This window comes from Pseudomonas sp. 1D4 (assembly GCF_001728925.1).
Lineage (GTDB): Bacteria > Pseudomonadota > Gammaproteobacteria > Pseudomonadales > Pseudomonadaceae > Metapseudomonas > Metapseudomonas otitidis.
In genome coordinates this window covers 112236-168340 of sequence record NZ_LXJQ01000005.1, presented here as the reverse complement: position 1 = coordinate 168340, position 56105 = coordinate 112236, and the positions used below count along the sequence as shown (strand labels likewise).

Sequence of the window (56105 nt, the reverse complement as noted above, 5' to 3'; positions counted from 1 at the left end):
CGTGACCGATGGCGACGGAGACGTGGCCCGGAGTGAAGTGGACATCGGCAGCGCTGTGCGCTTCGAGGACGACGCGCCCAGCGCGGCCATCCGGGCCGTGGAAGGCCGCGTGGTGATCCACGACGAAACTCCCGGCCTGCAGAACACCAGCGCCACACCCGGCGTCCCCGGCGATGCCGCCAACCATGACACCAGCAACCCGGCCGTGGCGGCGCTGTTCGCCAGCGTGATTGATGCCGGCACCAGCCTGGCAGCCGGCTATGCCCAGAGCACCGGCGCGGTGGTGGACACGTCTGCCAGCAACGTTGGCCAGGACCAGGAGGGCGCCACCACGGTGCTCAGCCTGTCGGTGCAGGACAGCGACTCGGGCCTGAAGGCCCTCGACGGCTCGCCCATCCTGCTCAGCGTCGAGAATGGTCTGGTGGTCGGCCGGGTGTCCGGCGGCGCCCTTGACGGGCAAGCCGCGTTCGCCGTGGCCATCGGCCAGGACGGCACCCTCAGCGTGGCCCAGTACCTGCCGCTGCAGCACCTGGACGACAGCAGCGCCGACGACACACTGAGCCTCACCGGCAAGATCAACGCCGTGGTCACCGTGACCGATGGCGACGGCGACGTGTCGGTGGCTTCCACCGGTATCGGCGAGGCCGTGCGCTTCGAGGACGACGGCCCCACCGCCAGCGACGTGCGCGCTGAAACCGTGCTGGACGATGAAGGCCTGGCTGGCGGCATCAACGGCGGCGCTGGCGATGTGCCCGGTGCCAACACCAGCGCCAGCGGCAGCCTCGGCTACGGCGGTGGCGCCGACGGCGTGAAGAGCGTGGAACTCACCGGCCCTGGCAGCCTGGGCGGCGAGAGCGTCACCTCCACCTGGGACGCCGCCAGCAACACCCTGACCATCAGTTCCGCCCGGGGCGCGTTGATGACCGTGGTGCTGACCAACCCGGCCACCGGCGCCTACACGGTCAACCTGCTGCAACCGCTGATGCACCCGCAGGGCGGCACCGAGGACAGCATCACCCTCAACGTCGGCTACAAGGTCACCGACGGTGACGGCGATAGCGCCAACGGCTCCCTCGCCGTGGTGATCAACGACGACTCGCCCAGCGTTCAGGCCAGCGAGCTGGACCTGACCTCCTCGGTGACCTTCCTCGGCACCAACGCCGGCTACGCCAACACCTACGGCTACTACATCAAGGGCGACGACGGCACGCCCCAGGGCGGCAAGATCATCTGGGCCAACGTGCACGACCAGGGTGCAGGCAGTCAGGTCAACCTCAATGGCCTGGACCCGGCCCACACCGGCTTCTTCCTCATTCCCGACGGTGCCGCCAACGGCGGCCTGAGCAATGGCGCGGAGGTCACCTTTCAACTGGTGGGCGGCAAGTGGCAGGCCTTCATCGGCAGCACCCCGCTGGTGGGGGCCGATGGCGCCAACGTGCTGTTCAGTGACGCGGCCCTGAACCCCGGCGGCTCCCACCTGCAGGACACCGGCAGCGCCGGCAATCAGAACTGGGAAGACAAGACCGACACCTCCGACTACGACTACAACGACGTCAGCACCAACGTCACCTGGGGCTCGGCGATCGCCCTGCAGGTAGACGAGTCCAACTTCGCCCAGGACGCCACCGCCAACTTCAGCGGCGTGTTCAACGTGCAACCCGGTGCCGACGGTCTGGGCAGCCAGACCTACAGCCTGAGCGTGCAGAACGCCAGTTCCGGCCTGGTGGACACCGCCACCGGCGAGGCGGTGCTGCTGAGCCTCAACGGCTCGGTGATCGAAGGCCGCACTGCCGGCACCGGTGAGCTGGTCTTCACCCTCAGCGTGAACGCGGCCGGCACCGTCACCCTCGACCAGCAGCGCGCCGTGGTGCACCCCACCAGCGACGCCGACGAGGCCAAGTACCTGGGCGCCGGGCGTGTCAGCCTGACCCTCACCGTGGTGGACAAGGACGGCGACAGCGCCAGCGGCGCGGTGGACATCGGCAAGCTCATCAGCTTCAAGGACGACGGCCCGAGCATCAGCGCCGGCCAGGCCGGCGTCGCCAGCCTGGAGGTGGACGAAACCAGCCTCGGCATTGACGCCACCACCGACTTCAGCAGTGCCTTCACCAGCAGCTACGGCGCCGACGGTGCCGGCAGCATTGCCTACAGCCTGGCGCTCAGTGCCAACGGTGCCTCCAGCGGCCTGAAGGACAGTGCCAGCGGCACTGATATCAAGCTCTATCTGGAGGGCGGGCAGGTGGTCGGGCGCGTGGGCGGCAGCGGCGGCGCCGTGGCCTTCACCCTGACCGTGGACAGCGAAGGCAAGGTCACCCTCGACCAGCGCATCGCTATCCAGCACAGTCCGGATGCCGGGCCGGATCAGGCCACCGGCCTTGCGGCGGCGGATCTGGTGAAACTGGTGGCCACGATCACCGACAAGGATGGCGACAGCAGCAGTGCCAGCCTCAACCTGGGCAGCGCCATCAGCTTCAAGGACGATGCCCCCGGCATTCTCGCGGTCTCCATCCCGGCGGACATCCTCCAGGTGGACGAGACCAACCTGGGCGGTGATGCCACCACGGACTTCAGTGGCGCCTTCCTTGGCAGCTATGGCGCCGACGGCTCCGGCTCCATCACCTACAACCTGGCCGTCAGCGCCGAGGGCGCCAGCAGCGGGCTGAAGGACACCGCCACGGGCACTGACATCAGGGTCTACCTGGAAGGTGGCCAGGTGATCGGCCGTGTGGGCGGGCCCTCGGGCGCCATCGCCTTCACCGTCAGCGTCGACGGCACCGGCAAGGTGACCCTCGACCAGCGCATCGCCCTGCAACACAGCCCGGACAATGGGCCGGATCAGGAGGTGAGCCTGGGCAGTGCCGACCTGGTGAAACTGGTGGCGACCCTCACCGACAAGGACGGTGACAGCAGCAGCGCCACCCTCAACCTGGGCGACGCCATCAGCTTCAAGGACGATGCCCCCGGCATCCGCACCGTGGAAATTCCCTCGGACATCCTCCAGGTGGACGAGACCAACCTGGGCGATGATGCCACCGCTGATTTCAGTGGCGCCTTCATCCGCAATGACGGCGCCGATGGCCCCGGTACCACCACCTATGCCCTGCAGGTCAGTGCCGACGGTGCGTCCAGCGGGCTGAAGGACAGCGCCACCGGCACTGACATCAAGGTCTACCTGGAAAGCGGCCAGGTGATCGGCCGGGTGGGCGGGCCCTCGGGTGCCATCGCCTTCACCGTCAGCGTCGACGGTAGCGGTAAGGTGACCCTCGACCAGCGCATCGCCCTGCAACACAGCCCGGACAATGGGCCGGATCAGGAGGTGAGCCTGGGCAGTGCCGACCTGGTGAAACTGGTGGCGACCCTCACCGACAAGGACGGTGACAGCAGCAGCGCCAGCCTCAACCTCGGCAACGCCATCAGCTTCAAGGACGACGCGCCGAGCATCAGCGCCGGCCAGGCTGGCGTCGCCAGCCTGGAGGTGGACGAATCCAGCCTCGGCACCGACGCCACCACCGACTTCAGTGGTGCTTTCACCGGCTCCTACGGGGCTGATGGCTCGGGCAGCGTCAGCTACAACCTGGCGGTGAGCGCCGAAGGCGCCAGTAGCGGGCTGAAGGACAGTGCCAGCGGCACTGACATCAAGCTCTATCTGGAGGGCGGGCAGGTAGTTGGTCGTGTGGGCGGTAGCGGCGGGGCAGTGGCTTTCACCCTGACCGTGGACAGCGAAGGCAAGGTGACCCTCGACCAGAAACTGGCCATCCAGCACAGCCCGGATGCCGGGCCGGATCAGGCCGCCGGCCTGTCGGCGGCGGATCTGGTGAAACTGGTGGCGACCCTCACCGACAAGGATGGCGACAGCAGCAGTGCCAGCCTCAACCTGGGCAACGCCATCAGTTTCAAGGACGATGCGCCCGGCATTCTCGCGGTCTCCATCCCGGCGGACATCCTCCAGGTGGACGAGACCAACCTGGGCGGCGATGCCACCACGGACTTCAGTGGTGCCTTCATCCGCAATTACGGCGCCGACGGCGCCGGCACCACCACCTACGCCTTGCAGGTCAGCGGCGAGGGGGCCTCCAGCGGGCTGAAGGACATTGCCACCGGCACTGACATCAAGGTCTATCTGGAAGGTGGCGAAGTGGTCGGCCGTGTGGGCGGCCCCTCGGGGGCCATCGCCTTCACCGTCAGCGTCGACGGCACCGGCAAGGTGACCCTCGACCAGCGCATCGCCCTGCAACACAGCCCGGACAATGGGCCGGATCAGGAGGTGAGCCTGGGCAGTGCCGACCTGGTGAAACTGGTGGCGACCCTCACCGACAAGGACGGTGACAGCAGCAGCGCCACCCTCAACCTGGGCAACGCCATCAGCTTCAAGGACGACGCGCCGAGCATCAGCGCCGGCCAGGCCGGCGTCGCCAGCCTGGAGGTGGACGAATCCAGCCTCGGCACCGACGCCACCACCGACTTCAGTGGTGCTTTCACCGGCTCCTACGGGGCTGATGGCTCGGGCAGCGTCAGCTACAACCTGGCTGTGAGCGCCGAAGGCGCCAGCAGTGGCTTGAAGGACAGCGCCAGCGGCACTGACATCAAGCTCTATCTGGAGGGCGGGCAGGTGGTCGGCCGTGTGGGCGGTAGCGGCGGGGCAGTGGCTTTCACCCTGACCGTGGACAGCGAAGGCAAGGTCACCCTCGACCAGCGCATCGCCATCCAGCACAGCCCGGATGCCGGGCCGGATCAGGCCGCCGGCCTGTCGGCGGCGGATCTGGTGAAACTGGTGGCGACCCTCACCGACAAGGACGGTGACAGCAGCAGCGCCAGCCTCAACCTGGGCAATGCCATCAGCTTCAAGGATGACGCGCCCACCGCCGGCAACATCGACGTGAAGCTGGACGACGACACCCTGGCCAACGGCAACCCCGGCGGCGTGGGCGACGACGTGAATGCGCAGAACACCAGCGGCACGGTGGCCCACAGCTTCGGCGCCGACGGCGCGGGCTCGATCACCTGGGTCACCAGCGGGGCGCCCAGCGGTTTCACCTACGAGACCTCGGGCAGCAACCTGCTGGTCAAGCAGGGCGCCACTACGGTGCTGACCGTGACCCTCAACAGCACCAGCGGCGCCTACCAGGTGGTGCAGAACGCACCCATCCGCCACCCGGACGGGCAGGACGAGAACAACGTCCAGTTCCAGTTGACCTACAAGGTCACTGACAAGGACGGCGACAGCGCCAACGGCACCCTGAGCCTGAGTGTGGACGACGACACCCCGGTGGCGCGCAACGACGTGGCCACGGTGGCCGAGTCCAACGCGCCGGACATCAATATGGTGTTCGTGCTGGATTTCAGCGGCAGCCTCGACAACACCGAGCTGAACCAGATGCTGGATGCCGTGAAGGCAGCGGCCCAGTCGCTGTTCCAGGGCACCCCGGGTGATGTGCAGATGCAGGTGGTGGCCTTCTCCTCCACCGCCCAGGCCTATGCACCGGTCACTTCCTATGCGGCCTTCGAGTCGCTGGTCAACTCGCTCAACCCGCTGGATGGCGGCACCCGGCCGTTCGACGGGGGCACCGACTTCACCGATGCCATCAAGGCCACCATCGCCAACTACGTGCCCCAGCCGGGCTGGAGCAACCAGGTGGTGTTCGTCAGCGATGGCAACCCCAACGAGCAGACCGGCACAGGCGGCAATGCCCTGGCTGATGCCACGGCCACGGCCTGGGCGCAGTTCATCGCCAACAATGGCCTCAACGTCACCACCGTGGGCGTGGGTAACGGCATCGATGACGGCAAGCTGCAGAATGTCGATCTCGACGGCAGCGGCACGCCGATCCGCGTCGGCACCTTCGACCAACTGGTGGATGCGCTGCTGACCGGCGTCAGCTCCGGCCAGGTGGGCGGCAACGTGCTCAAGGGCTCCGATGGCGTGGCCGGCACCGCCGACGACGACAGCTTCGGCGCTGACGGCAAGGGCGGTATCACCTCGGTGACCGTGAGCGGCGTGACCTACACCTGGGACGGCAGCGATGCCACCGCCCAGCTATCGGTGAACACGGCGCTGGGCGGCAAGCTGCAGTTCAACTTCAAAACCGGCGACTGGAACTACACCGCGCCTTCCGGGGTGAGCGGCAATGTCTCGGAAGTGGTGGGCTACAGCATCAGCGATGCCGACAAGGATGGCGCCAACGGCCAACTGACCATCAATGTGACGGCCACCAACGCTGTTCCGGTGGCGGTGAACGACACCTTCACCACTGCCGAGGACAGCCCGCTGACCCTCACTGCCGAGGGCCTGTTCGGCAGCGATGGCACCGGGCCGATGAACGACCGCGACAGCGACTCCGGCAGCTTCACCGCCATCAAGGTGACCCAGTTGGCGAGCAACGGTGTGCTCACCCTCAACGGCGTGGCGGTGACCCTGAACCAGGTGATCTCGCTGGCCGACATCAACGCCAACAAGCTGGTGTTCGTGCCCGATGGCAACGAGAACGGCGCGCCCTACGCCACCTTCAAGTACCAGGTGAGCGACGGTGCCACCTTCAGCAACGCGGCCACGGTGACCATCAACGTGACAGCGGTGAACGATGCGCCGGTGGCGGTCAACGACACCTTCAGCACCACTGAAGATAACGCCGTGACCATCACCACCAGCGGGCTGTTCGGCAGCGATGGCACCGGGCCGATCAACGACAGCGACAGCGATTCCGGCAGCTTTGCGAACATCAAGGTGACCCAGTTGGCCACCGATGGCGTGCTGAAGCTCGACGGCGTGGCGGTGACTCTGAACCAGGTGATCAGCCTCGCCGACATCGCTGCCGGCAAGCTGGTGTTCGTGCCCGATGGCAACGAGAACGGTGCGCCCTATGCCACCTTCCAGTACCAGGTGAGCGACGGCAGCCTGTACAGCAACAGCGCCACTGTGACTATCAACGTCGCGGCGGTGAACGATGCACCGGTGCTGGATCTGGATGCCAACGACAGCAGCGGTGCCAGTGGGGCCGATTACCGCACCAGCTTCACCGAAGGCCAGCCGGCGGTGGCCATTGCCGACCTGGACAGCCAGATCACCGACGTCGACGGCAGCACCATCGCCTCGGCCAAGGTGGTGCTGACCAACGCCCAGGCTGGCGATGTGCTCAGCGCCACCGGGATGCCGGCCGGTATCACGGCGGTGGTGGACACCAGCGTGGCCGGCAAGATCACCGTCACCCTCACCGGTGTGGCCAGCCAGGCCACCTACGAGACGGCGTTGGAGGCGATCCGCTTCTCCAACACCAGCAACACGCCGAGCACCACCCCCCGTGACGTGACGGTGACGGTGAACGACGGGGTGACCAACTCCAATACCGCCCACACCACCATCAACGTGGTGGCCGTGGACAGCGGGCCGGATGCGAAGGACGACGTGGCCAGCGTGGTGGAAGGGCACGGCCGGGACTTCAACCTGGTCTTCGTGCTGGACTTCAGCGGCAGCATCGACAACACCGAGCTGAACCAGATGCTCAGTGCGGTGCGCCAGGCGGGTGCCGAGCTGTTCGATGGCACCAGCGGGCATGTGCAGTTGCAGATCGTGGCCTTCTCCTCGACGGCCACCTCTTATGCGCCTGTCACCAGTGTGGAGGCGTTCTCGGCGCTGATTGCCAGCCTCAACCCGGCCGAGGGCGGCACCCGGCCGTTCGCTGACGGCACCGACTTCACGGCGGGCATCCAGGAAACCATGGGCGCGTACCAGCCGATTGCCGGCTGGAGCAACCAGGTGGTGTTCATCAGTGACGGCAACCCCAACGAGCAGACCGGCAGCGGCGGAAATTCGCTGGCCGATGCCACATCGACGGCCTGGAACAGTTTCGTCGACAACAACGGCATCAACGTCACCACGGTGGGCATCGGCAACGGCATCAACACGGCGCGTCTGCAGGACGTCGACCTCGACGGCCAGGGCTCGCCGCTGAGTGTCTCCGGCTTCGGCCAACTGGTGGATGCGCTGCTGGGGCAGGTGGTTGGCGGCGATGTGACCGGCAACGTGCTCAAGGGCTCCGATGGCGTGGCCGGCACTGCCGACGACGACAGCTACGGGCCGGATGGCGCGGGCTACATCAAGTCCATCACCATCGGCAGCATCACCTACACCTGGAACGGCGGCAGCACCATCACCCCGAGCAGTGGTTCGCCCATCAGCGGCAACCAGCTCACCGGGATCGACACGCCGCTGCACGGCAAGCTGACCTTCAACTTCGCCACCGGGGCCTGGAGCTACGTGGCGCCGGAAGGGCTCACCGCCAACGCCACCGAGCAGTTCAGCTACACCCTGGTGGACAGCGACGGCACGACGGACAGCGCCAACCTGACCCTCAATGTGATCGATGCCAACAGCCCGCCGGCCGGTGCCGACGCCACCCTGAGCCTGCTGGAGGACACCAGCCATGTGCTGACGGCGGCCAACTTCGGCTTCTCCGACAGCGAGGGCAACAGCCTGGCGGCGGTGAAGATCACCACGCTGCCCGCGGCCGGCACGCTGCTGCTCAACGGCAGCGCCATCAGCGCCGGGACCTTCGTCTCGGCCGCCGATCTGGCAGCCGGCAAGCTGGTGTTCAGCCCGGCGGCCAACGCCAATGGCAACGGTTACGCGTCGTTCACCTTCCAGGTGCAGGACAACGGTGGGACGGCCAATGGCGGGGTCGACCTCGACCCGAACCCGAACACCATCACGTTCAACGTCACCCCGGTGAACGATGCGCCGACCGCTGACATCAGCCGGCTCACCTACAGCACCGGCGAGAAGAGCAGCCTGACGCTCAGCGGCACTGGCATGAGCGTGGGCGATGTGGATGGCGGCAGCGACCTGCGCACCGTGACGCTGGCGGTGACCCAGGGTGTACTGAACGTCTCGGCGGGCAACAGCGGGGTCAGCAGCATCACTGGCAACGGCACGTCGCAGGTGACTTTCCGCGGCACCCTGACCCAACTGAACAACCTGCTGGGGGGGACCGACACCGGGTCGGGGGCGGCGGGGAGCATCTCCTTCCTGGCCAGCACCAACACGGCGGCTGCGGTGGCGCTGATGCTGATGATCGACGACGCCGGCGCCATTGGAGGCGGTGCACTGAGGGCAGTCGACAGGGCCACCATCAACGTCACCCCGGTGAATGACGCTCCGACCCTCACCGGGGATTCGCTGATCACCAACGTGGCTGCAGGGGTAACGGTGCCCGTGCCGGAATGGGCCTTGCTGTACAACGACACCGATCCGGACACCAGCACGCTGCACATCAGCACTGTGGGCAGTGTCAGCGGCATGACGGCGAGCCTGGCAGGAGGAGTGGTGAGCGTCACCGACAGCGGCGCGGCGGGGGGCTCTTTCAGCTACAGCGCCGAGTCGGTGGCCACCTCGGTCAGTCTGAGCCGTGACACCGACGGGGTGCTCGACGGCAACAACAGCGCCAACCTGCTGGTGGACGGCCTGGCGGGCGGGCACACCCTCAACGGCAATGGTGGCAACGATGTGCTGCTGGGCAATGACGGTAACGACACCCTCAATGGCGGCTCCGGAAATGACCTGCTGGTGGGCGGTTCCGGTGATGACTACCTGGATGGCGGCAGCGGCACCGACACCGCCGGCTACCAGGATGCCAGCGTCGGGGTCAACGTCAGCCTCGGCATCAGCGGCCAGCAGAACACCGGCGGGGCAGGGCTGGACACCCTGGTGGGCATGGAGAACCTGACGGGCTCGAACTACAACGACACCCTCACCGGCAACAGCGGGGCCAACGTGCTCAGCGGGCTGGCCGGCAACGATACGCTGATCGGCGCGGGTGGCAATGACACCCTCACCGGTGGCGACGGCGCCGACACCTTCAAGTGGCTGCTGGGCAATACCGGTACCACCCACATCACCGACTTCACCCAGGGTGTGGATGCGCTGGACCTGTCACAACTGCTCTCCGGGGAACAGGCCAATGTGGGCAGCCTGAGCCAGTACCTGACCTTCAGCTTCGGCACCAACACCACCATCACGGTGGACAGCAACGGTCCCGGCAGTGGCACGGGCGGGCCGACCATCGTGCTCGATGGCATCAACCTGCAGGCAGCCTACGGCGCAGCCGACGCGGCGGGGGTGATCAGCGGGATGCTGGGTGACGGCACGCTGAAGACCGATACGGTCTGACGTGGGGCAGGGCCCGCCTCCCTCCGGGGCGGGCTTTTTCATGGGACCTTTGCCCCTATCAGCCTGCCGCTTTCCGTTGAGAAAGGGAGTCGTTCCCCGAAGCGCACACTGGACTCTTTTGGGGGCCGTGAAAGTGGGGCAGGGACACTGCCCCTTCAGGAGGCCGAGCGGAATCGTCGTGAAACGCAGCGAAGCGGAGTAACAGCCGAAGGCTGGCCCGAAGGGCGAGCGAAGCGAGTCAAGGGGGTGAGCGACATGGATGTCGCGAGAGCGCTGTCGGGCCAAGGATGGCCCGTCGAGTGGGCGGCACCCCGCCGTACCCCTGGAGCGACGATGTAGCGAGGGAACCCGACGCAGTCGGGTGGGGACGCCTAGTTCGTATGCAGGGGCAAGTTTTTTGGTTCCTTTTCACCGGGCTGGCGATCCAGCGATTGGAAAAGGGACTCGCCCGGGAGGGCGAAACGAAAAATACCCGCAGAACTCGGTAATCAGCTTGGCCCTGAACACATCAGTGATTCGGTATTGGATGCCCCTGCAACGTCCGAGGTCGCAATGCCGCATGGCGGCGGATATCACTTCCATGACCTGAGGGTGAAGTCGATGGTCTACGTACAACGAGACGAACGGGGCCGGGTGCTGCGGGTGGAGCACGAGGCCTTCCCGGGGATGACCCACCGGTTGCCGGAAGCCGACCCGGAGGTGCGCAGTTGGCTGGCGAGCCGCTCGCTGCACGAGCACCTGCTGTCACTGCAGCATTCGGACCTGGAGCTTGTGCGGGTCATCGAGGACCTGGTGAACGTGCTGGTGGACCGTGGGGTGATGCGTTTCACCGATCTGCCCGAGGCCGCGCGCAACAAGCTGCAGCACCGGGCCAGTACCCGGGCGCAGGTGGAGGGGCTGTCGGGGCTGGTGCCGGATGATGGGGCGTTGCCGTATTGAGGGCAGCGGTCTATTCCTGCCGCTGCTCCCCGCTGAAGCGCAGGGTGGCCCGGCAGCGCCGGCAGAAGTAGCGGCGTCCTCTGCCGACCAGGGCGTGGCGCTGGGGCGAGAAGGGGAATTCGCCGTCGGGGCAGGCGCACAGGTAGATGAAGCGGTTCACCGTGCGGCGCTGCACGTCGTAGCTGTGGCAGCGGTTGGGCGGCAGTTCGTAGACGCCACGCATGATCAGTTGCCATTCCTCGCCATGGGGCTGGATGCGCGGGCCGAACAATTGATGGGCGACCAGATGGGCGACTTCGTGGGCGACGGTCTGGCGCAGGAAGTCTTCGCGGTTCTCCCGGTACAGCTGCAGGTTGAAGCGCAGGCGGTTTTCGGTCAGGTGGGCAACACCGGCCTTCTGGCCGCGCAGCTTGAAGCTGACCTCGGGGCGGGGGAACGGGCGTTGGAAGAAGGCTTCTGCCTGCTGGTAGCAGGCTTCGACGCGGGCGTGTAACTGCTCGGGCATAAGGGGCACTCCAGAGTGCGGCGATTATGCCCAAAGCGGTGGACGCCTGCTGCGTTCTCCTGCCGAGTGGCGGGTGTGCCGGGAGGCGAAAACAGAAGGGCCACCTTGCGGTGGCCCTGGTCGGAGTGGACGGGTCAGCGAATGTAGACCGGGCCGACGCCCATGCCCCAGAAGATGACAGAGGCAGCAATCATGGCCACCAGCACCACCAGGCCTACCGCCAGCACGGAGCTGGAGAAGAGGAAGCCTTCGTCCTTGGGGATGTTCATGAAGGTCGGTATGCCCACGTACAGCAGGTACACCGTGTAGCAGATGGCAGCAGTGCCGATGACCATGCCCAGCCACAGGTGCGGGTAGAGCGCGGCCAGGCCACCGATGAACAACGGGGTGGCGGTGTAGGCGGCGAACACGATGCACTCGGTGAGGGTGGGCGAGGCGTCGTAGGTGCGCGCCATCCAGTGGATGAAGGCGCCCATGACGGCGACGCCGACGAGCATGGCCAGGTAGGACAGCACCGTCATCTGCAGGGCGCTGGCGGGTGTGAGCAGTACAGGATCGCCGTCGCCGATCGCCCAGCCGACCTGGGTGGTGCCGATGTAGGCGGAGACTGCAGGGATGGCGGCGAGGATCAGGATGTGGGTGAGGTACATGTGACTGATGCTTTCTTCTTCGCCACGAATGTCCTGCCATTCCTGATCGGGATGGGTGAAGAGCCCCCAGACGTGATGGATCATGCTGAACACCTCCTCTCTTTTTATGAGACCGCCCCCTGTTCGGGGCGCGGGGTGCGGGCCTGCCAGTGGGCTGGGCCTGCGACCTTGTGTCGCAGTATAGGGCAGGCTGGAGGCCCCGCTGCTCGGGGCTTTAGAGCAAATCGCGCTTAACCCTCAGTGGTAATAGCGTTGCAATATTTCCATCGCTTTGTTGATCGACTGCAGGCGGCTGGTGCTGCCACCCCGGTCGGGGTGGTGCAGGCTGACCAGTTGCCGGTAGCGGCGGCGGATCACGGCGAGGTCCAGCGGGGCTTCGGTGTCCAGCTCGAACAGCTCCAGGGCGGCGCGCTTCTCTTCGCCGCCCTGCATGCGCGTCCAGAAGCTGGCCAGCAGGCGGTCGACGTCGCGTTTGGTGGTGTCGCGCAACTGGTTCATGTCCAGGTAGTAGGCGCGCAGCGGGTCGGACGCCTCCAGGGCGGCTTCGCCGGCCTGGTAGGGCAGCAGCTGGATGTGCAGGGCGCCTATGGCCAGCCAGCCGCTGCGTTCGGCCAGCAGGCGGTCGCGCAGGCGGTAGAGGGCGTTGAACAGCAGGAAGTGGGTGCGGAACAGCACCAGGTGGTCGTTCAGGCCGAGCTGGGGGATGTGGGTGCTGTGGCCGGCCTTGAGCCGCTTGATCAGCTCGAATTCGCCGAGGCCTTCGGGGGCGGCACGCAGCAGGTCGAGCACCTGGTCGGCGAGGTCCTGGGTGGGGTCGAGGTCGTGATTCATCGGGCGAGCCTAGCAGGTTGCACTGCACTCGGAATGCGATGGGGGCCGCAAGTGGTCGCCCGGGCTCTGGAGGGGCTGGGGCGGCGCGTGCTTTGTGCGTAAAATGGCCAGCTTTTCGCATCGCACCCGGACTCCAGAGCACCATGGGCACCCTTTCGGTCAACCAGAACAAGCTGCAGAAACGCATCCGCCGCCAGGCCGGCGAGGCCATCGCCGACTTCAACATGATCGAGGACGGCGACAAGGTGATGGTCTGCCTGTCCGGCGGCAAGGACAGCTACACCATGCTGGACGTGCTGCTGTACCTGCAGAAGGTCGCGCCGATCAAGTTCGAGATCGTCGCCGTGAACATGGACCAGAAGCAGCCGGGCTTTCCCGAGCACGTGCTGCCGCAGTACCTGGAGTCCATCGGCGTGCCGTACCACATCATCGAGAAGGACACCTACTCGGTGGTGAAGGAGAAGATCCCGGAGGGCAAGACCACCTGCTCGCTGTGCTCGCGCCTGCGCCGGGGCACTCTTTATACGTACGCCGATGAGATCGGGGCGACCAAGATGGCGCTGGGGCACCACCGCGACGACATCCTGGAGACCTTCTTCCTCAACATGTTCTATGGCGGCACGCTGAAGGCGATGCCGCCGAAGCTGCTGGCCGACGACGGGCGCAACGTGGTGATCCGCCCGCTGGCCTACTGCAACGAGGCGGACATCGAGGCCTACTCGCGGCTGAAGGCGTTCCCGATCATCCCGTGCAACCTGTGCGGCTCCCAGGAGAACCTGCAGCGCCAGGTGGTGAAGGAGATGCTCAACGAGTGGGAGCGCAAGTCGCCGGGGCGTACCGAGATCATGTTCCGCGCCCTGCAGAACGTGGTGCCGTCGCAACTGGCGGACCGCAACCTGTTCGATTTCGTCAACCTGCGCATCGACGAGACCGCCACGCCCCGTACCCTCGACCTGGTGAACCTCTGAGCGGAGCGCCTGCATGCGTGACTATCGCTGGCTGCACGCGTACTGCCTGAACCGCTTCGGCTCGGCCGAAGCGCTGGAGGCGCGCCTGCCGCAGCCCCGCTCCGACGCGGAGCTGCGCTCGATCCCCGATGACCGCTACCTGTCGCTGCTGGCTCTGCGGGTGTTCCGTGCCGGGCTCAAGCACAGCCTGGTGGATGCCAAGTGGCCAGCCTTCGAAGAGGTGTTCTTCGGCTTCGATCCGCAGAAGGTGGTGCTGATGAGCGCCGAGCACCTGGAGCGGTTGATGCAGGACACCCGGCTGATCCGCCACCTGGGCAAGCTCAAGAGCGTGCCGCGCAATGCCCAGTTCGTGCTGGACGTGGTGCGGGAGAAGGGCAGCTTCGGGGCGCTGATCGCCGACTGGCCGGTGACCGATGTGGTCGGCCTGTGGAAGTACCTGGCCAAGCACGGCAATCAGCTCGGCGGGTTGTCGGCGCCGCGCTTCCTGCGGATGGCCGGCAAGGACACCTTCATCCCCACCGACGACATGGTGGCGGCGCTGAAGGCCCAGGGTGTGATCGACAAGGCCCCCACCAGCCAGAAAGACCTGGCCCTGGTGCAGGCAGCGTTCAACCGCTGGCACGAGGAAAGCGGCCGACCGCTGTGCCAGCTCTCGGTGATGCTGGCGCATACCGTCAACCATTGATCGAGGCCGCAAGGCCAGGGAGTGCAGCCGATGGACCTGAGCAGCCGAATCCGCCGCGTCGCCGAGGCTCTGTCGCGGGCCGAGCGCATCCTGGTGATCACGGGGGCGGGCCTTTCGGCCGACTCCGGCCTGCCGACCTACCGCGGGCTGGGCGGGCTCTACAACGGCGTGACGGAGGAGGGCATTCCGATCGAGGAGGCCATCTCCGGGCCGATGCTGCAGCGCGACCCGGCGCTGTGCTGGAAGTACCTCGCCCTGCTGGGGCGCGCCTGCCTGGCGGCCCGCCCCAATGGAGGGCACCGGGCCATCGCCCGCTTGCAGGCGCTCAAGCCCCAATGCTGGGTGCTGACCCAGAACATCGATGGTTATCACCGCCAGGCGGGGTCACCGGCGGAGCGGCTGATCGAGATCCATGGGGAGATGGCGCCGCTGTTCTGCCAGTCCTGCGGCCGGGAGAGTGACCATGTGTCGCAGTACCTGGAACGGGAATTGCCTCCCCGTTGCGACGGGTGCGGTGGTATCCTCCGCCCCCCTGTCGTTCTGTTCGGCGAAATGCTGCCGGAACAGGCGGTCGACACCCTCTACGCGCAACTGCGCCAGGGCTTCGATGCGGTGCTTGCAGTCGGCACCACGGCTGGCTTTCCGTACATTTCCGAGCCCGTCCTGCGCACTCGCCAGCAAGGCGGCTTCACGGCGGAGATCAACCCCGCCGTCACCGATCTCTCCCCCGTTGTGCAGGTGCATCTCAAGGGTCGCGCATTAGATGTCCTTGAAGAACTCCTGAGTCACATTTCGATCGATTAAATTTGCAAATCAGATTGATAGAGGGCATAGTCGCGCCTTCTTCAAAAATCGACACGGTCGTGCCCATGCTCAAGCGCTTCGCACCCCTCGTGCCCCTCGCATTCGCTGTATTGCTGACCGCCTGCGCCGGTGTTTCGCCCAAGCCGCAATCGGTCGCCATCCAGGAGCCCCAGGTCGAAGAACCGACCGCCCAGGAACTGGCAGATTTCACTGACGATGAGCCCTACGAGCTGCCGTCGCTGGCCGATGGCCTGCTGGAACGTGGCTTCGAACTGATCGGTACGCCCTACCGTTTCGGTGGCCGCTCCGAGAAGACCGGTTTCGATTGCAGCGGCTTCGTCGGCTTCCTGTTCAAGGAAGAGGCGGGCATTCAACTGCCGCGCTCCACCCGCGAAATGATCAACCTCGACGCCCCGCTGGTTTCCCGCAACGAGCTGAAGCCTGGCGATATCGTCTTCTTCAACAACCGTGGCCGTGGCCGCGTCAGCCATACCGGCATCTACATCGGCGACGACCAGTTCATCCATTCCTCCAGTCACCGCAGCGGCGGTGTGCGTGTGGACAGCCTGGATGATCGCTACTGGAGCGCCAGCTACATGGAAGCCAAGCGCGTACTCGCCCAGGCTTCTCCGCAGCCGACCCACCCGCTGCACCGCTGATCGATCTGCTTCACCCTGACGGCCCGGACATTGTCCGGGCCGTTTCGTTTGGGGCGTTCTGGTGCCGGTCGTCGCTGGGGTTGCGCTGAACGATGGCTTTTTGCTTGCATTATTTGAACTGGATCAGCACATTAGCGTGCAAACCTCAAGTCAGGACTGACTTGCCATGCGCGCCTTCCTCCGTTTTTCCCTCATCGCCCTGGCTGCCACCCTCGCTGCCTGTTCCGGCCACGCCCCGACTCCCGAGCCCGTCTACACCCCGCCCGTCTTCAGCAATGCCCAGGTTTCGCCCGAAGCCGAGGACGTGCTGTTCCGCGCGCTGGGCCTGGTGGGCACGCCCTACCGCTACGGCGGTAACACCCCCGACAGCGGTTTCGATTGCAGCGGCCTGATCGGTTACGTGTACCGCGATGCCGCTGGCATCCAGCTGCCGCGTTCGACCCGTGAACTGATCGCCATGCGGGCGCCCAACGTGGGGCAGGATGCGTTGCAGAGCGGTGACCTGGTGTTCTTCGCCACCAACGGCGGTGGCCAGGTCAGCCATGCCGGCATCTACGTCGGCGAAGGGCGCTTCGTCCACGCGCCGTCGAGCGGCGGAACGGTGCGCCTGGACAGCCTGTCCAACCGCTACTGGCAGAAGAGTTACCTCAATGCCAAGCGTGTGCTGGCGGAGCCGAGGCTGGCGCGCACTCTCTGACGGCTAACTGCGGTCCCGCCATGACCAACCGAACCTTGACCCTCGACGACGCTCTCCACCGTTACCTCCTCGATGTCAGTCTGCGCGAGTCGCCCCTGCTGGAGCGCCTGCGTGCCGAAACGGCTGCCCTGCCGACGGCCAACTGGCAGATCGCCCCCGAGCAGGGGCAGTTCATGGCGTTGCTGGTGCGGCTCTTGGGCGCGCGGCGTGTTCTCGAGGTCGGCACCTACACCGGCTACAGCGCGCTGGTCATGGCTGAGGCGCTGCCCGAGGGCGGTCTTGTGGTCTGCCTGGACCGGGCGGGGAATTACCACACCATTGCCCGGCGCTACTGGCGCGAGGCCGGTGTCGACGCGCGCATCCAGCTACGCACCGGCGAAGCCCTGACCTGCCTGGAGGCACTCGAACAGGAAGGGGGTGAGGCGTTCGACCTGGTCTTCATCGACGCCGACAAGGCCAACTACCCGCGCTACCTGGAGCACGCCCTGCGCCTGGTGCGCCGCGGCGGGCTGGTGCTGTTCGACAATGTGCTGTGGAGCGGCCGGGTGCTGCAGGCCGAGCCTGACAGTGATGACACCCGTGGCATCCAGGCGCTCAACCGCGCCCTGCGGGACGACCCGCGGGTGGAGATCAGCCTGCTGCCTCTGGGCGACGGCCTGACCCTGTGCCGCAAGCGCTGAGCCATGGCCGAGGTCATCCGCCTGCCGCCCCAGCCCGACGCCTGTGAACTCTGCAGGCGTGCCACGCTGCTGACCCGCCACCACCTCATTCCCAAGGCCCTGCACGACAAGCCCTACGTGCGCAAACGCTTCGACCGCAGCGAGCGCATCACCGCGACCCTCTGGGTCTGCCGGCCCTGCCACAACCAGATTCACCGGCTGTTCACCGAGAAGGAGCTGGCGCTCACCTACAACACCCGCGAGGCACTGATGACCCACGCGGACCTGCGCACCTTCGTCGATTGGCTGGCCACCAAGCCTCCGGGGTTCTCGCCGCGTCACTGACGCCGTTTTTTGGTCTGACCGAAGCGGGCACAATGGCGCTTTTGACCGAGGTGCGCGGAATGCAGCCGATCCCCGCCGAACTGACCCAACGCCTTGCCCGCAGCCAGCGCCTGGTGATCTTCACCGGAGCCGGGGTGTCTGCCGAGAGCGGGATACCTACCTTCCGTGAGGCTCAGACCGGTCTCTGGGCGCGCTACAACCCCGAGCAACTGGCCAGCCCTGATGGCTTCCGCGCGGACCCGCAACGGGTCTGGGACTGGTACGCCTGGCGCCGGGAGCGCTGCCTGGAGGCGCAGCCCAACCCCGCTCACCGGGCCATCGCCGCTCTGCAGTTGCGCCTGCCAGGCACGGTGCTGATCACTCAGAACGTCGATGGCTTGCATGACCGGGCCGGCAGCGCGGAATTGCTGGAGCTGCACGGCAACATCCACCAGTTGCACTGCTTCCGCTGTGGAGCCAAGGGCGGCGAATGGCCGGAGGAGGTGGGGCCTGTGCCGCATTGCGCGTGCGGCGGGCTGTTGCGCCCGTCCGTGGTGTGGTTCGGCGAGAACCTGCCGGCGCCCGTGCTGGCCAGGGCGGCGCAGGCCAGCGAGGCGGCCGACCTGTTCCTCAGCATCGGCACCTCCAGCCTGGTCTACCCGGCAGCGGAGCTGCCCTACCTGGCCCGGCACCAGGGTGCCTACCTGGTGGAGATCAACCCGCAGCCGACGCCGCTCAGCGCCCACGCCGACCTGTGCCTGCACGGCCCGGCGGGCGAGGTGCTGCCGGCCTTGCTGGCGAGCCTCGATCGGCTGGAATAGGGAAGGGCGCACCGCTGCGGCCGATGCCGCAACGGCGCGAGAGGGTCAGGTGTAGTTCTGCGGAGCCAGTTTGCGTTCGACCAGCTCAATGAGGATGTGCACCACCTTGATGTGCAGCTCCTGCACGCGGTCGGCGAAGTCGCCGCCCGGCGCGCAGACGCACACGTCCGCCAGGGCTTCCAGTTGCGAGCCGGGCTTGCCGGTCAGGGCGATGACCTTCACGCCCAGTGCCTTGGCGGCTTCGGCGGCCTTGATCACGTTCGGGCTGCGGCCGCTGGTGCTGAAGGCCAGCAGCACGTCGCCTTCGCGGCCGTGGGACTCGATGTAGCGGGAGAAGATGTGGTCGTAGCCGAAGTCATTGGCGACGCAGCTGATGTGGCTGGCGTCGCTGATGGAGATGGCGGCGATCCCCGGGCGGTTCTTGCGGTAGCGCCCGGTCAGCTCCTCGGCGAAGTGCATGGCGTCGCACATCGAACCGCCGTTGCCGCAGGAGAACGCCTTGCCCTTGTTCTCGAAGCTGGCGACCAGCAGGTCGGCAGCCCGTTCGATGTTGCGCAGGGTCGCTTCGTTGTCGATGAAGGCGTCCAGGGCGCGCCTGGCTTCCTCCAGGCTGTTGCGGATGTGGCTCAGCATGGTGACTCCCTTCAAGGCAGATCGTGGCTGGAGTAGAACGCGGACAGCACCTTCACCAGGTGTGCCAGGTCATGGCTGCCGGCCAGTTCGCGGATGGAGTGCATGGCGAAGGTGGGCAGGCCGATGTCCACGGTGCGCACGCCCAACTGGCTGGCGGTGATCGGGCCGATGGTGGAGCCGCAGCCCATGTCGCTGCGGGTGACGAAGCTCTGCACCGGCACTTCGTTCTCCAGGCACAGGTGGCGGAAGAACCCGGCGGTCTCGCTGTTGGTGGCGTAGCGCTGGTTGCTGTTGATCTTGATCACCGGGCCGGCGTTGAGCTTGGGCCCGTGGTTGCCGTCGTGCTTGTCGGCGTAGTTGGGGTGCACGCCGTGGGCGTTGTCGGCAGAAACCAGCAGCGAGCGCTGGATCACCCGGGCGAAGGTGTCGCCTTCGGGCAGCAGGCGGCGCAGCACCTGCTCCAGGAAGGGGCCGTCGGCGCCGCAGGCGGAGCAGGAGCCCACTTCCTCGTGATCGGTGCAGACCAGCACGCAGCTTTCGTCGCCCTCGGCGGCCAGCAGTGCCTGCAGGCCGGCGTAGCAGGAGAGCAGGTTGTCCAGGCGGGCGCCGGCGATGAAGTCACCGCCCAGGCCGATCACGGCGGCGTCCTGGGTGTCGTAGAAGCTCAGCTCGTAGTCGAGGACGGCGTCGGCGGTGACGCCGTGTTCCAGGGTCAATTGCTCGGCCAGCAGGTCGCGGAATTCGCGGGTCTCGCCGGTGGCCAACTGGGCCAGGATCGGCGGCAGCTCGGTCTGTGGGTTGATCGCCCAGCCCTGGTTGGCCTCGCGGTTGAGGTGGATGGCCAGGTTGGGGATGACGGCGATGGGGGCCTGGAAGTCCACCAACTGGCTTTCCACGCGCCCGGCGGAGCGGTAGGTGACACGGCCGGCGATGGACAGGTCGCGGTCGAACCACGGCGCCAGCAGGGCGCCGCCGTAGACTTCCACGCCCAGTTGCCAGAAGCCCTGGCGGTGCAGTTCGGGATTGGGCTTGATGCGCAGGCACGGGCTGTCGGTGTGGGCACCGACCAGGCGCAGACCGCCTTCGAGGGGGGCGCGCTTGCCGAGGCGTACTGCGATCAGCGAGGAGTCGTTGCGGGTCACGTAGTAGCGACCACCGGCTTCGACACGCCAGGCTTCGCGCTCATCCAGATGCACGTAGCCGGCGGCTTCCAGGCGCTTGGCCAGGCTGCGGGTGGCATGGAAAGGGGTAGGCGAGGCCTTGAGGAAATCGATCAGGCCCTGGTTCAACTCTTCGCGCATAAAACACTCCAGGCGGCAGTGGGCCGGAGTTTATCCCATCGGGCTCGATGATTAGGAGGCGCAGACCAGTGAATTCTCACTAATGCGGCGATAGTGCCGGCCCGGCAACTGCCTGGGCGTACTCAGGGATGCCGGGCGACCACCGAGAACAGGTGCCAGCGCTTGGTGATGCCGCGGGCGGTGGTACTTTCGCGGTCGATCACCTCGAAGTGCAGCATGTCCCAGCCGGCGAACAGGGCGAGCACTTCCTTTTCGCTGAGGATGGTCAAGCCGGGGCCGGCCCAGTCGTCACGCTCGCCGAACAGGTTGCCGCAGAAGATGCCGCCGCCTGCCAGGGCATCGTCGATGCGTTGCCACAGGGCCGGGAAGTCCGCTGGGGGGCAGAAGGGCAGGGCGAAGGCGCTGTTGACGATGTCGGCGGCTGGCAGCTCGCTGTCCTCGAAGCGGGCGCAGTGCGCCTGCAGGCGTGGCAGTTGCTCGGGCGGTACCTGGCTGAGCAGTCGTTCAATGGCTTCGGGCTCGTGGTCGATGGCCACCACCTCCCAGCCACGGCGGAGCATTTCCAGGGTGTCGCGGCCGACCCCGCAGCCGAGGTCGATGCCACGGGTGCCAGGGCGGCCGAGGGCTTCGATGGCCATCAGCAGCGCCGGCCAGGGCGGGGCGCCCTGGGTGGCGTTGTAGTAGGTGGTCTTGGGCAAGGTCACAGCTCCTGTGTCGGCGATGCACTGACAGGGGGCGCTATGGTGCCACGACCGGGTGGGGGACGGAGCCATGCCGGAGCGCAACGCCCTGTAGGCGGTGTCGCTCGGCTCAAAACGGCGCGGGGCACTCGAAGCGCAGGCGTTCGCCGCTCACCGGGTGGGTGAAGGCGAGCATGCTGGCGTGCAGGCACAGGCGTTCGTGGGCGGCCAGGGCTTCGTCGTGGGCGTACAGGCGGTCGCCCAGCAGCGGATGACCGATGGCGAGCATGTGCACACGCAATTGGTGGGAGCGGCCGGTCACCGGGGTCAGTTCGACGCGGCAGTGGTTGCCGCAGCGCTCCAGTACGCGCCAGAAGGTCAGGGCGTGGCGGCCCTGCTTGTGGTCCACCACATGGCGTGGTTTGGTCGGCGGGTCGTAGCGCAGGGGCAGTTCGATGCGCCCGCTGTCCTGCTCCGGCTGGCCCCAGCACAGGGCGGTGTAGGCTTTCTCGGTCTCGCGGTCGTGGAACTGGCGGGACAGCTCGCGGTGGCTGTCCGGGTCGCGGGCCAGCAGGATGATGCCCGAGGTCTCCCAGTCCAGCCGGTGCACGATCAGCGCCTCCGGGTAGCCGTTCTGCTGCAGGCGGGTGATCAGGCAGTCCTTGTTGTCCTCGGCACGGCCGGGGACGGACAGCAGCAGCGTCGGTTTGTTGATGACCAGGAAGGCCGGGTCCTGGTGGAGTATCTGGATCTGCGAGAGGGGCATCTGGGGTACCGGAAATGACGACGGCGGCCGAGGCCGCCGTCCTTGCTCACCCGCCGATCAACGATCGGGGAGGGTGATGTTCAGCTCGAGGATGGAGCAGTTGCCCTGGTCCTCCAGCATGACCTGGACCTGGTCCTGGTCGATGTTGACGTATTTGCGGATCACCTCCACGAGCTCCTTCTGCAGGGCCGGCAGGTAGTCCGGCTGGCTGCGTTGGCCACGCTCGTGGGCCACGATGATCTGAAGTCGTTCTTTAGCGATCGAAGCGCTGCTCTGCTTCTTCCGCTCGCGAAAGAAGTCAAGAATGTTCATTCACGGCCTCCAAAAAGGCGTTGCAGGAATCCTTTCTTCTGCACATCGAGGAAGCGGTGAGGCAGTTCCTTTCCGAGCAGGCGGTCGACGGCATCGCTGTACGCCTGACCGGCGTCGCTCTGATCGTCGAGGATGACCGGAATGCCCTGGTTGGATGCCTTGAGCACCGCCTGGGATTCCGGGATGACGCCCAGCAGGCGGATGGCGAGGATTTCCTCGACGTCCTCCACGCCCAGCATTTCGCCCTTGGTGACGCGTTCGGGGTCGTAACGGGTGAGCAGCAGACGCTCCTTGATCGGCTCCTCGCCCTTCTCGGCGCGGCGGGACTTGCTGGCCAGCAGGCCGAGCATGCGATCGGAGTCGCGTACCGAGGAGACTTCGGGGTTGGTCACCACGATGGCTTCGTCGGCGTAGTACATGGCCAGGTGGGCGCCCTTCTCGATACCGGCGGGGGAGTCGCAGACCACGTATTCGAAGTTCTGTGCCAGCTCTTCGATGACCTTGCCGACGCCTTCGATGGTCAGGGCGTCCTTGTCACGGGTCTGGCTGGCGGCCAGCACGTAGAGGTTGTCGAGGCGCTTGTCCTTGATCAGGGCCTGGGTGAGGGACGCTTCGCCGTTGATGACGTTGACGAAGTCGTACACCACGCGGCGCTCGCAACCCATGATCAGGTCCAGGTTACGCAGGCCGACGTCGAAGTCGACGATGACGGTTTTGTGGCCGCGCAGTGCGAGGCCGGTGCCGATGGCGGCGCTGGTGGTGGTTTTGCCGACGCCACCCTTGCCGGACGTGACAACGAGGATCTTGGCCAAGGTGATTCACCCCAAAGAAGTAGTAATGGCGGGTAGCCTGCAGGCCCGGGATCGGCCGTCCTGGCGCCCGTTCAGGTCCCTTAAAATCGCGGCAGTATCCGTTAAAGGCGGGTGATGTTCAACACATCCCCCGACAGGCTGACCTGCACGGAATGGCCCCATGACGGATCGCGGCGCAGGTCCTCCGCGACCTTGTACTGGCCGGCCACCGAAACCAGTTCGGCGGCCAGTTGCTGGCAGAAGATCCGCGCCTGGGTGTTGCCCTTGATGCCGGCCAGGGCGCGGCCTCGCATCGGGCCGTACACATGGATGTTGCCGTCGGCCAGAAGTTCCGCACCCGGGCTCACCGGGGCGAGCACCACCAGATCGCCACCGGGAGCGTAGACCTGCTGGCCGCCGCGCACCGGCGTGGTCACCAGCTTGGTGGGGCGGACCACCGGCTCCGGCGGCTTCTCGGGGGCCTTCTCTTCCTTTTTCACGGCGCCGGGCTCAACCGGGTCGATGGGGCGCTCGCGGGCGCCGGAGGGCGGCAGCACCGGCAGGTCCAGGGCATTGGCGGCCTCGACGTCCTGCTCGCGGCTGGCACGGATGGCCAGGGTGCGCAGGCCGTGGCGGCGGCAGATCTCCATCAGCGCTGGCAGGTCCAGCTCGCCTTCGCCCTCGGGCAGCTTGTCCAGGGCCATGACCAGCGGCGTGTTCTGGAAGAAGTTGGGGGCCTGGGCGACCTTGTCCGCGAGCTGGCGATCCAGCCGTTCGAGGTCGTTGTGTGCCAGTTCCATCACGGTGATGGCGAGCATGCTGCCCTTGAGTTGGAACACGGGGTCTTGGTCGAGGAGGTCAGCTTGGCTCATGGTCGTTCTGCGGGGTTCGGTGGGCAGGACTTATAGCGATATCGACCCGCCGTCGCAACCCGGATTCCGTGCCGGGGAGGCCGAGCGGCGGGCAATTCTGTAGAATGCCGGCCCTTGTCGATCTGCTTCGGAATCCCGATGGAACGTCCCCGTTTCCGTGCCGCCTTCCTGCACCCGCGTTTCTGGCCGCTGTGGCTGGGCCTTGGGCTGCTCTGGCTGCTCACCCAACTGCCTTATCCGGTGCTGGTGCGCCTCGGGCGTATTCTCGGGGGCTGGATGGGGCGGCTGGCCGGCTCGCGTCGGCGCATTGTCCGGCGCAACCTGGAGCTGTGCTTCCCGGCCATGACGGCGGAGGCTCGCGAGCGCTTGCTGCGGGAGAACTTCGCCTCCACCGGCATCGCCTTCTTCGAGATGGCCATGAGCTGGTGGTGGCCGGCCGCGCGCCTGCGTCGCCTGGCCCACATCGAAGGCCTGGAGCACCTGCAGCAGGCCCAGGCGCAAGGGCAGGGCGTGATCCTCATGGCCCTGCACTTCACCACCCTGGAGATCGGCGCGGCGCTGCTCGGCCAGGTGCACACCATTGACGGCATGTACCGCGAGCACAAGAACCCGCTGTTCGACTACATCCAGCGCCGGGGCCGCGAGCGCCACAACCTGGACGCCACCGCCATCGAGCGCGAGGACGTGCGCGCCATGCTCAAGGTGCTGCGTGCCGGTCGTGCCATCTGGTACGCGCCGGACCAGGACTACGGCGCCAAGCAGAGCCTGTTCGTGCCGCTGTTCGGTATCACCGCCGCCACCGTCACCGCCACCACCAAGTTCGCCCGCCTGGGCCGTGCCAAGGTGCTGCCCTTCACCCAGGAGCGGCTGGCCGATGGCTCGGGCTATCGCCTGGTGGTGCACCCGCCGCTGGCGGACTTCCCTGGTGAGAGCGAAGAGGCCGACTGCATCCGCATCAACCAGTGGATCGAGCAGGAGGTCAGCCGCCTGCCCGAGCAGTACCTGTGGGCGCACCGGCGCTTCAAGAGCCGGCCCGAGGGCGAGCCCAAGCTCTACTAGCGCTGGCCTACACTTGCGAGAAAAACAGCGGACCCCGCCATGACCTCGACCCCCGCCGCCACACCCGTCACAGGCCTGATCCTTTCCGGGGGCGGCGCCCGGGCGGCCTACCAGGTGGGGGTGCTGGCTGCCATCGCCGACCTGCTGCCGAATGCGGCGTGCAACCCCTTCCCGGTGATCGTCGGCACTTCCGCTGGCGCCATCAATGCCGTGGGCCTGGCCTGCGGTGCCCTGCATTTCAGCGAGGCGATCCGTCGCCTGACCGCCGTCTGGCAGGGCTTCGAGACGCACCAGGTGTATCGCAGCGACTGGCCCGGGGTGATGCGCCAGAGCCTGCGCTTCCTCGGCCACAGCCTGCTGGGCATGAACCGCCACTCGCCGGTGGCGCTGCTGGACAACGCCCCGTTGCGCACCCTGCTGGAGCGTGAGCTGGATTTCTCCGGCATCGCTGCGGCCATCCGCATGCGCCAACTGCGAGCCGTGGCGGTGACCGCCTTCGGCTACGAGACCGGCCAGGCCGTGACCTTCTATCAAGGCCGCGCCACCATCGACCCCTGGTTCCGCCACCGCCGTGGCGGTGTGCCGACCCGGCTGAGCGTCGAGCACCTGATGGCCAGCGCCGCGATCCCGCTGATCTTCCCGCCGGTCAAGCTCTATCGCGAGTACTACGGCGACGGTGCGGTGCGCCAGTCGGCGCCCATCAGCCCGGCGTTGCACCTGGGGGCCAGCCGGGTGTTGGTGGTGGGGGTGAGCGGCAATCCCAGGGAGGATGCCCGCGACAACGGCATGGCCCGTCTCGGCACCGGCAACCCGCCGAGCCTTGCGCAGATCGGTGGACACATGCTCAACAGCACCTTCATCGACAACCTGGAAAGCGACATCGAGCTGCTGGAACGCATCAACCAGCTCAGCCGCCTGATCCCCGACGAGGCCCATCGGCGCAGCCTGGGGATGAAGCCGGTGGAGGTGCTGGTGGTGTCGCCCAGTCGGCCGCTGGATGAAATTGCCGCCCGCCATCGACGCGAGCTGCCCCGCGCCATCCGCACCTTCCTACGCGGACCGGGCGCTACCAAGGCCAGTGGCGCCGGCGTGATCAGCTACCTGCTGTTCGAGGCCGGCTACTGCAATGAGCTGATCGAGCTGGGCTACCAGGACGCGATGGCGCAGAAGCTGGAATTGCAGGCATTCCTCGGCCTGGCCGAGGACGCCACGCTGCCCGAACCGGCCTAGCTGGCCGGAGCGTTGCGCAAGAAGCTGGCGACAGGCACTCATGGGAGCCTCCCTGGATAACGGATCGGGCGATGCTAATTCAGCGAATTGGATGGTGGGTGCGTGACTTTGCGTGGTTGCAATCGAAACAGCGGATGAGCAGCCGATGTACTCCCCGCCCGGTTGCCGGGCGGGGCCGACCCCGTCATTCGGCGATCTGCAGCTTGCGCGACTCGGTATAGACGTAGCGGATCTTCTCGTACTCGAACGGCGAGTTGAGCTGGCCGTAGCGGAAGCGGGTGGTGTAGCGCTTGTCGACGATGCGCAGGGCGGTGATTTCCGGGTGGTCGCTGCTCACCTGCGCCACGTTGAGGAAATTGATCTGGTTCTCCGCCGCGAAGTCCACCACCAGGCCGGTAGTGTCACGCAGGTTCGACGGCCCCAGCAGCGGCAGCATCAGGTAGGGGCCGGCGCCGACACCGTAGAAGCCCAGGGTCTGGCCGAAGTCCTCGCTCTGCTTGGGCAGGCCCATCATCGTGGCCGGGTCCCACAGGCCGACTACGCCGACGGTGGTGTTGAGCAGCAGCCGCCCGGTGATCTCCATGGAGCGCTGGCCCTTGAACTGCAGCAGGCTGTTGACCAGGTTGGGCACGTCGCCGAGGTTGCTGAAGAAGTTGCTCACGCCGCTGCGCACGAAGCGCGGCGTGACGTAGGTGTAGCCACGCACCACGGGCAGGAACACCCACTGATCGAAGCGGTAGTTGAAGTGGTAGACGCGGCGGTTCCAGGACTCCAGCGGGTCGTAGACCTCCAGGGCGTCGAAGGTCGAGCGCTCGAACTCGCGCTGGTCCAGGCCGGGGTTGAAGCGGAGCTGGCGCAATGGCTGGGTGAAGCCGTCCGGGTCGGCAACGGGCTCGGCCGGGGGGGCGGCGAATGCCGGCAGGCTGGCCAGCAGCAGGGCGGGCAGGAGTGCGTACTTAGCCACGGAAGAACTCCAGCATGGCGTCGCTGTTGACGCGGTAGTTGAGGTTGCCGCAGTGCCCGCCAAGGGGGTAGACGGTCAGACGGTCGCCGAAGGTGCGACGCAGGAAACCCAGGTCACCGGTGCCGAGGATCACGTCGTCGGCGTTGTGCATCACCGCGATCTTGCTGCTGCCCTTGAGGTAGTCCTCCAGGGCGTAGAGGCTCACCTGGTCGATCAGTTGGGTCAGGCTGCCGCCGTCGAAGCGCGCACGCCAGAAGGGGATCAGTTGTTCGGTGATGTAGCAGTCGAAGTCGCACAGCAGCGCGCCCTTGAAGTAAGGCGTCAGGCTCGTGCTTTCGGTGATGGGCATCTTCACCGGGGTGATCAGCCCGCGACGGTTGATCAGGTCCGAGGTGAAGGCGATGTCCGAGGCGGAGAAGCGGAACGAGGTGCCGATCAGCATCGCCATCTGTTCGTTGGAGAGCTTCTGCTTGGACTGCTGGAAGTCGTAGAGCATCGCGTCGTTGATGTCGATATAGCCGCGTTGCTGGAAATAGCGGGTCAGCTTGCCCAGCACCACTTCATAGAAGTTGGTGTTGGTGTCGATGCCCTTCACCCGGGTCTGCACCAGGCGGTCCAGGTTGGTGATGGAGGTGTAGAGGTTCACCGGCGGGTTGAGCAGCAGCACGCGCTTGAAGTTGAAGCTGCGCCGGGTCTCGTCCAGGTGGCTGACGAAGGCCGCCTCCAGGGCGCCCAAGCTGTAGCCGGTGAGGTAGAAGTCGGTGACCGGCAAGCGTGGGTGCTGCGCGCGCACGGCCTGCATCACCCGGTACAGGTCGTCGGCGTCCTCGGTGGAAAGGCCGGGGGTGGCGAAGCGCGAGGCGGCAGCCATGAAGTCGTAGCTGCTCGGCGAGGACAGTTGCACCACGTGGAAGCCGGCGCCGTAGAACAGCTTTTTCAGGTACTCGACCAGGGTGCTGGAGTAGTGCGCACCGGTGCCGGCGATGATGAACACCAGCGGCGCCGCGTGGTCCTGCTTGGCCAGGCGATAGCCCAGGGTGCGCACCGGCCAGAAGTTGTCCGGCAACTGGAACTCCCGCTCGGGGCGCAGCCTCAGCGAGTAGTCGGCCTGGTCGATGTCCTCGTTGTCCGGCAGCTTGGGGCGCAGCTCGGGCGGCGTGGTGGCGATGGTCGCCTCGAACGGATTGGTCAGCGGGTAGCCGTAGCTGGCCGCGTCGATGTCGGCCGCCCACAGCGGGGCACAGAAAAGCAGGCCGCCAAGCAGGGCGGCGATACGGCGGTTCAGGGCCATGTGGGTCGTTCTCGTGGCTGAAGCGTGGGGGCCGAGTGAAGTACGCAGGCTATGACAAGCGCAACCGCAGCAAAGTGCCGCAGCGAGTGGCAATCTGCCTGCCCTGACCCAGGCTGGCAAGAACCCAGCCGTGGGTGGCTCAGTCCAGGCGCTCGATGCGCTCCAGCCAGACCAGTTCGCAGGCGCCGTTGCCGGTGTCCTCGCGGGTCAGCGAGCTGACCCAGGTGAAGCCGTCGTCGCCGTCCACCCGCACCAGTTGCCCGCTGATGCGGATGCGCTGGCCGGGTGCCACGTCCGCCAGGTCGCGGGCGACCTGCGCCGTGGCCGGAATCATGTGCATGTTGGCGCTGTGAATCTCGATCTCCCGCCGGGGTATGGGGAAGCGCTCGGTGGACCAGCGGTACCAGCGGTTGCCCTGGGTAATGCGGATCTGTGCCAGCACCGCCGGGTCGGCCATCGGCCCCCAGCCCAGGGCCAGGTCGGTGGGGGAGAGGCGGGCACCGGTGTCGAAGCGGTAGTCCTCGCGACCGAGGATGCGCGCCTCCAGTTGGAAGGGCTGCAGCGGGGTGATGCGGTCCTGGCCCACACGCAGTTCCCCGGCGACGATATTGGCCGGTGGTGCGTGCGGGGTGGGGCGGACCATGCTGTAGAGCATCCAGGCCACGCCCAGCGCCGCGCAGAAGTAGACGAAGCGGGACAGGTTCATGGGGCGCAGTGTAGTGGCGAATCAGCGCCTTGGTAGCGAGGCGGGACCCGTCGCCCTGCCCCTCGTCACAATTGTGCGAAGCACCTTGCATAAGGCTTGCGGCGGTTTATCCTTGGCGCCGCTTTTCATCCACCGGAGAGAACCATGTCCCGCCGTTTCCCCTTCATTGCCCTGCTGGTGCTGTTCGCCCTCTGGTTGGCCGGCAGCTACGGGTTGCGCTATGCGCTGATGGAGGATGCCCAGTGGGTCGGGCTCTGCGTGGAAGATGCCCAGCGCTGGGAGTGCCAGTTGCGTGCCGGCCTGGGCCTGCTGATCCACCACCGGGTGATCGCCCTGGGTGCCCTGGCCCTGGCGCTGGTGGCCTTCTTCCTGCCCGGCCGCGCCGGCTGGCGCCTGGGTGTGCTGGGCATGCTGCTGGCCCTGCCGGCCATGGTGCTGTACAGCGCCAGCATCGGCGTGTTCGCCGTGGTGATCGCAGCCCTGCGGCTGGTGCGCCGTCCGCTGGGAACGCCAGCCACGGCCTGATGGCCCATGTCACTGGAAAGGGATGCCGAGGCATCCCTTTTTATTGACGCCGTTCTGTACGCGCTCACGCCGGTTCCGCTATTTTTTCCCGATCAACCAGGGAGAGACGCATGTTCGAATCTGCGGAAATCGGCCATTCCATCGACAAGGACACCTACGAGAAAGGTGTGCTGGAGCTTCGCGAGGCACTGCTGGAGGCGCAGTTCGAGCTGAAGCAGCAGGCACGCTTCCCGGTGGTCATCCTGATCAACGGCATCGAGGGGGCCGGCAAGGGTGAGACGGTCAAGCTGCTCAACGAGTGGATGGACCCGCGCCTGATCCATGTCGAGAGCTTCCTCACCCCCACCGATGAGGAGCTGGCGCGGCCGCCGCAGTGGCGCTTCTGGCGCAAGCTGCCGCCCAAGGGACAGATCGGCATCTTCTTCGGCAACTGGTACAGCCAGATGCTCCACGCCCGGGTGGAGGGCGACATCAAGGATGCCCGCTTCGACCAGGCCATCGACGGTGCCGAACGCTTCGAGCGGATGCTCTGCGACGAGGGCGCGCTGATCTTCAAGTTCTGGTTCCACCTCTCCAAGAAGCAGCTCAAGCAGCGCCTCGCGACCCTGGAAAGCGACCCCCAGCGCAGTTGGCAGCTCAACCCGCTGGACTGGAAGCAGAGCGAGACCTACGAGCGCTTCGTGCGCTTCGGTGAGCGCATGCTGCGTCGCACCAGCCGCGACTACGCGCCCTGGTACGTGATCGAAGGAGTGGACGAGCAATACCGCAGCCTCAGCGTCGGCCGCATCCTGCTGGAGGGCCTGCAGGCAGCGCTCAAGCGCAAGGACCGTCCCCAGCCACAACCCCATGCCGCACCGCTGATCGCCAGCCTGGACAACCGCAGCCTGTTGGACGCCCTTGACCTCGGCCTGTCCCTGGACAAGGGCGAGTACCACGAACAGTTGGCGCTGGAGCAGGCACGCCTGGCCAAGCTGATGTGGGACAAGCGCTTCCGCAGCCATGCTTTGATGGCGGTGTTCGAGGGCAACGACGCCGCCGGCAAGGGCGGGGCGATCCGCCGTGTCACCGGCGCCCTCGACCCGCGCCAGTACCGTACCGTACCCATCGCCGCACCCACCGAGGAGGAGCGCGCGCAGCCCTACCTGTGGCGTTTCTGGCGGCATGTGCCGCCGCGTCGGCAGTTCACCATCTTCGACCGCTCCTGGTACGGCCGGGTGCTGGTGGAGCGGGTCGAGGGGTTCTGCAGCCAGGCCGACTGGCTGCGGGCCTACAGCGAGATCAACGACTTCGAGGAGCAACTGCACAACCACGGCATCGTGGTGGTGAAGTTCTGGCTGGCCATCGACAAGGACGAGCAGATGAAGCGCTTCAAGGAGCGCGAGCAGACCCCGTTCAAGCGCTACAAGATCACCGAGGAAGACTGGCGCAACCGCGACAAGTGGGACCAGTACGTCAGCGCGGTGGGCGACATGGTGGACCGCACCAGCACCGAGATCGCGCCCTGGACGCTGGTGGAGGCCAACGACAAGCGCTTTGCCCGGGTGAAAGTGCTGCGCACCATCAATGACGCCCTGGAGGCCGCTTTCCGCACGTCCTGAACCATGGGCGCGCATACGCCGGGTGAATGATCGTCGCGGGCGAGGATAGTCGGCATCTATCCTCGCCCTCATCGTCAATGGACCCCGTCCTCCAATCGACAAGAAAGAGGTGCGTCATGCGTGAAGTGGTGATAGTCGACAGCGTCCGGACCGGCCTGGCCAAGTCCTTCCGTGGCAAGTTCAACATGACCCGGCCCGATGACATGGCCGCTCACTGCGTGAACGCGCTGCTGGCACGCAACGACCTGGACCCGGCGCTGGTGGACGACTGCGTGGTCGGCGCCGGCTCCAACGAAGGCGCGCAGGGCCACAACATCGGCCGTAACGTGGCCGTGCTGTCGGGCCTGGGCATCGGCGTTGCCGGCATGACCCTTAACCGCTACTGCTCCTCCGGCCTGCAGGCCATCGCCATCGCCGCCAACCAGATCGCCTCCGGCTGCAGCGACGTGATGGTGGCCGGCGGCGTGGAGTCCATCACCCTGACGCTGAAAAGCATCAACCAGGACAACTTCGTCAACCCGCGCCTTAAGCTGGAACACCCCGGCATCTACTACCCCATGGGCCAGACCGCCGAGATCGTCGCGCGCCGCTACAACGTCAGCCGCGAGGTCCAGGACCTCTACGCCCTGCAGAGTCAGCAACGCACCGCCCGGGCCCAGGCCGACGGCCTGTTCGCCGACGAGATCGTGCCGATGAACGTCAAGTACGCGGTGGAGGACAAGGCCAGCGGCGAGAAGCAGATTCTCGACGGCGTGGTGGACCGGGACGACTGCAACCGCGCCGACACCACCCTGGAGGGCCTGAACAGCCTCAAGCCGGTGTTCGCCGAAGACGGCAGCGTCACCGCCGGCAACTCCTCCCAACTCTCCGACGGCGCCTCCATGACCCTGCTGATGAGCCTGGACAAGGCCATCGAGCTGGGCCTCAAGCCCCGTGCCTTCTTCCGTGGCTTCACTGTGGCCGGCTGCGAGCCGGACGAAATGGGCATCGGCCCGGTGTTCTCGGTGCCCAAGCTGCTCAAGGCCCGTGGCCTGAGCATCGATGACATCGACCTGTGGGAGCTGAACGAGGCCTTCGCCTCCCAGTGCGTCCATGCCCGCGATCGCCTGGGCATCGACAACGAGAAGTACAACGTCAACGGCGGCTCCATCTCCATCGGCCACCCCTTCGGCATGACCGGCTCGCGCCAGGTCGGCCACCTGGTGCGCGAGCTGCAGCGTCGCGGCAAGCGCTACGGCATCGTCACCATGTGCGTGGGCGGCGGCATGGGCGCCACCGGGTTGTTCGAAGCGGTCCGCTGAGTTCCAGCGGCCCATATGTGCGAAACCCGCTGGAGGGGACTTCAGCGGGTTTTGCCATTCAAGGGCGGCAGGTCCGTCAGGCGCGGCTTGCGATCATCTCCTTGGCCTGGACCATGCGGCGAATGTAGGAGGTGATCTCCCGCTCGGCATCGGCCCGGGTGAAGTAGGGGCCTTCCAGGGTGCCTTCACGGGTGGCGAAGAAGTACTGGCCGTTCACCGAACTGATCCGGTCGCTGCGGTAATGGGTGCTGGGGCCGGCGTCTTCAGAGCGTTGGCCGTACATGCGGGGTCTCCGAAAGCGGCGTATAGATGCCTGGAGTCTAATGCGTCGCCGCTGCGCTGCACGGGCTGGCGATGGACGGTTGTGATCACAGGTGTGGCTGGCCGACCGGTACAGTTGGCCAGTCGTCTGGCCGGTGGGTGTAGCTGTTTCCTCGTGTCGGCCCGCCCTAGAATGGCGCACCCGCCGTCCTGCGGGCCCTGCCCTGAGGTTTCCCATGCATGTCTCATCCGGCCGCTGGTTTTTCGGCCTGGTTCTCGCCCTCGTCACTGCGGTGCTCTGGGGCATCCTGCCCATCAAGCTGAAGGAAGTGCTGAAGGTGATGGACCCGGTCACCGTGACCTGGTATCGCCTGATGGTTTCCGGCTCCCTGTTGTTCCTCTACCTGGCGGCCACGCGCCGCCTGCCGACGTTCCGACCGCTGGGGCGCAAGGGGGGCTGGCTGGTGGCACTGGCCATCGCCGGGCTGCTGGGCAACTACGTGCTCTACCTGATGGGCCTGCGCATGTTGACGCCGGGCACCACGCAGTTGGTGATCCAGGTGGCGCCGATCCTGCTGTTGCTGGGCAGCCTGTTCGTCTTCAAGGAGCGCTTCAGCCTCGGCCAGGCCCTGGGCCTGCTGGTGCTGGTGAGCGGCTTCGGGCTTTTCTTCAACCAGCGCCTGGAGGAGCTGTTCACCTCCCTGGGCAGCTACACCACCGGCGTGCTGATCGTCCTTGGCGCGGCCTTCGTCTGGACCTTCTACGGGCTGGCGCAGAAGCAACTGCTGACGGTGTGGAATTCCATGCAGGTGATGATGGTGATCTACCTCGGTTGCGCCTTGCTGCTGACCCCGTGGGTCTCACCGCTGGAGGCGCTGCAACTGAGCCACTTGCAGGGCTGGCTGCTGCTGGCCTGCTGCCTGAACACCCTGGTGGCTTACGGCGCCTTCGCCGAGGCCCTGGCCCATTGGGAGGCGTCCCGGGTCAGCGCCACGCTGGCCATCACCCCGCTGGTGACCTTTGCCTCGGTGGCGGTCGCTGCCAGCCTGTGGCCCGACCACGTCCACCCCGAGCAGATCAACGGGCTGGCCTACGGCGGTGCCGTGCTGGTGGTGCTGGGCTCGGCGCTGACCGCCCTGGCACCGTCACTGGTGCGCAGTTGGAAAGCCCGCCGCCAGCGGGCCGGATGATGCCGCTCAGGCGTGGCCCTTGCCGCCCATCAGCTTGAACCAGAACGCCACGCCATTGGCCAGTTCGGTGCGCAGGGTGGCGGCATCCAGTTGGTCCGCCCGCTCCTTGAGCACCCGCCGCCAGGCTGGCAGTTGCGGCAGGCTGGCGTCGTCCGGTTCGCTGGCGCAGAGGCGGCTGGCCACCTGCACCAGGTCGGCCAGGTCGGCCCGCTCACCATGCTGGCGATCCCAGTGGGTGCGGTGGCGCGCGCAGTCCACCAGCACCGGCGGCAGCTTCCAGGCGGTCAGCACCACCACGCCGATGTCCGCCGAGAGCTGGTCGCACAGTTGCTCCAGCACGACTTCCTCGCGGGGTATTTCCGGCCACTGGTCGGCCTCGTCCAGCAGCGGCAGGCTGCCAATGTCCTGCACCAGGCCAGCGAGCATGGCGTCTTCCAGAGAAAGGCGGGTGTAGTCCTGGGCCAGGCAGGCGCAGTAGGCAGCGCAGAGCAGGGCGGTGTTCCAGCGATGGCGGAAGACCTTCTGCAGCACCGGGTCCTTGGTGGTCAGCAGGTTCTGCAGGGTGAAGCTGAGCACCAGGTTGTTCAGGCGCTGCATGCCAAGGCGGGCGATCACCTCCTGCAGGTTCACCCCCGGCCGCAGGTTGCGCAGCAGCGGGGTGGCGGCGAACTGCATCAGGTACGCCGCCAGCGGCGGGTTGCTGTGCAGCAGGCGCGTCACCTGCTCCAGGGAGGCGTGCTCGGATGAGAGCAGCTTGCGCAACTGCATCGAGGTCTCCGGCATCTGCGGGACCTTGGCCTCGCCCTTCATGAAGTGGCTGAGCAGCGAGAACTTGAGGCGGTCGTAGCGGTTGTCCATGGGTTGTGTCCTTCCTCCCTCCTCGATTGACAAGAGTAGAGGGCATTTCTTAGGGTGCCCGACCACTGGACGGCCGGCCGGCCGTGCTCATGCGCCACGGGCGCCGCAGACGGGATGCACCATGACTGAAAGCGATCGGATCAAGCTCGAGGCAGGCTGGAAAGAAGCCCTGCGCGACGAATTCGACAAACCTTACATGAACGCGCTGGGAAATTTCCTGCGCACTGAGAAGGCTGCCGGAAAAGAGATCTACCCGCCGGGGGCGATGATCTTCAACGCCCTCAACTCCACGCCGCTGGACCAGGTGAAGGTGGTGATCATCGGCCAGGACCCTTACCACGGTCCGGGCCAGGCCCACGGCCTGTGCTTCTCGGTGCAGCCGGGGGTGGCCATCCCGCCGTCGTTGCTGAACATCTACAAGGAGCTGAAGCGCGACCTGAACCTCGACATGCCCAGCCACGGCTACCTGCAGAGCTGGGCCGAGCAGGGCGTGTTGCTGCTCAACACCTCCCTCACCGTCGAGCGCGGCCAGGCCGGCTCCCATGCCAACCAGGGCTGGCAGCCGTTCACCGACCGGGTGATCGAAGTGGTCAGCCAGCACCAGCCGCACCTGGTGTTCCTGCTCTGGGGCGCCCACGCCCAGAGCAAGCAGCGGCTGATCGACACCCAGAAGCACCTGGCCCTGCGCTCGCCGCATCCCTCCCCGCTGTCGGCTCACCGGGGCTTTCTTGGCAACGGGCACTTCAGCCGTTGCAACAAGTTCCTCGAGCAGCACGGGCTGGCCCCCATCGACTGGCGCGTCCCTCCGCTGGACTGAGTCGTCACCAAAGGCCTCACCCCCGCCCCGGGCCTGATTTCCTGAGCGTCCGGCTGTTCAGCCGAGGTTCAGCGAGGGTTCAGGGGCGGTTCAGTGGACCGCCTGCATCATGGCTCCCGAGTTCGACACCTACACACGTCAACAAGGGAGATACCCCTCATGAAAAAGATCATCACCCCCCTCGCGCTGGCCACCGCCCTGGGCTTCACCGCACTGTCCGCCCACGCCGCCGAGCCCTTCGTGGGCCTGACCTGGGGTCAGACCAACAACAACATCCAGAACTCCTCGGCGCTGAACGCCAACATGGATCACCCGAGCCTGGACAAGGTCATCCACAAGACCGGCACCTGGGGCATTCGCGCCGGCCAGGCCGATGACAAGGGCCGCTACTACGCGACCTACGAAAACTTCTCCGACACCCACAGCGGCAACAAGCTGCGCCAGCAGAACCTGCTCGGCAGCTACGACCTGTTCCTCCCCCTGGGTGACAACAACACCAAGCTGTTCGGAGGTGCCACCCTGGGCCTGGTCAAGCTCGAGCAGGACGGCTCCGGCCTGCGTCGCGACAGCGACATCGGCTACGCCGCCGGCCTGCAGGCCGGTATCCTCCAGGAGCTGAACAAGAACACCTCCATCGAGGCCGGCTATCGTTACCTGCGCACCAACGCCAGCACCGAAGTCGCGCCCCATGGTGGCCCCAAGCTGGGCTCCCTGGACCTGCACAGCAGCTCCCAGGCCTACATCGGCGCCAGCTACAAGTTCTAACCTCGTGCTGCACCAGGGCCGGGCGATTGCCCGGCCCTCCTCATGGAGAAGACGATGAAACTGCTGGTCGTGGAAGATGAGGCGCTGCTGCGCCACCACCTCTATACCCGTCTGGGCGAGCAGGGCCACGTGGTGGACGCAGTCGCCGATGCCGAGGAGGCGCTCTACCGCGCCGAGGAGTACCACCACGACCTGGCGGTGGTGGACCTGGGACTGCCCGGCATGAGCGGGCTCGACCTGATCCGCCAACTGCGCAGCCGCGACAAGACCTTCCCCATCCTCATCCTGACCGCCCGCGGCAACTGGCAGGACAAAGTGGAGGGCCTGGCCGCCGGCGCCGACGACTACGTGGTCAAGCCGTTCCAGTTCGAAGAGCTGGAGGCCCGCCTCAATGCCCTGCTGCGGCGTTCGTCCGGCTTCGTCCAGTCCACCATCGAGGCCGGCCCGCTGGTGCTCGACCTAAACCGCAAGCAGGCGCTGATGAATGGCGAGTCCCTCGGGCTCACCGCCTTCGAATACCGCATCCTCGAATACCTCATGCGCCACCATCAGCAGGTGGTCGCCAAGGAGCGGCTGATGGAGCAGCTCTACCCGGACGACGACGAGCGCGACCCCAATGTCATCGAAGTGCTGGTCGGCCGATTGCGGCGCAAGCTCGAGGGTGACAACGGCTTCCGCCCCATCGACACGGTGCGCGGCCAGGGCTACCTGTTCACCGAGCGCTGCCGATGAGGCGACACCCCCTGGCGGGGTTCTCCCTGCGTCTGCGGTTGATGCTCGGCGCTGCCGGCCTGGCGGTGCTGTTCATGCTGGCGTTGCTGCCGGTGCTCAGCAAAGCGTTCGACACCGCCATGGAGCAGGCCATCGAGAAGCGCCTCGCGGCTGATGCCAGTGCGCTGATCGCCGCCGCCCGCATCGTCGACGGCAAGCTCGACATGCCCGACAAGCTCCCCGACGAGGAGTTCGACAACCTCGACGCCCACCAGCTCGGCTTCATCTACGACAGTGAAGGCCGGCTGATCTGGCAGTCACGCTCCTCCCAGGACGAGAGCGTCCACTACCTGCCGCGCTACGACGGGCGTGGCCACGAGTTCACCCAGATCCACGACGATCGCGGCCGACGCTTCTTCGTCTACGACGTCGAGATCGACCTGCTGCGCGGCCAGGCCGCTGCCTTCAGCATCGTCACCATGCAACCGATGAGCGACTACCAGGTGATGCACGACGGCTTCCTCCAACAGCTCTACTTCTGGCTCGGCACGGCCCTGCTGGCGCTGCTGGTGATGCTCTGGTTCGGCCTCACCTGGGGTTTTCGCAGCCTGCGCCGCCTCAGCGAAGAGCTGGACCAGGTGGAGTCCGGTACCCGTGACGCCCTGAGCGACGCCCACCCCCGCGAACTGCTGCGCCTGACCAAGTCCCTCAACCGCCTGCTGGACAGCGAACGCCGCCAGCGCGAGCGCTACCGCCATTCCCTCGACGACCTGGCCCACAGCCTCAAGACACCGCTCTCGGTGCTGCAGGGCGTCAGCGAAACCATCGCCGCCCGCCCCGGCGACACCGAACCGGCGCGGGTGCTGCGCAACCAGATCGAACGCATGAGCCAGCAGATCGGCTACCAGTTGCAACGGGCCACCCTGCGCAAGAGCGGCCTGGTGCGCCACCGGGTGCAGCTCGCCCCGTTGCTGGACACCCTCTGTGACGCCCTCGACAAGGTCTACCGCGACAAGCGGGTCAAGGTCCTGCGGGACTTCGACCCGGCCCTGCAGGTGCCCGTGGAGCAGGGCGCCCTGCTGGAGATGCTCGGCAACCTGCTGGAGAACGCCTACCGGTTGTGCCTCGGCACCGTGCGGGTCAGCGCCCGGGAGAACGGGGCCAGTTGCGAGCTGGTGGTCGAGGACGACGGCCCCGGCGTACCGGCGGACCAGCGCGCGCGCATCCTCCAGCGCGGCGAGCGGGCCGACGCCCAGCACCCGGGGCAGGGCATCGGCACCGCCGTGGTGCTGGACATCGTCGAGAGCTTCGAGGGCGAACTGGCCCTGGGTGACTCGCCCCTGGGCGGCGCCGAGTTCCGCATCCGCCTGCCGCTTCAATGAACCCTGGCTCACCCCGCCCGACCGGCGCGGGCTCCGGCTGATTGACCCTGCTCAGACACGCCACTAAGCTGCGCGCCTGCACCAGGTGCCCCACGGTTTTGGCCGGCGGGGTGAAACAGGGAAGCCGGTCCATTCCATCAAGAATCCGGCGCTGCCCCCGCAACGGTAGGCGAGTCAACCACCGCATCCAGCCACTGTGCCCAGGCATGGGAAGGCGCGGTCAGGGAACCCCAGGTTCCGCTCGCAAGCCCGGAGACCGGCCCGGTGCGAGCGGGCATGGCCACGGCCATGCGTCCATCCCTGGAGTCGCGCGGGTGGCGCGACGGAGACCCACATGCAGTCCCCCGTATCCCGGGCATCCGCCACATGGATGCTGCTCGGCCTTGGCGCCGTATTCCCCGCCCATGGCGAGCCCCTCGAACTGACGCCGCAGAGCGTCACCGCCACGCGCACCTCGCAGCCTGTGCGCGCCAGCCTGGCCGCCACCACCGTCATCGACCGCGACGCCATCGAGCGCAGCCAGGCCCGCTCGGTGCCCGAGCTGCTGCGCCAGGTGCCCGGCGTCACCCTCAGCAACAACGGCGGCCCCGGCAAGAACACCACGCTGTTCATGCGTGGCGCCGAGTCCGACCACGTGCTGGTGCTGGTGGACGGGGTGAAGATCGGTGCGGCCAGCAACGGCTTGGCCGCCTTCCAGGACCTGCCGGTGGAGCTGATTGAGCGCATCGAAGTGGTCCGCGGCCCGCGCTCCAGCCTCTACGGCTCCGAAGCCATCGGCGGGGTGATCCAGATCTTCACCCGTCAGGGCAGCGGCGACGGCACTGCCAAGCCCTGGTTCTCCGCCGGCTACGGCACCCACGACAGCTACCAGGGCAGCGCCGGCGTCAGCGGCGGTGGCGAGCAGGGCTGGTACAGCCTGGGCATCAGCAGCCAGGACAGCGATGGCATCGACGCCATCAGCCCGCGCAGCAGCTACCACGAGGGCGACGCCGACGGCTACCGCAACCTCTCCGGCACCCTGCGCGCCGGCTACCGCTTCGACAACGGCCTGGAACTGGACGGCACCCTCCTGCGAGCCAAGGCCCACACCGACCTGGACCTGGTGTCCCCGTTCAGCCCCGGCGGCGGCCGCAATGCCAACGCCGACAACGAGCAGCGTGTCATCGGCGGTCGCGCCCGTTTCAGCCCGGTGGAGCCCTGGGGCATCACCCTCCAGGCCGGCCGCAGCGAAGACCTGTCGCGCACCGAGGCCGGCGGGCAGTTCGACTCGCGCTTCGACAGCCAGCGCAACACCGCCTCCTGGCTCAACGAGCTCACCCTGACCGAGGGCCACACCCTCAGCCTCGGCCATGACTGGCAGCAGGACGAGGTGGACAGCTCCACCCGCTTCGACCGCGACTCGCGCCTCAGCCGCGGCACCTTCGCCCAGTACCTGGGGGAGACCGGCCGACAGGACTGGCAACTCGCCCTGCGCCGCGACAACAACCAGCAGTTCGGCCGCCACGACACCGGCAGCGCCGCCTGGGGTTATGCGCTCAGCGATGCGCTGCGCTTCAGCCTCAGCTATGGCACCGCCTTCAAGGCCCCCACTTTCAACGAGCTTTACTACCCCGGCTACGGCAACCCCAGGCTCAAGGCCGAGACCTCTGAAAGCTTCGAGGCGGCGCTGCGCGGCGAGCACGACTGGGGGCACTGGTCGGCCAACCTGTTCCGCACCCACGTCGACGACCTCATCGTCCACGACGCCCAGGCCGGCACCGGCCCCTTCGGCGGCCCCAACAACATCGGCAAGGCGCGCATCGACGGCGCCGAGCTGAGCCTCGGCAGCCGCTGGCTCGGCTGGGACTGGAATGCCAACCTGACCCTGCTCGACAGCGTCAACCGCGCCCACGACGGCAACCACGGCAATCAGTTGCCGCGTCGTGCCCAGCAGGTGTTCAACCTGGACCTGGACCGGCGCATCGGCGCCATCGGCCTGGGCGCCACCCTGCACGCCGAAGGCCGGCGTTTCGACGACGTCGCCAACGACGACCGCCTGGCCGGCTTCGCCACCCTCGACCTGCGGGGCGAGTACTGGCTGAGCGAGGAGTGGCGCCTGCAAGCCAAGGTCAGCAACCTCTTCGCTGCCGACTACGAGACCGCCAAGGACTTCAACCAGCCCGGCCAGGCCGTCTACTTCAGCGTTCGCTACCAGGCCCTGTAACCCCTGAGCATCGTGGCCGAGGGCGGCGAAACAGCCCGCCCCCGGCGTAAACTGCGCATCTTCCGCCGGCGCCCGTGTCGGCCCCGAACTGAGGACTCCCATGAGCGAATCCCCCGAACGCGACCAGCGCCACAAGGCGCGCATGCAGCGCAAGAAAGCCCTGATCGACGAGAAGATCGCCCAGGCCCAGGACGAGTACGGCCTGCTGCTGGTGCACACCGGCAACGGCAAGGGCAAGAGCAGCTCCGCCTTCGGCATGGTCGCCCGTGCCCTCGGCCACGGCTTCAAGGTGGGCGTGGTGCAGTTCATCAAGGGCGGCATGTCCACCGGCGAGGAAGCCTTCTTCCGCCGTTTCCCCGAAGAGGTGAGCTTCCACGTCATGGGCGAGGGCTACACCTGGGACACCCAGGACCGCCAGCGCGACATCGACAAGGCCCGCGCCGCCTGGGCCGTGGCCCGTGAACTGCTGGACGACCCCGAGGTGGGCCTGGTGGTGCTTGACGAGCTGAACATCGCCCTCAAGCACGGCTACCTGGCGCTGGACGAGGTGCTGCGCGACATCGAGTCCCGCCCCGAGCACCAGCACGTGGTCGCCACCGGCCGGGGCGCGCCCGACGCGCTGATCGAGGCGGCGGACACCGTCACCGAGATGAGCCTGGTCAAGCACGCCTTCAAGGCCGGGGTGAAGGCCCAGAAAGGCGTGGAGTTCTGATGACCCGCACCTGCCCCGCACTGCTCATCGCCGCCCCCGCCTCCGGCCAGGGCAAGACCACCGTCACCGCCGCCCTGGCACGCCTGCACGCCCGCCAGGGCCGGCGCGTGCGGGTGTTCAAGTGCGGGCCGGACTTCCTCGACCCGATGATCCTCGCCCGTGCGTCGGGCCACCCGGTCTACCAGCTGGACCTGTGGATGATCGGCGAGGCCGAGAGCCGGCGCCTGCTGTGGGAAGCGGCAGGAGAGGCGGACCTGATCCTCATCGAGGGCGTGATGGGGCTGTTCGACGGCTCGCCGTCCGCCGCCGACCTGGCGCGGCACTTCGGCGTGCCGGTGCTGGGGGTGATCAACGGCGCCGCCATGGCCCAGACCTTCGGCGCCCTGGCCGTGGGCCTGGCCACCTACCAGCCGGACCTGCCGTTCGCCGGCGTGCTCGGCAACCGCGTCGGCAGCCAGCGCCACAGCGACCTGATCCGCGACAGCCTGCCAGACTGGATCCGCTGGTACGGCGCCCTGCCGCGCAGCGCCGAGGTGGAGCTGCCCAGCCGTCACCTGGGGCTGGTGCAGGCCGAGGAGCTGGCCGACCTGGACGCCCGCCTGGACGCCGCCGCCGATGCCCTGGCCGCCAGCGCCGAAGTGGCGTTGCCGCCCGCCGTGGCCTTCGCCGCGCCGGCAGACGAACCCCTCGAACCCTGGCTCGAGGGCGTGCGCATCGGCGTCGCCCGTGACACCTCCTTCGCCTTCCTCTACCAGGGCAACCTCGACCTGCTGCAGCGCCTGGGCGCCGAGCTGGTGTACTTCTCGCCCCTGACGGACGCCGAACTGCCGACGGTGGACAGCCTCTACCTGCCCGGTGGCTACCCGGAGCTGCACCTGCCGCAACTGGCCGGCAACCCGGCCATGGCCGCCGCCATCCGCGCCCACCACCAGGCCGGCAAGCCGATCCTCGCCGAGTGCGGCGGCATGCTCTACCTACTGGAGGCGCTCACCGATGCCGCCGGCCAGTCCGCCGAGCTGCTGGGCCTGCTGCCCGGCCGCGCGGTGATGCAGAAGCGCCTGGCCGCCCTGGCCCTGCAGGAAGCCACGCTGCCGGAAGGCACCCTGCGCGGGCACACCTTCCACCACTCGCTGCTGGAGTCCCCCGAGGCACCGCTGGTGCGCGGCCTGTGTCCCAACGACAAGCCGGTGGCCGAGGCGGTGTACCGCATCGGCCGGCTGACTGCCTCGTACATCCACTTCTACCTGCCGTCCAACCCCCGGGCGGCCGCGGAGCTGCTGCGCCCATGAGCGACCACGCCTACCGCCCCGAGGACCGCGAGGCGATCTACCGGGTCATCGCCGAGCGCCGCGACATGCGTCACTTCGTCGGCGGTGAGGTGGCGCCCGAGCTGCTGGCGCGGCTGCTGCAGGCCGCCCACCAGGCGCCCAGCGTCGGGCTGATGCAGCCCTGGCGCTTCATCCGCATCCGCGACCGGGCGCTGCGCGAGGCCATCCACGGCCTGGTGGAGGCGGAGCGGGTGCGCACCGCCGAGGCCCTGGGCGAGCGTTCCGACGAATTCATGCGGCTGAAGGTGGAAGGCATCCTCGACTGCGCCGAGCTGCTGGTGGCCGGTCTGATGGACGGGCGCGAAGCCCATGTCTTCGGGCGACGCACCCTGCCGGAAATGGATATGGCTTCGCTGGCCTGCGCCATTCAGAATCTCTGGCTCGCCGCCCGCGCCGAAGGGCTGGGCATGGGCTGGGTCTCGCTGTTCGAGCCCCAGGCCCTGGCCGACCTGCTGGGCATGCCGCCCGGCAGCAAGCCCCTGGCGGTGCTCTGCCTGGGCCCGGTGGAAGCCTTCTACCCGGCGCCGATGCTGGCGCTGGAAGGCTGGGCGCAACCGCGCCCGCTGAGTGATCTGCTGTTCGAGAACCATTGGGGACACACGCAATGAGCCTGGGCCTGACCACACTGGTCGCACTGCTGCTGGACGCCCTGTTCGGCGAGCCCCGTCGCGGGCACCCGCTGGTGCTGTTCGGCCGCTGGGCCGAGCGCCTGGAGCGTCGTTTCAATCCGGGCGGACGCGGCTGGCGCAGCCACGGCGTCAGCGCCTGGCTGCTGGCGGTGCTGCCGCCGACGGCGGTGGTCTGGCTGCTGGCCGATATCCCCGGGCTGGGCTGGGTGGTCAGCGTGCTGGCGCTGTATGCCGCCGTCGGCCTGCGCAGCCTCAACGAACACGCCGAGCCGGTGGCCCAGGCGCTGGAGCAGGGCGACCTGGCCCGCGCGCGGGAGCGGGTCGGCTACATGGTCAGCCGCGACACCCGCGAGCTGGACGACAGCGCCGTGGCCCGCGCCGCCACCGAATCGGTGCTGGAGAACGGCAGCGACGCGGTGTTCGCCGCACTGTTCTGGTTCGCCGTGGCCGGCGCGCCGGGCGTGGTGCTCTACCGCCTGGCCAACACCCTCGACGCCATGTGGGGCTACCGCAACGCGCGCTTCGAACGCTTCGGCTGGGCGGCGGCGCGCATCGACGACGTCCTCAACTACATCCCCGCGCGCCTGGTGGCGCTGACCTACGCCGTGCTCGGCAAGACAGCGCTGGCCCTGCACTGCTGGCGCCAGCAGGCGCCGCTGTGGGACAGCCCCAACGCCGGCCCGGTGATGGCCGCCGGTGCCGGCGCGCTGGGCGTGCAACTGGGCGGGCCGGCGATCTACCACGGCGAGCTGCACGAGCGGCCGCGCCTGGGGGAGGGCGAGCCCGCCTGCGCCGTCGACATCCAGCGCGGCATGGACCTGGTGCGCCAGGGCGTGATGCTCTGGGTCGCCGTACTGATCGTCGGAGGGTGGCTCCTTGCTTGAACATGGCGGACGGCTGCGCCTGGCCGCGCAGCGCTATCGCATTCCCGAAGGCGACTGGCTGGACCTCTCCACCGGCATCGCCCCCTACGGCCTGACCCTGCCGCCGATCCCCGCCCAGGCCTGGGCCCGCCTGCCGGAGCGGGACGACGGCCTGGAAGACGCCGCCCGCGACTACTACGGCGCCTGTGGGCTGCTGCCGGTGGCCGGCTCCCAGGCCGCGATCCAGGCCCTGCCGCGCCTGCGCAAGCGCAGCCAGGTGGGCATCATCTCGCCGTGCTACGCCGAGCACGCCGCTGCCTGGCGCCGTGAAGGCCACCGCCTCGAAGAGATCAGCGAAGCCGGCGCCCGCCGCGCCGTGGATCGCCTCGACGTGCTGCTGGTGGTCAACCCCAACAACCCCACCGGGCAGCGTTTCACCCCGGACCTGCTGCTGGACTGGCACGGCCGCCTGGCCGAGCGCGGTGGCTGGCTGGTGGTGGACGAGGCGTTCATGGACGTCACCCCGGAGCAGAGCCTGGCCAATGCCAGCCACCTGCCGGGGCTGATCGTGCTGCGCTCCTTCGGCAAGTTCTTCGGCTTGGCCGGCCTGCGCCTGGGCTTCGTGCTGGCCGAGGGGCGGCTGCTGGGCGAACTGGACGAACTGCTCGGCCCCTGGACCGTCAGCGGCCCGGCCCGCGCCCTGGCCCGGAGCCTGCTGGAAGACCGCGCCGGCCAGGCCCGGCAGCGCGAGCGCCTGCTGGCCGACGGGCAGCGCCTGGAGGCCCTGCTGGCCGGCCACGATCTGGTGCCCACCGGCGGCTGCGCGCTGTTCCAGTGGGTGGCCATGCCCCACGCCAAGGTGCTGCACGAGTACCTGGCGGCGCGGGGCATCCTCACCCGGCTGTTCACCGCACCGCCCAGCCTGCGCTTCGGCCTGCCGCCGGACGCGGCCGGCTGGCGCCGCCTCGACGAGGCGCTGGCCGGCTTCAACCAGGAGTTCGCATGACCACCCTCATGGTGCAGGGCACCACCTCCGACGCCGGCAAGAGCACCCTGGTGACCGCGCTGTGCCGCTGGCTCAAGCGCCAGGGCGTGGCCGTGGTGCCGTTCAAGCCGCAGAACATGGCGCTGAACAGCGCGGTGACCGCCGACGGCGGCGAGATCGGCCGTGCCCAGGCGGTGCAGGCCCAGGCCTGCGGGCTGGCGCCGCACACCGACATGAACCCGGTGCTGCTCAAGCCCAACAGCGACACCGGCGCCCAGGTGATCATCCACGGCCGCGCCGTCACCTCGATGAATGCTGTGGCCTACCACGACTACAAGAAGGTCGCCCTGCAGGCGGTGCTGGCCTCCCACCAGCGTCTGCAGGCGGGCTACCAGGTGGTGATGGTGGAGGGCGCCGGCTCCCCGGCGGAGATCAACCTGCGCGCCAACGACATCGCCAACATGGGCTTCGCCGAGGCGGTGGACTGCCCGGTGATCCTCATCGCCGACATCGACCGGGGCGGCGTCTTCGCCCACCTGGTGGGCACCCTGGAACTGCTCTCGGACAGCGAGCAGGCGCGGGTGAAGGGCTTCGTCATCAACCGCTTCCGGGGCGACATCGCCCTGCTGCAACCCGGCCTCGACTGGCTGGAGCAGCGCACCGGCAAGCCAGTGCTGGGGGTGCTGCCGTACCTCACCGACTTCCACCTGGAGGCCGAGGATGCCATCGACCGCCGCCAGGCCGACAAGACCGGCGAGGTGCTGCGGGTGGCGGTGCCGGTGCTGCCGCGCATCAGCAACCACACCGACTTCGACCCCCTGCGCCTGCACCCGCAGGTGCAGCTCACTTTCGTCGCACCGGGTCAGCCGCTGCCACCGGCGGACCTGGTCATCCTCCCCGGCTCCAAGAGCGTGCGCGCCGACCTGGCGCGGCTGCGCGAACATGGCTGGGACCGCGCCCTGGCCCGTCACCTGCGCTACGGCGGCAAGGTGCTGGGCATCTGCGGCGGCTACCAGATGCTCGGCCGGCGCATCGCCGATCCCCATGCCCTGGAAGGCCCGGCGGGGGAGAGCGCGGGCCTCGGCCTGCTGGAACTGGACACCGTGCTGGAGCCGGAGAAGCAACTGCGTAACGTGCGCGGCCGCCTGAGCCTGGGCGACGTGCCGGTGAGCGGCTACGAGATCCACGCCGGGGTCAGCCAGGGCTCGGCCCTGGAGCGCCCCGTCGTTCAGTTGGACGATGGCCGCTGCGATGGGGCCCTGAGCCCGGACGGCCAGGTGCTCGGCACCTACCTGCACGGCCTGTTCGAAGGCGCCGAGGCCCGCGAGGCGCTGCTGCGCTGGGCCGGCCTGGAGCAGGTGCAGGCCGTGGACTACCCGGCCCTGCGCGAGCGCGACATCGAGCGCCTGGCCGATCAGGTCGAGCGCCACCTGGACACCGACCTGCTGCGCCGCCTCTGCGGCCTGGAGCCTGCCCATGGCTGAACTGATCCTCGGCGGCGCCCGTTCGGGCAAGAGCCGCCTGGCCGAACGACAGGCGGCCGACTCCGGCCTGGCGGTGGTGTACATCGCCACCAGCCAGCCGCTGGATGGCGAGATGAGCGCCCGCGTCGCCCATCACCGCGCCCGCCGGCCCGACCACTGGGGCCTGGTGGAGGAGCCCGTGGAGCTGGCCCGCGTGCTGCGCGAGCACGCCAGTGCCGGCACCTGCCTGCTGGTGGACTGCCTGACCCTCTGGCTCACCAACCTGCTGATGCTGGAGGACGAGGCACGCCTGGCCGCCGAGCGCGATGCGCTGCTGGCCTGCATCGCCGAGCTGCCCGGCCGCGTGCTGCTGGTGAGCAATGAAACCGGCCTGGGGGTGGTGCCCCTGGGTGAACTGACCCGGCGCTACGTGGACGAGGCGGGCTGGCTGCACCAGGCCCTGGCCGAGCGTTGCACCCGCGTGACCTTCACCGTCGCCGGCCTGCCCATGCTGTTGAAGGGAGCTTCCTGATGAACACCGACGCCTGGTGGCTGGCCGCCTGCCAACCCGAAGACGCCTCCGCCCGCGACCTGGCCCTCACCCGGCAGGACCAGTTGACCAAGCCCCGTGGCGCCCTGGGTCGCCTGGAGGACGTGGCCGTGACCCTGGCGGCCCTGCAGGGCCGCGAGCGCCCGCGCATCGAGCGGCCCTGGTTCACCGTGTTTGCCGGTGACCACGGCGTGGTGGCCGAGGGCGTGTCGGCCTATCCCCAGGCGGTGACCGGCGAGATGCTGCGCAACTTCGTGCGCGGCGGCGCCGCCATCAGCGTGCTGGCCCGCACCCAGGGCGCACCGCTGGAGCTGGTGGACCTGGGCACCGCCGTGCCCATCGAGCCGCTGCCCGGTGTGCTGCACCTGAACCTCGGGCCGGGCACGGCGAACTTCGCCCAGGGCCCGGCGATGAGCGAGGCCCAGTGCCACGCCGCCCTGACAGCCGGCCGTGAGAGCGCCGAACGTGCCCGTGCCGAAGGTGCCGACCTGTACCTGGGCGGCGAGATGGGCATCGGCAACACCACCACTGCCAGCGCCCTGGCCGCCGCCCTGACCGGCACCTCCGCCACCACCCTGGCGGGCCCGGGCACCGGCCTGGACGCGGTTGGCGTGCAGCGCAAGGCCCAGGTGATCGACCAGGCCCTGGCGCTGCACCGGGCTCACTGCGAGCCCCCGCTTTTGGGCGCCTCTAAAAACGTAGGCGAGGCAGTCAGCGCAAGGCAAAAACAGGCGAAAAAGCGCAGTTTACGAGCGGTAAATGAGCATTTTGAGCCTGTTTTTAACGCCGCGATGACAACGCAGGTAGTTTTTAGTGGGGCCCTGGAGGCCCTGCGGCGCCTGGGCGGTTTTGAACTGGCGGCCCTGGCGGGCGCCTACCTGGCCTGTGCCCAGCGCGGCATCCCGGTGCTGGTGGACGGCTTCATCTGCAGCGTTGCCGCGCTGTGTGCCGTGCGCCTCAACCCCACGTGCCGCCCCTGGTTGCTGTTCGCCCACCGCTCCGCCGAGCCGGGCCACCTGGCGGTGCTGCAGGCTCTGGGCGCCGAGCCGCTGCTGGACCTGGGCCTGCGCCTGGGCGAGGGCAGTGGTGCGGCGGTGGCCTTGCCGCTGCTGCGCCTGGCTTGCGACCTGCACGGTGGCATGGCCACCTTCGCCGAAGCGGCCGTCTCGGACCGCCCGGCATGAGCCGGGTCATCGACCTGCTGCGCCATGGCGAGACGGAGCGCGGGGGCGGTTTTCGCGGCAGCCTCGACGATGCCCTGACCGCCACCGGCTGGGCACAGATGCGGGCGGCCGTGGAAGGCGCCGGGCCCTGGACGCGGATCGTCAGCTCGCCGCTGCAGCGCTGCGCCGCCTTCGCCCGTGATCTGGCGGAGCGGCTGGCGCTGCCCCTGGCCTTCGACGAGGCCTTGCGCGAGCTGCACTTCGGCGACTGGGAAGGGCGCAGCGCGGCCGAGCTGATGGAGACCGACGCCGACGGGCTCGGTGCCTTCTGGAACGATCCCTATGCCTTCACCCCGCCCAACGGCGAGCCGCTGGAGGCCTTCGAGGCACGGGTGCTGGCGGCCCGCCAGCGGCTGCTGGAGGGCGATGATGGGCCGGTGCTGGTGGTCAGCCATGGCGGGGTGATCCGCCTGTTGCTGGCGCTGGCCCGTGGCCTGCCTCGGCAGCAACTGATGAGCGTCGAGGTGCCCCACGCCTCGCTGCAACGGATCGTGCTGCCATGACGCCGTTGCTGATCGCCTTGCAGTTCCTCACCCGCCTGCCGGTGCGCCTGCCGGGTATGCCCGAGCCGCAGCAGGTCGGCCGCTCGCTGCTGTTCTACCCGCTGGTGGGCGCGCTGCTCGGCCTGTTGCTGCTGGGCCTGGAGTGGCTGCTGGGGGATACCGCGCTGCTGCTCAAGGCGGCGCTGCTGCTGGCCGCCTGGGCGGCCCTGAGCGGTGGCCTGCACTTGGATGGCCTGGCCGATACGGCGGATGCCTGGGTCGGCGGCTACGGCGACCGCGAGCGCACCCTGGCGATCATGAAGGACCCACGCAGCGGCCCCATCGCGGTGGTGGTGCTGGTGCTGGTGTTGCTGCTGAAGTTCGCCGCGCTGGTGGCGCTGCTGGAGCAGGGCCCCATCGCTGCGCTGCTGCTGGCGCCCTGGCTGGCGCGCGGCCTGCTGCCGTTGCTGTTCATGACCACGCCCTATGTGCGCCCGGGCGGCCTGGGCCAGGCCCTGGCCGAGCACCTGCCGCGCCAGGCGCTGCCCTGGGTGCTGGGCGCTCATGCGCTGCTGGGGCTGGTGTTCGGCTGGGTGGCGCTGGTGTCGCTGCTGGCGGCCCTGGCGGTGTTCGCTGGGTGGCGGCGCGGCCTGATGCGTCGGTTGGGCGGCACCACCGGTGACACCGCCGGAGCGTTGGTGGAGCTGGTGGAGGTGGGGGTACTGGTGGCGGTAGCGCTGCTGGGTTGAGCACCGGGGCCGCGCGGCCCCGGTGCGTCCCGGTTCAGAAGCGCAACTTGCTGCGCCAGTCCTCGTAGACGGCGGTGGGGGCTACTTCCACACGGAAGCGGCTGCCGTCCTGGGCGTTGCCCCAGAGGAACAGGTGGTCCTTCCAGGCGCCGTCGGGCCAGATCTTCAGGTAGTAGTCGTGGCCGGGCAGGGGGCGTTGCCCGCTGTAGTCGATGAAGGCCACCTGGTCGCCGTCCTTCAGGCATTGCCCCTGGTCATTGTCGATCTGCACACGCAGGTGCCGCGAGGGATTGCCAGCAGCGGGGTAGTAGCCCCACTTGCCGGCACCGTGGGCGTACCAGGTGAGGAAGTGGCCGGGGTAGGCGCGGGACTCCAGGGTGACGTAGTCGCCGTTGCGCACGCAGAAGCTGGCGAAGTGGTCCCAGGCATTGAGGCTGAAGGTGCTGGCGTCGTCGCGGCCGTTGCCGGTGACGGTGACCCAGTGGGTGGCCTTTGCTCCGGTGCGCAGGGCGTTGCCGTTGTCCAGGCTGCGCAGCACCACGCGGGCGTAGCGGTTGTCGGTGGGCTTGTAGGCCTGCTGCGGTGTGCGCTGCGGGTTGGCGTAGGTGAAGGCGGCCACCGGGTAGTGGTCGGAGTAGTCCTGGTAGTACCAGGTGTTGACGCCGTCGCTGGCGCTCCAGCGCGGGGAGGGGATGTCCAGCGCCTGGTTGTGCCAGTAGGACACCTGGCCATGGCGGTTGGAAACCAGGATGTAGTCGAGGTACTCCGGCGGGTTGCCGGGCGCCTGGCCGGGGCCGTTGTCCTTGTAGGGGTACTGGTAGCCGGTGACGCCATTGCGCCGGGTGTCGAAGGTGGCGGAGGCGCCGGCGTAGCTGTCGGGTTCGCGCAGGTCCAGTTGGGCCAGCATGTGCGGGTATTCGTCGCTGCCGCGGATGACGTTGAGGTCGCCACCGATGAACAGCACTTCGCTGGCGGGGATGTTCTCGCGGTCGATGAAGGCGCGCATTTCCCTGAACTGGCTCTCCCGCACGGCACGGCCGCCGTCCGGGCAGACGCTGTCGGCAGCCTGGGTGTGGGTGGCGATGACGTGGAAGGGGCGCTCGCCACGCTGCACCTTGACGTAGACGAAGCCCTTGTTGGCCAGCCTGTCGGCGCCACAGGCATCGCTGTAGAGGTATTGGACCCTGCGCACGATGGGCCAGCGGCTGACGATGGCGACGCCGCCGTCGTCGAGGCTGGCAGCGGGGTTGCCGGTGGTGGCGTCCCAGCCGGCAGTGGACCGGCCGAGTACGGGCGTCTGGTGCGGGTAGCGGTCCTTGAGGCCGCTCAGCAGGATGTCGGAGGCGGCGTTGTCGAACAGTTCGTTGAAGATCACCAGGTCGCGGTCTTCCAGGTAGTCGGCGCGGGTCATCAGCCGGGCGCGCTCCTGGTTGCTCCAGCTGAACTTGAACGGCAGCGGCGTGAGGAAGAAGGCGTTGTGGGTGAGCAGGTTGTAGGCGTCGGGGCGCGGATCGGGTGTGGCAAGGGCCGGGGTGGCGAGCAGGGCGAGCATCGCCCAGGTGATTCGGGAGCTGGTCATCGGTGTGTCCGTGTTGGGGAGGGTTCAGGGCGGCGCGACGCTACCACTGGTGGGCAGAGCGGCGGCGCCCCTATCCAGGGGTTCGGCTGTAGGAAACATCAGGTCTATGACGGCGACATTTCCATGGGTCTGCTTTAGCCCTGGGCGTGCCAGTCCCGGGCCTCCCTGGGAGGCCCGGGATGGGGCTCAGTCGAAGACGAAGTGCTCCCCCGGCAGGCCCATGACCGAGGCGGTGGGCCTGGTCATGGCGGCGGCGTGGCCCTTGGCGCGGGGCAGCAGGCGGTCGAAGTAGAAGTCGCTGGTGGCCAGCTTGGCGCGGTAGAAGTCCTCGGACTCGCTGCCGCCTTCACGCAGGTGGCGGCGGGCGGCGGCCTCCTGCAGGGCCCAGGCGTAGGCGAGGGCGGCGTAGCCGGCGTACATGAGGAAGTCGTGGCTGGCGGTGCCCACCAGGTCGCGGTCCTTGCGGGCGCGCAGGGCGATGCGCAGGGTCAGGACGTTCCACTGCCCGGCGAGCTTGAGCAGGGTCAGGGCGCGGCCGCGCATGGCGGGCTCCTGCCTGATCAGGTCGACGGCGAAGCGGGCCATCTGCCCGGTGAAGTCGCGCACGGCCTTGCCCTGGGTCATCAGCAGCACCTTGCGGCCGAGCAGGTCGAGGGCCTGGATGCCGGTGGTGCCTTCGTAGAGGGTGGCGATGCGGGCGTCGCGGACGATCTGCTCCATGCCGTGCTCGCGGATGTAGCCGTGGCCGCCGAACACCTGCATGCCGAGGTTGGCGCTCTCCAGGCCCAGTTCGGTGAGGCAGCCCTTGAGGATGGGGGTGAGGAAGCCGAGTTTGTCGTCCCAGTGTTCGTACTGGCCGGTGTCGTTCTGCAGGATGCCTTCGATCATGCGGTCGGCGTACTGGGTGGCGAGGTAGACCAGCGCGCGACCGCCTTCGGCGATGGCCTTCTGGGTCAGCAGCATGCGCCGCACGTCACCGTGGTGCATCAGCACGTCGGCCACCTCGCCCGGTTCCTTGGTGCCGGAGAGGGCGCGCATGGAGCGGCGTTCGCGGGCGTAGGCGAGGGCGCCCTGGTAGGCCAGCTCGGCGGTGGCGACGCCCTGGATGGCGGTGCCGATGCGGGCGCTGTTCATGAAGGTGAACATGCATTCCAGGCCCTTGTTCGGTGGGCCGATGAGGTAGCCGGTGGCGCCGTCGAAGTTCATCACGCAGGTGGCCGAGGCCTTGATGCCCATCTTCTTCTCCAGCGCGCCGCAGTTGACGCCGTTGCGCGGGCCGAGGCCGCCGTCGGCGCCGGGGAGGAACTTGGGCACGATGAACAGGGAGATGCCACGGGTGCCCTTGGGGGCGTCGGGCAGGCGGGCGAGGACGATGTGGATGATGTTCTCGGTGAGGTCGTGGTCCCCGGAGGAGATGAATATCTTGGTGCCGGTGAGGGCGTAGCTACCGTCGGCGTTGGCGTCGGCACGGGTCTTCACCTGGCCCAGGTCGGTGCCGCACTGGGGCTCGGTGAGGCACATGGTGCCGGCCCAACGGCCTTCGGTGAGGGGGGTGAGGTAGGTGCGTTTCTGCTCCTCGGTGCCGTGCTGCATGAGGGTGTTCATGGCGCCGAGGGAGAGGCCGGGGTACATGGAGAAGGGCCAGTTGGCGGTGCCGAGCATCTCCTGCTTGAGGGCGCCGAGGCTCATGGGCAGGCCCTGGCCGCCGTACTCGACGGGGTGGGAGAGGCCTTGCCAGCCGCCGGCGACGTAGGCGTCGTAGGCCTCCTTGTAGCCCTTGGGCGTGCGCACTTCGCCGTTCTCCAGGTGGCAGCCTTCCTCGTCGCCGCTGTGGTAGAGCGGGGCGATGACTTCCTCGCAGAGCTTCGCGCACTCGCCGAGGATGGCGTCGACCATGTCGGGGGTGGCGTCCTGGCCGTTGGCGAGGCTGCGGTAGTGGGCAGGGAAGTCGAAGACTTCGTTGAGCAGGAAGCGGGTGTCGCGCAGGGGCGCCTTGTAGCTGGGCATCGGGACCTCGGCAGGCAGGTGGCAGTCGCGCCGAGTTATACGGCGCACCGGTCACGGCGGCCTTGGCAGCGGGAACGGGGGCGTCTGGCACTTGGGACAATCGCCCGGTGCACGGGCGGGCGATACGGCCATTGACCGGGCCCGAGACGAGCCCTATACAGCTCTCCCTTGTCCGTTCGCTGTCGGGCGCCCCGGTTGGCGGCGGCTGTAGGCGCGGCATGTCGCCGCCGGGCCGGAAAGTGAGGATGCACGCGATGAGTTCGATGTGGCGCACGAGTGGCTGGGTGTTGCTGGGGGCGTCGTTGATCCTGGCGCTGTCACTGGGCATCCGCCACGGCTTCGGCCTGTTCCTGGCCCCGATGAGCGGGGAGTTCGGCTGGGGGCGGGAGGTGTTTGCCTTTGCCATCGCGCTGCAGAACCTGATCTGGGGCCTGTCGCAACCCTTCACCGGGGCCCTGGCCGACCGCTTCGGTGCGACGCGGGCGGTGCTGGTGGGCGGTGTGCTCTATGCGCTGGGGCTGGTGCTGATGAGCCTGTCCCATTCGCCGCTGCAGCTCTCGGCCAGTGCGGGGCTGCTGATCGGCATCGGGCTGTCGGGGACGTCGTTCTCGGTGATCCTCGGGGTGGTCGGGCGGGCGGTGCCGGTGGAGCAGCGCAGCATGGCCATGGGCATTGCGGCGGCAGCCGGTTCGTTCGGCCAGTTCGCCATGCTGCCGGGCTCCCAGGGGTTGATCAGTTGGCTGGGCTGGTCGTCGGCGCTGCTGGCGCTGGGGCTGCTGGTGGCGTTGATCGTGCCGCTGGCGGGGATGCTCAAGGACCGTCCGTTGCCCTGCAAGGGGCCGGAGCAGAGTCTGGCCGAGGCGCTGCGCGAAGCGGCGGTGCATCGCGGGTTCTGGCTGTTGTCGCTGGGCTTCTTCGTCTGCGGGTTCCAGGTGGTGTTCATCGGCGTTCACTTGCCGGCCTACCTGGTGGACCAGCACCTGCCGGCGACCGTGGGCACGACGGTGCTGGCGCTGGTGGGGCTGTTCAATGTGTTCGGCACCTACATCGCCGGCTGGCTGGGCGGGCGCCTGGCCAAGCCTCGGCTGCTGACCGTGCTGTACCTGCTGCGGGCGGTGGTGATCCTGACCTTCCTCTATATGCCGCTGTCGGTGTGGAGCGCCTATGCCTTCGGCATGGCGATGGGGCTGTTGTGGCTGTCTACGGTGCCGCTGACCAACGGCACGGTGGCGACCCTGTTCGGGGTGCGCAACCTGTCGATGCTGGGCGGCATCGTGTTCCTCTTTCACCAGCTCGGGGCCTTCCTCGGTGGCTGGCTGGGTGGCTACCTGTACGACCACTCCGGCAGCTACGAGGTGGTGTGGCAGATCTCCATCCTGCTCAGCCTTATGGCGGCCGCGCTGAACTGGCCGATCCGCGAGCAGCCGGTGGCGCGCCTGCAGGTGGCGCTGTGAAGGCGCGGCTGGCGCTGGCCGCCGGGGCTGCGCTGATGCTGGGCCTGACCGCGCTGGCCTGGTGGGGGTGGCAGCGCGGCGGCCTGGCGCTGCTGCAATTGAACATGAGCCTGTGCTGATTGCCGGCTGACGGGCCCGGCGCTAGCCTTGCTCCACCGCTTGACCCGCCGCGTGCCCGAGGATGCCTGCCATGAAACGCCTGTTCGCCGTGCCCCTGCTCGCCCTGTTCGCCCTGCCCGCCGTGGCGGCGGAGTGCCCACCGCTGTTGCAGCACAGCCTGCCGCAGTTGCGGGCCAAGGCGACGGTGGACCTGTGCGAGCGCTTTGCCGGCAAGCCGCTGCTGATCGTCAACACCGCCAGCCACTGCGGCTTCACCCCGCAGTTCAAAGGGCTGGAGGCGTTGTACCAGCGCTACAGGGCCGAGGGCTTCGAGGTGCTGGGCGTGCCTTCGGATGACTTCAAGCAGGAGGCGGCCAATGTGGAGGAGACCGCGAAGGTCTGCTACGTGAACTACGGCGTGACCTTCACCATGACCGAGCCGCAGCACGTGACCGGTGACGATGCGACGCCGCTCTACCGCGAACTGATCGAGCAGTCCGGCCAGGCGCCGCGCTGGAACTTCTACAAGTACGTGGTGGATCGCCAGGGCCAGGTGGTGGCGCATTTTTCCAGCCTCACCAGCCCGGATGACGAGGACCTGCAGAAGGCCATCCGCCAGGCGCTGGACAGCAAGCCCTGACCCGGCGAGGGGGGCGAAAAGGCTGATCAGCCGGGAGTTTGTTTCAGAATCTTTCGGCTGGTTCCGGTTTGCTTGGCGTTCCCGTGCTAGGGTTCGCGGCCTGTTTGCCACCCCCTCTCCTGGAGACACCCATGTCGATCAAGGACCTGATCCTGGCCGGACTGCTGGCCACCGCCATTCCCACTGCCTTCGCTGCCAAGCCGGCTGCCCCTGTTGAAGAGAGCACTGCCCAGGCCGAACAGGTCGCGGACGAGGACGTGGGTGCCTATGAAGAGCAGAGCATGAGCGAGGAGGAGTTCCTCAACAGCCTGAGCTTCAAGCAGGGCAAGGTGGTGATCGGCGACAACCTGGCCACCCTGGATGTGCCCGAACAGTTCGTCTACCTGGATGGCAAGGACGCCGAGCGCGTGCTGGTGGAGGCCTGG

At 67.8% G+C, this 56105-nt stretch carries 51 protein-coding genes, 1 pseudogene and 1 riboswitch (2 of these 53 cut by a window edge); of the genes and pseudogenes, 35 read left to right on the top strand and 17 right to left on the bottom strand.

Going from position 1 to position 56105, the window contains the following annotated elements:
* Both A7D27_RS04540 and A7D27_RS04535 read left to right on the top strand, forming a co-directional pair.
* Positions 1 to 10159, top strand: the 3' portion of a protein-coding gene (locus A7D27_RS04540) for a retention module-containing protein (RefSeq protein WP_083265519.1). It extends 2663 nt beyond the left edge of the window; only the last 10159 of its 12822 coding nucleotides appear in the window; its start codon lies beyond the left edge, outside the window; it ends in the stop codon at positions 10157 to 10159.
* 600 nt (positions 10160 to 10759) lie between these two features.
* Complete coding sequence (locus A7D27_RS04535; RefSeq protein ID WP_069564197.1) at positions 10760 to 11098, top strand: tryptophan synthase subunit beta; 339 nt, start codon at positions 10760 to 10762, stop codon at positions 11096 to 11098.
* A gap of 10 nt (positions 11099 to 11108) precedes the next feature.
* On the opposite strand, the gene A7D27_RS04530 is transcribed toward A7D27_RS04535, so the two are convergent.
* The 3 genes from A7D27_RS04530 to A7D27_RS04520 all read right to left on the bottom strand — a co-directional run bounded on the left by A7D27_RS04530 (position 11109) and on the right by A7D27_RS04520 (position 13084).
* A complete protein-coding gene (locus A7D27_RS04530; RefSeq protein WP_069559748.1) occupies positions 11109 to 11603 on the bottom strand; it encodes a SprT family zinc-dependent metalloprotease in 495 nt (164 codons plus the stop codon).
* A 134-nt stretch (positions 11604 to 11737) separates the two neighbouring features.
* The gene (locus tag A7D27_RS04525) at positions 11738 to 12337 is read right to left on the bottom strand and encodes a Yip1 family protein (RefSeq protein ID WP_069559793.1); all 600 of its coding nucleotides are present in this window, start codon (positions 12335 to 12337) and stop codon (positions 11738 to 11740) included.
* A 153-nt stretch (positions 12338 to 12490) separates the two neighbouring features.
* Positions 12491 to 13084, bottom strand: coding sequence for a DNA-J related domain-containing protein (locus A7D27_RS04520; protein WP_069564196.1), 594 nt, complete (start codon positions 13082 to 13084; stop codon positions 12491 to 12493).
* A 143-nt stretch (positions 13085 to 13227) separates the two neighbouring features.
* Between A7D27_RS04520 and ttcA the strand changes: the two genes are divergently transcribed.
* The 8 genes from ttcA to A7D27_RS04480 all read left to right on the top strand — a co-directional run bounded on the left by ttcA (position 13228) and on the right by A7D27_RS04480 (position 18701).
* Positions 13228 to 14052: a tRNA 2-thiocytidine(32) synthetase TtcA gene (gene ttcA, locus A7D27_RS04515; protein ID WP_069559746.1), complete on the top strand. Its 825-nt coding sequence runs from the start codon at positions 13228 to 13230 to the stop codon at positions 14050 to 14052.
* 13 nt (positions 14053 to 14065) lie between these two features.
* The gene (locus A7D27_RS04510; protein ID WP_069559745.1) at positions 14066 to 14737 is read left to right on the top strand and encodes a DNA-3-methyladenine glycosylase I; all 672 of its coding nucleotides are present in this window, start codon (positions 14066 to 14068) and stop codon (positions 14735 to 14737) included.
* 30 nt (positions 14738 to 14767) lie between these two features.
* Positions 14768 to 15541 (top strand): NAD-dependent deacylase, encoded by a 774-nt coding sequence (locus tag A7D27_RS04505; protein WP_069564195.1) that lies wholly within the window; start codon positions 14768 to 14770, stop codon positions 15539 to 15541.
* Between the two features lie 65 nt (positions 15542 to 15606).
* Positions 15607 to 16200 (top strand): C40 family peptidase, encoded by a 594-nt coding sequence (locus tag A7D27_RS04500; RefSeq protein WP_069559743.1) that lies wholly within the window; start codon positions 15607 to 15609, stop codon positions 16198 to 16200.
* Positions 16201 to 16366: 166 nt separating this feature from the next.
* A complete protein-coding gene (locus tag A7D27_RS04495) occupies positions 16367 to 16897 on the top strand; it encodes a C40 family peptidase (RefSeq protein ID WP_069559742.1) in 531 nt (176 codons plus the stop codon).
* A gap of 20 nt (positions 16898 to 16917) precedes the next feature.
* Positions 16918 to 17577, top strand: a complete 660-nt coding sequence (locus A7D27_RS04490) for an O-methyltransferase (protein WP_069564194.1) — start codon at positions 16918 to 16920, stop codon at positions 17575 to 17577.
* Positions 17578 to 17580: 3 nt separating this feature from the next.
* Positions 17581 to 17901, top strand: coding sequence for a hypothetical protein (locus A7D27_RS04485; protein WP_069559740.1), 321 nt, complete (start codon positions 17581 to 17583; stop codon positions 17899 to 17901).
* 59 nt (positions 17902 to 17960) lie between these two features.
* On the top strand, positions 17961 to 18701 hold the full coding sequence (locus tag A7D27_RS04480) for an NAD-dependent deacylase (protein WP_069564193.1): 741 nt from the start codon (positions 17961 to 17963) through the stop codon (positions 18699 to 18701).
* Between the two features lie 45 nt (positions 18702 to 18746).
* On the opposite strand, the gene lpcA is transcribed toward A7D27_RS04480, so the two are convergent.
* The 7 genes and pseudogenes from lpcA to minC all read right to left on the bottom strand — a co-directional run bounded on the left by lpcA (position 18747) and on the right by minC (position 24056).
* The gene (lpcA, locus tag A7D27_RS04475) at positions 18747 to 19334 is read right to left on the bottom strand and encodes a D-sedoheptulose 7-phosphate isomerase (RefSeq protein WP_069559738.1); all 588 of its coding nucleotides are present in this window, start codon (positions 19332 to 19334) and stop codon (positions 18747 to 18749) included.
* Positions 19335 to 19345: 11 nt separating this feature from the next.
* Positions 19346 to 20635: a M18 family aminopeptidase gene (locus tag A7D27_RS04470; RefSeq protein WP_069564192.1), complete on the bottom strand. Its 1290-nt coding sequence runs from the start codon at positions 20633 to 20635 to the stop codon at positions 19346 to 19348.
* 122 nt (positions 20636 to 20757) lie between these two features.
* On the bottom strand, positions 20758 to 21339 hold the full coding sequence (locus A7D27_RS04465) for a trans-aconitate 2-methyltransferase (protein WP_069564191.1): 582 nt from the start codon (positions 21337 to 21339) through the stop codon (positions 20758 to 20760).
* A 106-nt stretch (positions 21340 to 21445) separates the two neighbouring features.
* Positions 21446 to 22084: pseudogene (locus tag A7D27_RS04460) on the bottom strand (RluA family pseudouridine synthase); the annotation flags it as partial.
* Positions 22085 to 22138: 54 nt separating this feature from the next.
* A complete protein-coding gene (gene minE, locus A7D27_RS04455) occupies positions 22139 to 22393 on the bottom strand; it encodes a cell division topological specificity factor MinE (protein ID WP_044412541.1) in 255 nt (84 codons plus the stop codon).
* Positions 22390 to 23205 (bottom strand): septum site-determining protein MinD, encoded by an 816-nt coding sequence (gene minD, locus A7D27_RS04450; protein ID WP_069559734.1) that lies wholly within the window; start codon positions 23203 to 23205, stop codon positions 22390 to 22392. Before minD ends, minE begins: the two co-directional genes overlap by 4 nt.
* 101 nt (positions 23206 to 23306) lie before the next feature.
* Positions 23307 to 24056 carry a septum site-determining protein MinC gene (minC, locus tag A7D27_RS04445; RefSeq protein WP_069559733.1) on the bottom strand — a complete coding sequence of 250 codons (750 nt, stop codon included), beginning with the start codon at positions 24054 to 24056 and terminating at the stop codon, positions 23307 to 23309.
* Positions 24057 to 24194: 138 nt separating this feature from the next.
* On the opposite strand from minC, the gene A7D27_RS04440 reads away from it, so the two are divergent.
* The gene (locus tag A7D27_RS04440; protein WP_069559732.1) at positions 24195 to 25115 is read left to right on the top strand and encodes a lipid A biosynthesis lauroyl acyltransferase; all 921 of its coding nucleotides are present in this window, start codon (positions 24195 to 24197) and stop codon (positions 25113 to 25115) included.
* A 39-nt stretch (positions 25116 to 25154) separates the two neighbouring features.
* Positions 25155 to 26345: a patatin-like phospholipase family protein gene (locus A7D27_RS04435; RefSeq protein ID WP_069559731.1), complete on the top strand. Its 1191-nt coding sequence runs from the start codon at positions 25155 to 25157 to the stop codon at positions 26343 to 26345.
* Positions 26346 to 26529: 184 nt separating this feature from the next.
* Here the strand turns inward: A7D27_RS04435 and A7D27_RS04430 are convergent, their stop codons facing one another.
* The 3 genes from A7D27_RS04430 to A7D27_RS04420 all read right to left on the bottom strand — a co-directional run bounded on the left by A7D27_RS04430 (position 26530) and on the right by A7D27_RS04420 (position 29306).
* A complete protein-coding gene (locus tag A7D27_RS04430; RefSeq protein ID WP_069559730.1) occupies positions 26530 to 27309 on the bottom strand; it encodes a VacJ family lipoprotein in 780 nt (259 codons plus the stop codon).
* Positions 27302 to 28600 carry a serine/threonine protein kinase gene (locus A7D27_RS04425; RefSeq protein WP_069564189.1) on the bottom strand — a complete coding sequence of 433 codons (1299 nt, stop codon included), beginning with the start codon at positions 28598 to 28600 and terminating at the stop codon, positions 27302 to 27304. Before A7D27_RS04425 ends, A7D27_RS04430 begins: the two co-directional genes overlap by 8 nt.
* A 139-nt stretch (positions 28601 to 28739) precedes the next feature.
* Positions 28740 to 29306, bottom strand: a complete 567-nt coding sequence (locus A7D27_RS04420; RefSeq protein ID WP_177343734.1) for a hypothetical protein — start codon at positions 29304 to 29306, stop codon at positions 28740 to 28742.
* 144 nt (positions 29307 to 29450) lie between these two features.
* Between A7D27_RS04420 and A7D27_RS04415 the strand changes: the two genes are divergently transcribed.
* From A7D27_RS04415 to A7D27_RS04405, 3 genes are all read left to right on the top strand, one after another.
* Positions 29451 to 29831 (top strand): hypothetical protein, encoded by a 381-nt coding sequence (locus A7D27_RS04415; RefSeq protein WP_069559727.1) that lies wholly within the window; start codon positions 29451 to 29453, stop codon positions 29829 to 29831.
* A 110-nt stretch (positions 29832 to 29941) separates the two neighbouring features.
* Complete coding sequence (gene pap / locus A7D27_RS04410; protein ID WP_069559726.1) at positions 29942 to 31429, top strand: polyphosphate:AMP phosphotransferase; 1488 nt, start codon at positions 29942 to 29944, stop codon at positions 31427 to 31429.
* A 116-nt stretch (positions 31430 to 31545) separates the two neighbouring features.
* On the top strand, positions 31546 to 32730 hold the full coding sequence (locus A7D27_RS04405) for a thiolase family protein (RefSeq protein WP_069559725.1): 1185 nt from the start codon (positions 31546 to 31548) through the stop codon (positions 32728 to 32730).
* A gap of 76 nt (positions 32731 to 32806) precedes the next feature.
* Here A7D27_RS04405 and A7D27_RS04400 read toward each other — a convergent pair whose 3' ends face one another.
* A complete protein-coding gene (locus A7D27_RS04400) occupies positions 32807 to 33013 on the bottom strand; it encodes a DUF6316 family protein (protein ID WP_069559724.1) in 207 nt (68 codons plus the stop codon).
* A 214-nt stretch (positions 33014 to 33227) separates the two neighbouring features.
* Between A7D27_RS04400 and A7D27_RS04395 the strand changes: the two genes are divergently transcribed.
* Positions 33228 to 34181, top strand: coding sequence for a DMT family transporter (locus A7D27_RS04395; RefSeq protein WP_069559723.1), 954 nt, complete (start codon positions 33228 to 33230; stop codon positions 34179 to 34181).
* Positions 34182 to 34187: 6 nt separating this feature from the next.
* On the opposite strand, the gene A7D27_RS04390 is transcribed toward A7D27_RS04395, so the two are convergent.
* Complete coding sequence (locus A7D27_RS04390) at positions 34188 to 35039, bottom strand: HDOD domain-containing protein (protein WP_069559722.1); 852 nt, start codon at positions 35037 to 35039, stop codon at positions 34188 to 34190.
* Positions 35040 to 35160: 121 nt separating this feature from the next.
* On the opposite strand from A7D27_RS04390, the gene ung reads away from it, so the two are divergent.
* From ung to A7D27_RS04315, 15 genes are all read left to right on the top strand, one after another.
* Complete coding sequence (gene ung / locus A7D27_RS04385; RefSeq protein ID WP_069564188.1) at positions 35161 to 35856, top strand: uracil-DNA glycosylase; 696 nt, start codon at positions 35161 to 35163, stop codon at positions 35854 to 35856.
* A 159-nt stretch (positions 35857 to 36015) separates the two neighbouring features.
* Positions 36016 to 36621, top strand: a complete 606-nt coding sequence (locus A7D27_RS04380) for an outer membrane protein (protein WP_069564187.1) — start codon at positions 36016 to 36018, stop codon at positions 36619 to 36621.
* Positions 36622 to 36675: 54 nt separating this feature from the next.
* The gene (locus tag A7D27_RS04375; protein WP_069559719.1) at positions 36676 to 37353 is read left to right on the top strand and encodes a response regulator; all 678 of its coding nucleotides are present in this window, start codon (positions 36676 to 36678) and stop codon (positions 37351 to 37353) included.
* Positions 37350 to 38714, top strand: a complete 1365-nt coding sequence (locus A7D27_RS04370; RefSeq protein ID WP_069564186.1) for an ATP-binding protein — start codon at positions 37350 to 37352, stop codon at positions 38712 to 38714. The genes A7D27_RS04375 and A7D27_RS04370 overlap by 4 nt, the downstream gene beginning before the upstream one ends.
* 66 nt (positions 38715 to 38780) lie before the next feature.
* Positions 38781 to 38994, top strand: a riboswitch (cobalamin riboswitch).
* A 90-nt stretch (positions 38995 to 39084) separates the two neighbouring features.
* Positions 39085 to 40917 carry a TonB-dependent vitamin B12 receptor gene (gene btuB, locus A7D27_RS04365; RefSeq protein ID WP_139134049.1) on the top strand — a complete coding sequence of 611 codons (1833 nt, stop codon included), beginning with the start codon at positions 39085 to 39087 and terminating at the stop codon, positions 40915 to 40917.
* A 100-nt stretch (positions 40918 to 41017) separates the two neighbouring features.
* A complete protein-coding gene (gene cobO / locus A7D27_RS04360) occupies positions 41018 to 41629 on the top strand; it encodes a cob(I)yrinic acid a,c-diamide adenosyltransferase (protein ID WP_069564184.1) in 612 nt (203 codons plus the stop codon).
* The gene (locus tag A7D27_RS04355; RefSeq protein WP_083265517.1) at positions 41629 to 42918 is read left to right on the top strand and encodes a cobyrinate a,c-diamide synthase; all 1290 of its coding nucleotides are present in this window, start codon (positions 41629 to 41631) and stop codon (positions 42916 to 42918) included. The genes cobO and A7D27_RS04355 overlap by 1 nt, the downstream gene beginning before the upstream one ends.
* Positions 42915 to 43565: a 5,6-dimethylbenzimidazole synthase gene (bluB, locus tag A7D27_RS04350; RefSeq protein ID WP_069559714.1), complete on the top strand. Its 651-nt coding sequence runs from the start codon at positions 42915 to 42917 to the stop codon at positions 43563 to 43565. Before A7D27_RS04355 ends, bluB begins: the two co-directional genes overlap by 4 nt.
* On the top strand, positions 43562 to 44470 hold the full coding sequence (cbiB, locus tag A7D27_RS04345) for an adenosylcobinamide-phosphate synthase CbiB (RefSeq protein ID WP_069564182.1): 909 nt from the start codon (positions 43562 to 43564) through the stop codon (positions 44468 to 44470). Before bluB ends, cbiB begins: the two co-directional genes overlap by 4 nt.
* Positions 44463 to 45455, top strand: a complete 993-nt coding sequence (gene cobD, locus A7D27_RS04340) for a threonine-phosphate decarboxylase CobD (protein ID WP_069564181.1) — start codon at positions 44463 to 44465, stop codon at positions 45453 to 45455. The genes cbiB and cobD overlap by 8 nt, the downstream gene beginning before the upstream one ends.
* Positions 45452 to 46918, top strand: a complete 1467-nt coding sequence (locus A7D27_RS04335) for a cobyric acid synthase (RefSeq protein ID WP_069564180.1) — start codon at positions 45452 to 45454, stop codon at positions 46916 to 46918. Before cobD ends, A7D27_RS04335 begins: the two co-directional genes overlap by 4 nt.
* The gene (gene cobU, locus A7D27_RS04330) at positions 46911 to 47429 is read left to right on the top strand and encodes a bifunctional adenosylcobinamide kinase/adenosylcobinamide-phosphate guanylyltransferase (protein ID WP_069564179.1); all 519 of its coding nucleotides are present in this window, start codon (positions 46911 to 46913) and stop codon (positions 47427 to 47429) included. Before A7D27_RS04335 ends, cobU begins: the two co-directional genes overlap by 8 nt.
* Entirely contained in the window at positions 47429 to 48631 is a 1203-nt protein-coding gene (locus A7D27_RS04325; protein ID WP_069564178.1) for a nicotinate-nucleotide--dimethylbenzimidazole phosphoribosyltransferase, read from the top strand. Before cobU ends, A7D27_RS04325 begins: the two co-directional genes overlap by 1 nt.
* Positions 48628 to 49173 (top strand): alpha-ribazole phosphatase family protein, encoded by a 546-nt coding sequence (gene cobC / locus A7D27_RS04320; RefSeq protein ID WP_069564177.1) that lies wholly within the window; start codon positions 48628 to 48630, stop codon positions 49171 to 49173. Before A7D27_RS04325 ends, cobC begins: the two co-directional genes overlap by 4 nt.
* Complete coding sequence (locus A7D27_RS04315; RefSeq protein ID WP_069564176.1) at positions 49170 to 49901, top strand: adenosylcobinamide-GDP ribazoletransferase; 732 nt, start codon at positions 49170 to 49172, stop codon at positions 49899 to 49901. Before cobC ends, A7D27_RS04315 begins: the two co-directional genes overlap by 4 nt.
* 34 nt (positions 49902 to 49935) lie before the next feature.
* On the opposite strand, the gene sph is transcribed toward A7D27_RS04315, so the two are convergent.
* On the bottom strand, positions 49936 to 51480 hold the full coding sequence (gene sph / locus A7D27_RS04310) for a sphingomyelin phosphodiesterase (RefSeq protein WP_069564175.1): 1545 nt from the start codon (positions 51478 to 51480) through the stop codon (positions 49936 to 49938).
* Between the two features lie 186 nt (positions 51481 to 51666).
* Positions 51667 to 53487, bottom strand: a complete 1821-nt coding sequence (locus A7D27_RS04305) for an acyl-CoA dehydrogenase C-terminal domain-containing protein (RefSeq protein ID WP_069564174.1) — start codon at positions 53485 to 53487, stop codon at positions 51667 to 51669.
* A gap of 263 nt (positions 53488 to 53750) precedes the next feature.
* Between A7D27_RS04305 and A7D27_RS04300 the strand changes: the two genes are divergently transcribed.
* The 4 genes from A7D27_RS04300 to A7D27_RS04290 form a co-directional block, all read left to right on the top strand.
* Positions 53751 to 54941 carry an MFS transporter gene (locus A7D27_RS04300; RefSeq protein ID WP_139134048.1) on the top strand — a complete coding sequence of 397 codons (1191 nt, stop codon included), beginning with the start codon at positions 53751 to 53753 and terminating at the stop codon, positions 54939 to 54941.
* Positions 54938 to 55060, top strand: coding sequence for a hypothetical protein (locus A7D27_RS28610; RefSeq protein WP_256548247.1), 123 nt, complete (start codon positions 54938 to 54940; stop codon positions 55058 to 55060). The genes A7D27_RS04300 and A7D27_RS28610 overlap by 4 nt, the downstream gene beginning before the upstream one ends.
* Before the next feature lie 71 nt (positions 55061 to 55131).
* A complete protein-coding gene (locus tag A7D27_RS04295) occupies positions 55132 to 55680 on the top strand; it encodes a glutathione peroxidase (protein ID WP_069564172.1) in 549 nt (182 codons plus the stop codon).
* Positions 55681 to 55811: 131 nt separating this feature from the next.
* On the top strand, positions 55812 to 56105 hold the beginning of the coding sequence (locus A7D27_RS04290) for a DUF2167 domain-containing protein (RefSeq protein WP_069559702.1). It continues 765 nt past the right edge of the window; only the first 294 of its 1059 coding nucleotides appear in the window; it begins with the start codon at positions 55812 to 55814; its stop codon lies off the right edge, out of view.

What these genes read in the sequence shown, in the direction of transcription:
- A7D27_RS04420 (WP_177343734.1), bottom strand. Translation starts at nt 29,306, where the DNA reads ATGAACCTGTCCCGCTTCGTCTACTTCTGCGCGGCGCTGGGCGTGGCC.
- A7D27_RS04295 (WP_069564172.1), top strand. Translation starts at nt 55,132, where the DNA reads ATGAAACGCCTGTTCGCCGTGCCCCTGCTCGCCCTGTTCGCCCTGCCC.
- sph (WP_069564175.1), bottom strand. Translation starts at nt 51,480, where the DNA reads ATGACCAGCTCCCGAATCACCTGGGCGATGCTCGCCCTGCTCGCCACC.
- A7D27_RS04390 (WP_069559722.1), bottom strand. Translation starts at nt 35,039, where the DNA reads ATGGACAACCGCTACGACCGCCTCAAGTTCTCGCTGCTCAGCCACTTC.
- pap (WP_069559726.1), top strand. Translation starts at nt 29,942, where the DNA reads ATGTTCGAATCTGCGGAAATCGGCCATTCCATCGACAAGGACACCTAC.
- lpcA (WP_069559738.1), bottom strand. Translation starts at nt 19,334, where the DNA reads ATGCTGAGCCACATCCGCAACAGCCTGGAGGAAGCCAGGCGCGCCCTG.
- A7D27_RS04300 (WP_139134048.1), top strand. Translation starts at nt 53,751, where the DNA reads ATGTGGCGCACGAGTGGCTGGGTGTTGCTGGGGGCGTCGTTGATCCTG.
- A7D27_RS04510 (WP_069559745.1), top strand. Translation starts at nt 14,066, where the DNA reads ATGCGTGACTATCGCTGGCTGCACGCGTACTGCCTGAACCGCTTCGGC.
- cobU (WP_069564179.1), top strand. Translation starts at nt 46,911, where the DNA reads ATGGCTGAACTGATCCTCGGCGGCGCCCGTTCGGGCAAGAGCCGCCTG.
- A7D27_RS04530 (WP_069559748.1), bottom strand. Translation starts at nt 11,603, where the DNA reads ATGCCCGAGCAGTTACACGCCCGCGTCGAAGCCTGCTACCAGCAGGCA.
- A7D27_RS04440 (WP_069559732.1), top strand. Translation starts at nt 24,195, where the DNA reads ATGGAACGTCCCCGTTTCCGTGCCGCCTTCCTGCACCCGCGTTTCTGG.
- A7D27_RS04500 (WP_069559743.1), top strand. Translation starts at nt 15,607, where the DNA reads ATGCTCAAGCGCTTCGCACCCCTCGTGCCCCTCGCATTCGCTGTATTG.
- A7D27_RS04370 (WP_069564186.1), top strand. Translation starts at nt 37,350, where the DNA reads ATGAGGCGACACCCCCTGGCGGGGTTCTCCCTGCGTCTGCGGTTGATG.
- cbiB (WP_069564182.1), top strand. Translation starts at nt 43,562, where the DNA reads ATGAGCCTGGGCCTGACCACACTGGTCGCACTGCTGCTGGACGCCCTG.
- bluB (WP_069559714.1), top strand. Translation starts at nt 42,915, where the DNA reads ATGAGCGACCACGCCTACCGCCCCGAGGACCGCGAGGCGATCTACCGG.
- A7D27_RS04405 (WP_069559725.1), top strand. Translation starts at nt 31,546, where the DNA reads ATGCGTGAAGTGGTGATAGTCGACAGCGTCCGGACCGGCCTGGCCAAG.
- A7D27_RS04520 (WP_069564196.1), bottom strand. Translation starts at nt 13,084, where the DNA reads ATGAATCACGACCTCGACCCCACCCAGGACCTCGCCGACCAGGTGCTC.
- A7D27_RS04490 (WP_069564194.1), top strand. Translation starts at nt 16,918, where the DNA reads ATGACCAACCGAACCTTGACCCTCGACGACGCTCTCCACCGTTACCTC.
- A7D27_RS04415 (WP_069559727.1), top strand. Translation starts at nt 29,451, where the DNA reads ATGTCCCGCCGTTTCCCCTTCATTGCCCTGCTGGTGCTGTTCGCCCTC.
- A7D27_RS04335 (WP_069564180.1), top strand. Translation starts at nt 45,452, where the DNA reads ATGACCACCCTCATGGTGCAGGGCACCACCTCCGACGCCGGCAAGAGC.
- ung (WP_069564188.1), top strand. Translation starts at nt 35,161, where the DNA reads ATGACTGAAAGCGATCGGATCAAGCTCGAGGCAGGCTGGAAAGAAGCC.
- A7D27_RS04325 (WP_069564178.1), top strand. Translation starts at nt 47,429, where the DNA reads ATGAACACCGACGCCTGGTGGCTGGCCGCCTGCCAACCCGAAGACGCC.
- A7D27_RS04480 (WP_069564193.1), top strand. Translation starts at nt 17,961, where the DNA reads ATGCAGCCGATCCCCGCCGAACTGACCCAACGCCTTGCCCGCAGCCAG.
- A7D27_RS04485 (WP_069559740.1), top strand. Translation starts at nt 17,581, where the DNA reads ATGGCCGAGGTCATCCGCCTGCCGCCCCAGCCCGACGCCTGTGAACTC.
- A7D27_RS04525 (WP_069559793.1), bottom strand. Translation starts at nt 12,337, where the DNA reads ATGATCCATCACGTCTGGGGGCTCTTCACCCATCCCGATCAGGAATGG.
- A7D27_RS04535 (WP_069564197.1), top strand. Translation starts at nt 10,760, where the DNA reads ATGGTCTACGTACAACGAGACGAACGGGGCCGGGTGCTGCGGGTGGAG.
- A7D27_RS04470 (WP_069564192.1), bottom strand. Translation starts at nt 20,635, where the DNA reads ATGCGCGAAGAGTTGAACCAGGGCCTGATCGATTTCCTCAAGGCCTCG.
- minE (WP_044412541.1), bottom strand. Translation starts at nt 22,393, where the DNA reads ATGAACATTCTTGACTTCTTTCGCGAGCGGAAGAAGCAGAGCAGCGCT.
- btuB (WP_139134049.1), top strand. Translation starts at nt 39,085, where the DNA reads ATGCTGCTCGGCCTTGGCGCCGTATTCCCCGCCCATGGCGAGCCCCTC.
- A7D27_RS04505 (WP_069564195.1), top strand. Translation starts at nt 14,768, where the DNA reads ATGGACCTGAGCAGCCGAATCCGCCGCGTCGCCGAGGCTCTGTCGCGG.
- A7D27_RS04355 (WP_083265517.1), top strand. Translation starts at nt 41,629, where the DNA reads ATGACCCGCACCTGCCCCGCACTGCTCATCGCCGCCCCCGCCTCCGGC.
- cobO (WP_069564184.1), top strand. Translation starts at nt 41,018, where the DNA reads ATGAGCGAATCCCCCGAACGCGACCAGCGCCACAAGGCGCGCATGCAG.
- A7D27_RS04425 (WP_069564189.1), bottom strand. Translation starts at nt 28,600, where the DNA reads ATGGCCCTGAACCGCCGTATCGCCGCCCTGCTTGGCGGCCTGCTTTTC.
- A7D27_RS04315 (WP_069564176.1), top strand. Translation starts at nt 49,170, where the DNA reads ATGACGCCGTTGCTGATCGCCTTGCAGTTCCTCACCCGCCTGCCGGTG.
- A7D27_RS04380 (WP_069564187.1), top strand. Translation starts at nt 36,016, where the DNA reads ATGAAAAAGATCATCACCCCCCTCGCGCTGGCCACCGCCCTGGGCTTC.
- ttcA (WP_069559746.1), top strand. Translation starts at nt 13,228, where the DNA reads ATGGGCACCCTTTCGGTCAACCAGAACAAGCTGCAGAAACGCATCCGC.
- A7D27_RS04495 (WP_069559742.1), top strand. Translation starts at nt 16,367, where the DNA reads ATGCGCGCCTTCCTCCGTTTTTCCCTCATCGCCCTGGCTGCCACCCTC.
- A7D27_RS04305 (WP_069564174.1), bottom strand. Translation starts at nt 53,487, where the DNA reads ATGCCCAGCTACAAGGCGCCCCTGCGCGACACCCGCTTCCTGCTCAAC.
- A7D27_RS04400 (WP_069559724.1), bottom strand. Translation starts at nt 33,013, where the DNA reads ATGTACGGCCAACGCTCTGAAGACGCCGGCCCCAGCACCCATTACCGC.
- minC (WP_069559733.1), bottom strand. Translation starts at nt 24,056, where the DNA reads ATGAGCCAAGCTGACCTCCTCGACCAAGACCCCGTGTTCCAACTCAAG.
- A7D27_RS04395 (WP_069559723.1), top strand. Translation starts at nt 33,228, where the DNA reads ATGCATGTCTCATCCGGCCGCTGGTTTTTCGGCCTGGTTCTCGCCCTC.
- cobC (WP_069564177.1), top strand. Translation starts at nt 48,628, where the DNA reads ATGAGCCGGGTCATCGACCTGCTGCGCCATGGCGAGACGGAGCGCGGG.
- A7D27_RS04375 (WP_069559719.1), top strand. Translation starts at nt 36,676, where the DNA reads ATGAAACTGCTGGTCGTGGAAGATGAGGCGCTGCTGCGCCACCACCTC.
- A7D27_RS04435 (WP_069559731.1), top strand. Translation starts at nt 25,155, where the DNA reads ATGACCTCGACCCCCGCCGCCACACCCGTCACAGGCCTGATCCTTTCC.